Raw genomic sequence first — 57,071 nt, forward strand, 5'->3', positions numbered from 1 at the left:
GTCACACCCGTTCCCATTCCGAACACGGCAGTTAAGCTCTTCAGCGCCGATGGTAGTTGGGGGTTTCCCCCTGTGAGAGTAGGACGTCGCCAAGCTTATATTGTTCCGCAGTAGCTCAGTGGTAGAGCATTCGGCTGTTAACCGAACGGTCGTAGGTTCGAGTCCTACCTGCGGAGCCATTATTGGAGAGCTGTCCGAGTGGCCGAAGGAGCACGATTGGAAATCGTGTAGACGGGTAACCCTGTCTCAAGGGTTCAAATCCCTTGCTCTCCGCCATTTATACCTGGCCCGTTGGTCAAGCGGTTAAGACACCGCCCTTTCACGGCGGTAACACGGGTTCGAATCCCGTACGGGTCACCATTTAGACAACATATTGGAGGATTAGCTCAGCTGGGAGAGCATCTGCCTTACAAGCAGAGGGTCGGCGGTTCGATCCCGTCATCCTCCACCATTTTTCAATAACATCAAGTTGTTTCAGCATAAAGGATTGATTAATTCAACCCATTGAAACGCTCAACACGAAAGCTTGATTTATAAAAAGTAACATTATTACCGTCGCGGGGTGGAGCAGTCCGGTAGCTCGTCGGGCTCATAACCCGAAGGTCGCAGGTTCAAATCCTGTCCCCGCAATCTATGGTCCCGTGGTGTAGCGGTTAACATGCCTGCCTGTCACGCAGGAGATCGCGGGTTCGATTCCCGTCGGGACCGCCATTTTTATTGCTTGGCTCAGTAGCTCAGTCGGTAGAGCAAAGGACTGAAAATCCTTGTGTCGGCGGTTCGATTCCGTCCTGAGCCACCATAGTAGTGCCGGTGTAGCTCAACTGGTAGAGCAACTGACTTGTAATCAGTAGGTTGGGGGTTCAAGTCCTCTTGCCGGCACCATGTTTCATCCATATGCGGAGGGGTAGCGAAGTGGCTAAACGCGGCGGACTGTAAATCCGCTCCTTAGGGTTCGGCAGTTCGAATCTGCCCCCCTCCACCATCTTTATTACAGGGGTATAGTTTAAAGGTAGAACAGAGGTCTCCAAAACCTCCAGTGTGGGTTCGAGTCCTACTACCCCTGCCAATTCAAATTCTATAATGGCGATTGTGGCGAAGTGGTTAACGCACCTGATTGTGGTTCAGGCATTCGTGGGTTCGATTCCCATCAGTCGCCCCATTTAATAAAATATGATATAATGATTACAACGTTAATGGGCTATAGCCAAGCGGTAAGGCAACGGATTTTGATTCCGTCATGCGAAGGTTCGATCCCTTCTAGCCCAGCCATATGCGAAAGTAGTTCAGTGGTAGAATACAACCTTGCCAAGGTTGGGGTCGCGGGTTCGAATCCCGTCTTTCGCTCCAAAAACGTTGGCGGCATAGCCAAGCGGTAAGGCAGAGGTCTGCAAAACCTTTACCACCGGTTCGATTCCGGTTGCCGCCTCCAACAAACATGCCGGTGTGGCGGAATTGGCAGACGCGCACGACTCAAAATCGTGTTCCTCACGGAGTGCCGGTTCGACCCCGGCCACCGGTATCAAATGGTCGAAACAAACGTTGAGTTAAAAGGATTCTTACAGAAATGTAGGGGTCCTTTTTTCTTTGTCTGCACACGATTTTCTCCGAAATAATCTGATTTATATAATCGTGCGACTTGTCAAAGGACAATGATATTTGATGAGGCGTACCAACGATTTAACTCCTAGTGAAATTGCAAAACTTCATATAAATACAAAGTCTGATGCAATAGACTTTAAAACCGCACTGGAATGCTTCCTTGAAGACTGTGAAATAAGGAATTGCCATGATTTTCTATTTGTAAATATCGACAATGATCCATTAACTAAAAGACAGATGCAATCGCAAATATCCAGTGCAAGGTGTCTTTAGTATTGCCTTTTTAGGGTATTCCCTTGTGAGCTGCCGTTAAGCACAAGTTAATAGACAAAACAAAGGAAAAAATAGCTGATTTTAAGCAGGAGAAAACTGTTCTACAATTCGATTTTTCTAGCTTTATCGACAGTGAAAAGTTAGAACCGTTTACTGTAGAATTGCCAAAATAATGCACTAGCATCTATTATGTCCACATGCACTTAGTGTTGCAACAAAATATAGTTAGGACCACGAGGACAGCGTACATTTTGGTTTGCTGTCTTTTTTATGGCAAAAGAGAACATTAAATCTAGATACAGTCTATATTATCCTTATTTAAGGGAACTATATAACCAATTAACTTAATGATGTCAGGAGCAGGGGGATTAATAATGAAAGTACTGTCGATGATCCAGCCTTGGGCAAGCTTATTTGTCCTTAGGGAAGCCGAATATGAAACAAGGACTTGGAGAACGCATTATCGGGGTCCTCTTGCTATTCATACGAGCAAAAAAGTAGATAAGCCCGCCTGTAGACGGGATGGAGTTGCCGAGCTGCTGGCTAAGCATGGGTATACAGAAGATAATCTGCCGACCGGAATGATAATTGGAGTCTGCAAGCTGAAAAACTGTTTGAAAATAGAAGAAAACAATGGAAAGTGGGCGGTCTTAGAAGATAGTCGGGTTATTTCAGGGAACGACTTGTTTTTAGGGGATTACAGAGTTGGCGGCTATGCCTGGGAAATTGAAGACATGCGGATGCTCGATGAATATATTCCTGCAAAAGGGCAGCTTGGGCTGTGGGAGTTTAGCGGAAAGATATAAGTAACAAACCATAGTGGCACTGAATCGGAAATTCTATGCTTGTGGTTTTGGTGATTTTTCATAGTTCTGAGACTAATTTTTGCTTGTTTCCGCTATTACATCAAGCTTCACACTTAATTGTGTGAAGCTTTTTTGTGTTCATGACGCACTACAGAATATGTACAAATGATGTGCGGGGGCATTATGCAATGGTTTTTAATCACTCCAGAATGAAGGGAATTGAAACCAAGGAGCAAACAAAATCGAATCAAACAATTGGCTGCTTATCGGAGTTTAAAGGTGATAGAATCTTATGCACTGAAATCGTTATTTTATCAACGTTTGTTCTTACAATTAAAAAGAAAAAACGAATGGGTCAAAGAGTATGAACTCTACCATTCGTTTCGTAAACTTTGTTAATTGATTTAGATTTCAATATTCATAGTATTCAAGTCTGCTTCCGTATAGCCAGAAGCGGATAGTGCGATTTCAATTTTTTCAGCAGCCTTATAATCAAATAATTTGAATTTAGACATTAATGCGAAAGCGTTTTGATTTTCGATCGCCAAGGCAACAGCCTCCACGTCTTGCAGTAACTTCAGGTCTTCAATGTAGAATTGGGCGGTTCTCATCGCTAAATACTCATTCGTTGTAGTCGAACTGTAGAAAAGCCTTGTTAAAGTGGCGATTGCGTTAGGAACGAAAATCTTATTCATAATTACCCCTCCACTATTCATAATATTCTGTCACCTGAGTCATTACTAGTATGAGTCACTCTAAAAATGTTGTCAATCTTTATCTTTTGAACATTTTACTCACCAGTTGAAAGTAGGTATATATAGAAATTGAGTAATAAAATATCTGAGACTTTTCCAAAGGCAAAAATCATTGCACCGAAGCGCACGAAGTAGGCTAAAGAATGAAGGTTGTTTACAAAAGAGACCAAACTATATGTAATATGTTGATTCAAGCTCGATCGTTAGGTCTCAGTTTCGATCATACCCAGATTGGATTATAAACTTCATCCATTTACTTTATTCAACAAATGGGCCATTTTTTTTAGAAATTTTTTCAATGATGAGATCGTTTCTGTGCTCGGAAATTTTAAAGGGCTTATGAAACAACAGATCCTTATAAACTGTAAAGAAGGCGGGCTTCCACATTACGCAGCTCTCCAGATGAAACACTATCAGCCACAATTATTTGCATTGTTCTCGTAGTTGTCATTCGTTTGTCTGGATGCTTCATTTGTAGCTGCTGTTGTATCGCTCGGAAAAGTTCATTATTTTCTGGCCGGTTGGCGTTATAGATTTCTTGTAAACTTTTTGATTTTCCCATGACCTTTCCTACTTTCCATCAAGTGTGAAATACATATCTAAGCTTATGCGATAATATTCGTATGTTTTATATTTCCGTCTTCTCGCTTCTAATTCCTTCTTTTTTCAATTAAATATTTAAAGAACAGAGAAGGTTGCCCCTGTTTTTTTACAAGGCGTTAGCCCACCTGTCTTACAGCTTGACCTTTGACGTATTTGTTGTTGTTCTTTGTCTTTATGTTTTTAAATAATCTCGATGAAATATGGAAATAAATAATGAAACCACTATCTAAATTTTCTAAGGGGCGGTAAATTGTGAACAATATGGGATGTCAATGCAGTTCCAATGAAGAATTACAGCAACTGGTCAATGAGGCAAAAAAATATACAAATATGGGAACAGTGGCTGACTATATACCGGCTCTTGAAAAAGCGAATCCTGGGGATTTGTCTGTTGCAATTTACTATCCTGACGGAAAAGGATATTGTGCTGGGGATGTAAAAGGTAAAATGACTCTGCAAAGCATATCAAAAGTTTTGACACTTGCTCTTGTATTAATGGAAAAGGGAGAGGAATATGTCTTTTCCTATGTAGGAAAAGAACCTACCGGCGACCCTTTTAACTCAATTGCCAAGTTAGAGACAAACAAGCCATCCAAGCCGTTAAACCCGATGATCAATGCAGGAGCATTGACTGTGACCCACATGATAGCAGGTAACAGTGTAAATGAGCGATTTCAGCGTATTTTACATTTTATCCGGGAGTTGACGCAAAATCCCACTATTGGTTTTAATGAAGAGGTTGCCCGGTCTGAATACAATACAGCAGACTTGAATAGGGCGTTAAGCTATTTTTTAAAGCAGCATCATGTAATTAATGAGGATGTGGAGGATTTAATCGAATTGTATTCGAAACAGTGTGCCATTGAAATGGACAGTCAGGATTTAGCGAGGATTGGCTGTGTGCTGGCCATGAATGGGAAAGATTTGCTGACGGGAAAGCAAATCATCCCCGGGGACATTGCCCGTATTTGCAAGACATTCATGGTTACTTGCGGCATGTATAACGCATCAGGTGAATTTGCCATTAATGTTGGCATACCGGCTAAAAGCGGTGTGTCAGGGGGAATCATGGGGGCCGTACCCGGAAAATGTGGGATTGGAATTTACGGTGCAGCGCTGGATGAAAAGGGGAACAGCGTTGCCGGGATGAAAATCTTGGAAATGATGGCGAAAAAGTATTCCTTAAGTATGTTTAATTTGTAAACATTGAAACCATTACAGAGTGAGTCGGATGATATCCATTACTTTTTTTATTCGAAAGTTGTCTGGAATCAAATCGTAAGCATACGGCTTAGGAGAGTCAGAGAAGAGAGAGAATGAAGTTTGAACGAGGAGCTTTTTGTGGTGTTACAGGAAGATGAAAGGGCCTATCAGATGCATTATAAATGAGGTTCAGTTTAAAGCCTTAAAGAAACAAGCATTTACTTTCAAGGAAAAAAAAGACCTCTGCACATTAAGGCAAGGGTCTTAAGCCAATCATAACAAATTGGAGAAAAGAGTTACTTTTTTATATAAAGCATTTACCTCTTTATTTCGAGGTTCCCCGATTTCATTTCTTAGCTGGCCTTCCATATCGGTCATTAAATCAGCTAATTTCAATGCCTTTTGTCTGTCGGAAATATTGCTGCGAATGATAGATTCATATTTTGCGTTGTATTCAGTCAGTGACATTTCTTCCGTCCTCCCATAGTGCAAAGTCATTTAAACTGTCCTCTGTTACATCATCAGCAACCCCGATGTACCTTAGTGTAATTTCAGGATATGAATGGTTAAGGATCATTTGTAACTCAGCAAGGTTCTTACTTCGTTTATAGTGCCAGTACCCGAAGGTTTTCCGCATGGTATGGGTACCGACGCCCACGATGTCCACCATGTCCGCTGCTTTATTAAGCTGTCTGTAAGCTTGTATCTTACTTATTGGCTTATCGCCCTTGCGTGAGGGGAATAGCCATTCACCATCAATGGTGGCTATATAGGCGGCCAATTCATTACATACATTGTTAAGCTGTATCATTCTTGGCTTTTTTGTTTTCCCTTCCTTGATGATTACCTCCATCTTGCCTTTAATGTCCTTTATCTTCAGCGATAATAAATCAGTTACACGCAAGCCGGTATTGATGCCTAACAAGAACAATATGTAGTCTCTCTCGCTGCAATGTCTTTTCAATGACCATTTCATATCATTTAATTTTTCCAATGATCTAATTGGTTGAACGTCTATTAAATGTTCTTTCGGCAAATGTGTTCACCCTTAATTCACACTAATGGAATCAGTATTTTGAATGTATACTTTTAAGAGTAACACTGAAAAAGGCCGGAAGTCAATTTGAGGAGTATACTGATATTTTTTGGACTGTCCATTTAATAGGGTTCGGAGTATTTTTAGTTGTTTAATGAATAATAGCAATAAAAAATTCTGGAACTTGATATAATGAAAATAGTAATATTTTTCTAAACTAGTGTTATTGGTGGATAATTAATAGAGGATTTAATTGTGAATTTATTATGCTTTAGCAGGATAGGGGAAACCACCATGAAGAGAGTTTTAGCTATATTGAAAAAGGTGCTGCCTTTAAGGTCAAGGTTGATTACTATGGCAATTATGATAGCCGTTTTTTACTGCATGTTCATGTTCGCAGACCTGGAGAATGAAAAGTCAGACAGCGAGCGTCATAACGAGCGATCAGTGAATTTTGAAGAGATGAACGATGAAGAATCTGAAGAGATGCCTGCAGGTTCTTTGGTGAACTATTGTAAAGATAGCGCTAATGAAAGTCGCACCTCCAATTGGTTTGGTATTGAAGAAAACGAAATGGAACCTAGCGAATACACGGTCGAATGCATTGAACACTTGGAATAGCAGCATTACGGATCACCCGGAATTTTGAGATTCAGGATTCACATCAAGGACTTCCGGGAAGTCAGGCTTATCGGAACAAGATGCGATTTAGGAAAACGTAACGACATTGAGGAACATTACTGTAAGCAGGAGGTCACATCCAAAGATTGCTTAATGGAATGCAAGGAGAATAATAATTGGTTTGGGAAAATAAGGTCTTCACTCGGGGAGGCCCTATTTGTTGCATCATTAGCATTAGCCTGTTTGGATCTTAACCAAACAGGTTTTTAGTATGAAAGGAAATCCAAAGGAAAAAATGGAATAGAATATAATGGAGAATGAAGGAAAATTTTTCACCCCCATATCTTTTTCTCTTTCTGAAACGTTTATAGGATAGAGGGTGTTGAAGGAGTGAGAAAAATGATAAATAAGTTGAGTGAAGATATTTCTGAAGAAAAGGATAACGGTGCCATTTTGCGTGAAGTCTATCCTGAATTGCTTCGGTTTTGCCGATTCCTGACCCAAAATAATTGGGATGGGGATGATTTGGCACAGGAAACGATATTGAAGGCAATGCAGGGCTATGGGAAGAAAACGGAGATAACAACCGCTTTATTGAAAACGATAGCCCGACATTCCTGGATTGATACGATTAGAAAAAGAAAAAAAGAATCCTTAGACGATCTGTTGGATATTGAACAGCAGGCGGCAGGTGGGGAAAACGTCTTTGAAACGGTTGAATATATAATGAAATCCCTTACCCCGAAACAAGCTGTAGTGTTCATATTAAAGGAAGGGTTCCTCTATCGGTCAAAAGAAATCTCAGATTATTTGAAGACCACGGAAACGGCAGTAAAGGCCATCTTGAACCGTGTGAAAAAGCGTTTTGACAATGACGCTGATGAGCGTATGTTGTCTTGTGTGGAAGATTGGCAGGATGAGGAGGAACAGCGGCTCATGTCCCTGATTACACAGGCTTTAAAAGCACAAAATCCTGATATCCTCATCAGAAGCATCCCATCTTTCAAATCCCTGAACAGTGAATCGATGATTCCTAAACTGATGAATCGTCCGATTCTTTCCAAATCAAGCTTCACTCCTTCAAACACACTCTCAATGGCTGCATAGCCAATATTATTGTTAGGAGGAAGAAGAGATATGACCACCATTCCATATGTAATTGAGCAATCAAGCAAGGGTGAGCGCTCGTACGATATTTATTCCAGACTTCTAAAAGACCGTATCATCATGATTGGGGAAGAAATCACCGATCATTTAGCCAATAGCGTGGTTGCCCAATTGTTATTCTTGGCAGCTGATGCACCAGATAAAGAAATTACCATCTTCATAAACAGTCCGGGGGGATCGACCAGTGCCGGTTTCGCCATTTATGATACGATGCAATATATTAAGCCTGATGTCCGGACTGTATGTACGGGGATGGCTGCATCATTCGGTGCCATGCTTCTATTAGCGGGTACGAAAGGGAAAAGGTGTGCTTTGCCAAATAGTGAAATCATGCTTCATCAACCGCTTGGTGGGGCGAGGGGGCAAGCCACGGAAATTGAAATCTCTGCCCGAAGGATTTTGAAGCTAAAGGATCATATCAATCAAATCATCTCGGAAAGGACCGGTCAGCCTATCGAAAAGGTGGCGAAGGACACCGATCGTGATTATTTCTTAAGCGCAAATGAAGCGAAGGATTACGGTATAATCGATGAAATAATCGTTAAGGCTAATTAATCCTGATAAAACGCCATGTAAGCTCAAAATAATAAGGACGAAAATCAAAGGAAACTGCCGATATGATATCGGCAGTTTCTTTTTTTCACTCGATACATTAGTTTATTTTTTAATAATTAGTTTGCTGGACTCGTTCTCCTTGTTTACGGGAACGTCTTTTCCGACAGTGACCCTGCGAACGACGCGGTGCCGGTCCCCGTAATCGGCAATGGCATAATGCTGCGTGGCCAGGTTATCCCAAATGGCCACGTCCCCTTCACTCCATTGCCAACGCACGGTATTTTCTAAGCGCGTGACGTATGAATCGAAGATACTTAATAATCTTTCGGATTCGCTTGTTGTATATCCTTCCACTCTACCAGCAAAGCCACCTAATAACAAATGCCTTTTTCCGGTTTCTGCGTGCACGTGAACGACTGGGTGCCTTGTTTTATAAATGGTCGATTCGAATACATCTCGATATTTCTTTTTAACCTCATCATCGATGTTTTCAGCTGGTTTGAATTGGGCATAATCATATTCATTTGTATGAATCGCCCATAGTCCGTCCGCTAATTTCTTCAATCCATCCGGCAGGTCCTCATATGCTTCATTCGTATTTGCCCAGACTGTATCTCCGCCAACGTCAGGGATGGTTACACCTCTTAAAATAGAGTATTTTGGAACTTCTGGAACGAAAGTGACATCAGTATGCCAATGGTTCGCTTTTGCACCCCTTTCGGAATCAAGTTCGAAAATATAGTTAGAATTGTCTTTGACCGGTACTGTAGGATGTGCATAAGGCTCACCCAATAGTTTGGCGAATGCTTCTTGGCTGGCATCGTCCAAATGATTTTGGTCTTTGAAGAATACGACTTTATGATCGTTTAACGCTTGTTTGATTTCACTGAAAATAGCTAAATCCAAGTCTCCGCTTAATTGGACTCCATGAATTTCCGCTCCAATCCTTCCTGCTACCGGTACCACTTTCAATTGTTGTGTTTTAGTTTCCGTCATAATCAATCTCCTCCTGTAATGTATGTTTTTTTATTTTTTAAAGGCTTCATCAATGTATTCATTGTGGATCTTATTTTTAAAATTAAATGATTTCTTGATATAACCCACACCAGCTAAAGTATCGATGGAATCTTGTTGTGCTTTGATGGCATCTTCGGTAAAGAAGATATTTGGTTCTTCGGCCGTCATTATTGTCTTGACCGTACCCACAGGCAATTTAGTTTCTTTGGAATAAATTTCAGATGCTTCATCTGGATGTTCAATTTGCCAGTCGGCAGCTTTTTTATAAACCTTTAAATAGGCCTCGACAATTTCAGGATGCTCTTCGGCAAAGCCCTTACGTGCAATGATTGCACCAGGAGCCAATATTTTTCCTTTTACTTTAAGTGCGACAGCATTCCCTTTTTCAATATTATTAAGATAATAAGGGTTCCATATCGCCCAGGCGTCCAATTGTTTGGTTTCAAAAGCTGCTTGAGCATCATCCGGTTGTAAATTGATGAGTTTAATGTCATCAATCGTTAAACCATGGGCTTTCAAAGCCTTGATTAAATACACATGACCCGTTGTCCCCGAGGCAACCCCGACCGTTTTTCCTTTTAAGTCTTCTATCTTCTTTATGTCACCTTCTGCTTGAACCAGAATCCGGACAGAGGACTCACCCTGACCTGTTTGGGCAATCACTTCGAATGGCAGATTCTTATCAATACCGGCAATCAGTGCACCATCCCCTAAAAAGGACAGGTCAACCCGATTGGAAGCAAGGGATTCCAAGAGCGGGGGACCACTCGAGAATTCACTCCACTCGACTTGTGCATCCAGTTTAGAAAACTCTTCGTTGAACAATCCCTTTTCCTTTGCAATGACCAATGGTCCCATCTTACCATTTAAGGCAATATGAACTTTCAGCGGATCACTTTTCCCGGAAGCTCTGCCGGCATCGGAATTACAGCCTGCCAATACAGCGATGCTAATGATGGCAAGTAGTAATGCAGTTAACTTGTTACGATATTCCTTCATGAATTCCCTCCTTTTTAGTACACTTACCACATCTGGATAGTCAGATTAATGACAAAAAGAGATTCAACGAAGAGTATGCCGGGGTACTCCTCATTGAATCTCCGGTAGTCCAGTTGATTCACATGACCTTTATTCAATTGGCTCCAGTGTGAAGCGGTTTTGTGTATGAATGCATCTTATCAGCTGTTAGAATTATCTGTCAATTATTTTTTTGCAATTAATCCGATAAAATAAATTGGTATTAAGTGTTGATTAAAAATAATCGATAAGTTAATATAAAATGAAATATTGAATCGACTAGTTAACTAGAGATTCAGCAAAGGGACAATATGTGCCTTTTTGCTGGATCTCTATTTTTTTTATTTAAGAAAGGGTGAGGGGATTGGTTGCGTCGTTAGAAATTAATCAAGTAAGCAAAACATTTAGGAATGAGAATGAAAGTGTCCATGTTTTGGATCATTTAAAACTGACCGTCAACAATGGTGAATTCGTCACCATCATTGGTCCGAGCGGCTGCGGGAAAAGCACATTATTAAAGTTGATCGCAGGACTTGATTCAGACTTTGACGGAGCAATCATGGCAGGGAATCATCCGGTTAGCGGCCCTTCTAAAGACCGTGGATTCATTTTTCAGGAGCATCGCTTATTTCCATGGCTAAACGTGGAGAAGAATATTGCAGGTAACCTTCCATTAAAGAAACCGGACATTCGAAAAAGGGTGGATGATTTGATTTCACTTGTTAAACTAAAAGGATTTGAAAAGGCGTATCCACGCCAATTATCCGGTGGAATGTCGCAGCGTGTTGCCATTGCCAGGGCTTTATTACGTAATCCGGAAGTATTATTGCTGGATGAGCCATTCGGTGCATTGGATGCATTCACGCGAACGCATCTTCAAGAGGCTTTACTAGAAATATGGGAGAGGAATAAGACAACGATGGTGCTTGTCACCCATGATATAGATGAATCCATCTTTTTATCGAGGAAAGTGGTCGTCATGGATGCAAAGCCTGGACGGATTAAAGCTATCGTTCCAATTGATTTGCCATATCCAAGAACGCGAACAAGCAAAGCGTTTCAGGAATTCAGGTCCGTCATATTAACCCAACTTGATCATCAGCCAGTAGAAGCGGAAGATTGGAGCATTTAATTAAATTTTTGAAAAAAGGAAGGATGAAAATAATGTCTACACAGACCGTTGCTCAAAATAAGCCGCTTGTCATAAGGGAAAAGACAAAACAATCCAAACTCGCCAAATCGGCATTGCGGGGTTCGGTCCTTCCCGTTGTCGTGTTGATTGCATGGCAAACATTAGGATCGGTTGGCGTCCTGTCAGCCCAATTATTCTCATCACCTTTATTGATCGTCACGACTTTCATTGATCTCGTTCAGTCGGGGGAAATGGGCATCCATTTACAAATCAGTTTAACGCGTGCTCTTCTAGGCTTTGCATTAGGTGGATTTTTAGGATTATTGTTTGGAGTCATCGTTGGCATGCAAAAAAAATCCGAAGAATATTTAAATCCAAGCATTCAAATGTTACGAACGGTCCCTTTACTTGCGATTACCCCTTTATTCATTATGTGGTTCGGATTTGGTGAACTATCTAAAGTGCTGCTTATTGCTTTAGGTGCTTTTTTTCCTTTATATTTACAAACTTTTTTGGGTCTTCGGAATGTGGATAAAAAACTGTACGATGTTGCTCTAATCTTGGAGTTTAACCGTCGGGAACAAATAACGAAACTCATGATTCCGGCAGCTTTACCAAACATATTACTTGGTATCCGTTTAGCCTTAAGTGCGGCTTGGATGTGCCTGGTCGTCGCTGAATTGCTGGGTGCGGATAGAGGAGTGGGCTTCATGATCCAGGATGCCCGTTCATTCATGCAAACGGACGTCGTATTCGTAGGCATCATCATTTTTGCCCTCGCTGGTAAAATCTCAGACTCGTTTGTCCGCTTTTTAGAAAATCATTTGCTGAAATGGCAAGATAGTTTTAAAGCCTAATTGAAAAAGGATGACCGCCCGATGATGGGGGGGCATCCTTTTTCAATTAGGGATGTATGTTTAATCTATTTCTTTATATAAGGGCAAATAAATGGTGAACGATGTTCCTTTGTTCACTTCGCTCTGTACCACGATTTTCCCTTTGTATTTTTGAACGATGGAATAACAAACGGTCAGGCCGATACCGGTTCCCCTATCTTTAAGTGAATAAAAGGGGGTACCTAGTATTTCAATCTGTTTTTTTGAGAGGCCAATTCCTGTATCCGTTATTCGTATTTTTGCCATAGTGCGTTCCTGCTCTGTTTCCACCTTGATGAATCCGGGGTTGTTCATTGACTCAATTCCATTTTTCATGATATTGACCAGTATCTGTTTAAGCTCGATGGGATTCATGTTAATGTGCAGGTCGTCACGGAAATCCAGGAGAAAGCCTATGTTGCGATTATTGGCGAAACTGGTTAAGAGTTCGGAAATCTTTTGGATTTCATAATTTAAAGGAATGACCTGTACATTATCCGTTTGCGGTTTTGCCAAAGACAAATAGTCATTGATTATCACTTGTGTATATTCAAGTTCTGTAAGCATGGTCTGTACATAAAATTTTTCCGTTTCATTCAGTTCCTTTTCTTGATCTAATAGCTGGGCAAATCCTTTTACGACTGTAATCGGATTGCGTATCTCATGTGCAATGGTGGCAGCAAGCTGTCCGACTGAGTTCAGTTGTTTGGCCTGCTGTATTTCCTTATGAAATGCATTAGTGGATTCCACCCTATTATTGGTTCCTATGAATACGAATACCAATATGATTTGTATAGCGATGAAATTAAGCGTGTTGCCGAAACTATCCAAAGCGACATATTCATAAGTATATTGAAGTTCCGTTTTTGAAATGATCAAGATGGAAGCGGGACCTAATATGATATTTAAAGTGGCGACAACATAAAACCCGATTTTATCAAAGAGAAAAATGGGAATCAAGGGTGCTAAAGCAAATAAAGCCAGCATGATTGCGGTATCTGGAAATATCAAGAATTTTCCATATAAATAAACAGTAATTAAGAAAATGAATAGGGTTTTATAAAAATTGACTTCTGTTTTTAAGTAAAATAACAGAGAAATTATCATCCCCGATATTAAAATGAGCTGTAATATCATCTCGTAGGGATTATCTTTCCAACTTATAGGTGAAACAGAAATCCCAACTAAAAGTAAAAAGGATATCATTGCCATGAATGCTTTCAGTATAAATCGGTGTTTGTTTTGATAATATTGATAATTTTTTAACATAATTCCCCTTAATATTAATATTCTGTTTGTTTGTTTAATAGTAATATGATACTAGTTTTTTGTAAATCAGAAAAAGATAGATTTTGTCATCGATAGTCTTTGTATCCATATTTTAGAAAAGACAATACTCCCTGAAAGGTTCGGTTGGAATACAGTAGCGGAAGGGGAGGTCAGGGAGTTAAGGTAACCATTCCCTCCAGAACCTCTTGGTATGTCAACATTGGCACATCTGATCTAATATCTGGAATTTATCGTCTCTAAGTTTGGTTCAATATGGATATGGAAGGCCTAAAGTGTCAATGAAACGGATAAATATTTATTTAACGGAGCAGTAAGGAGTTATGTAAGGGTTAGGAAATATTTAGTTATGTTCATTTGGGTGACTGTTTTTTTCTACTATTTCAATATGAACATCCCAAAAAACTTTTTATATTTTCTTATTGGATTACCAGTATCCATGTTTAGGACTTTTAACGGGCTTTTAATCATTTAAGCTGTCATCCAAATTTTGAATTAGGTCAAACTACATGAATGCCCTGTGTTTGATAGGTTATTTTAACCATTTTGACTAATATATTATTTCTTTACATTATATTTGCTGTAAGTTCACATTCCCCCTCTAAAATGGTGGTAATAGTAGGAGGGAGAGAGGGAAAATGAAAATGAATATAAAGAAATTCGGTTTTTGTATGATGAGTGCGGCCTTTATATTGCAGGCTACTTCCATGGGGGCCCTAGCTGCAAATGGAAATCATTCCAATTCATCTATTTATGAGAAGAAAATTGTGAATATCGCACATCGGGGAGCTTCTGGTTATGCACCTGAACATACCATTCCCGCTTATCAATTGGGAGAACAAATGAAAGGCGACTACATAGAAATCGATCTTCAAATGACCAAGGATGGAAGATTGATAGCCATGCATGATGAAAAGGTGGATCGTACAACGAATGGTACGGGGCTTGTGAAGGATTTAACGCTGGCAGAAATCAAGAAACTGGATGCCGGTACATGGTTCAATGAAAAATATCCGCAATTGGCAAAAGAGGTATATGAAGGGTTAACGGTTCCCACTCTTGAAGAAGTCTTTAAGAAGTTCGGAAAGCAAGCCAATTACTATATCGAAACAAAGTCCCCTGAAGTATATCCGGGAATGGAAGAAGAACTTCTGCAGGTTCTGGAAGAATATAAAATGGTGGATTCAAAAGGCCGTACCAAGAATGTATTAATTCAATCGTTCAGTAAAGAAAGCCTTATGAAGGTTCATGACATGAATCCAAAGTTACCGCTTGTGCAACTTTTTTCTTATAAGAACCCAGCAACCATTTCCGATGAAGAATTGGAGTCCATTAAGGAATATGCAATTGGCGTTGGCCCGAACTTCAATAAGGTAGACGGACAGTATGTGAAGATGGTTCGCGACCATGACCTCCAATTCCATCCATATACCGTAAATGAAAGAGCGGATATGAAAAAGGCTCTTGAATGGGGTGCAACGGGGCTGTTTACGAATTATCCCGATGTATTCAACGAGGTACTAAGTGAGTACAAGCACAATAATAAAGTACCTAAATAAATAGTTTCATAGGTGAGTCCCGGTCTCCGGGGCTTTTTTTGTCATACAGGTGCAGCATAAGGAAGAGTTTCTTGGGGAAATTAGCTGTTCATAGGCTTAGTAGCCTTTTTTGACGGGTATATCAAATGTATTAAGAATATTTTAGGAGGTTGAATATGAAGGCTGTAACTTTTCAAGGAGCAAAAGATATACAGGTAAAACAAGTTGAAGATCCAAAACTTCAGCAAAAGGATGATATCATCGTCCGAGTGACTTCAACGGCTATTTGCGGGTCCGACCTCCATATATACCAGGGGGCTTTGCCGACGCATAAAGATTATGTCATTGGCCATGAACCGATGGGCATCGTCGAAGAAGTGGGTCCGGAAGTAACGAAGGTGAGAAAAGGGGACCGGGTTGTCCTGCCTTTCAACATTTCTTGTGGGCACTGTTATTATTGTGAACATGATATGGAGAGTCAATGTGATAATTCCAACCCCAATGAAGCGGTGGATACAGGCGGATACTTTGGTTTTACGGAACGATATGGGAACTATCCAGGCGGGCAGGCAGAATATTTAAGGGTACCATATGGAAACTTCATGCCGTTTGTCATCCCAGAGTCATGTGAACTTGAAGATGAAGCGCTTTTGTTCATGTCCGATGTGCTGCCAACCGCATATTGGAGTGTAGAGAACGCTGGCGTCAAGAAAGGTGATACAGTAGCGGTATTGGGCTGTGGGCCGATTGGTTTGATGGCTCAGAAGTTCGCTTGGATGAAAGGAGCAAAAAGGGTCATTGCCATCGACAATCTTCCTTATAGACTCAATAAGGCTAAACAGATGAATAAGGTTGAGGCGTATAACTTCGATGAATATAACGATATGGGCAGCTACATTAAGGAAATCACTTCAGGCGGGGCAGATGTGGTCATAGATTGTGTGGGAATGGATGGCAAGAAATCAACGATAGAGGCGATTGAGCAAAAGCTGAAACTTCAGGGTGGAACGTTAAGTGCGATCGAGATTGCACTTAATGCCGTACGTAAATTCGGCACGATCCAACTGACTGGCGTATACGGATCCAAATATAATATGTTCCCATTAGGCAATTTATTTGAGCGGAACATTAATCTGAAAATGGGACAAGCACCGGTCATTCACTACATGCCCAAGCTTTTTGATAAGATCACGGCTGGAGAGTTCGACCCCACGGAAATCATATCCCATAAAGTTCCTTTAGAAAATGCGAGTGAGGCTTATCAAATCTTTAACGAGCACGAAGATGAATGTATTAAAGTGGTGCTAAAGCCATAATGTGAAGCTTATAAAAGTCCAATGCCTTGAGCGGCATTGGACTATTTAGTTGGGTTCATAAATAGAACAAAGTTAACGGTTATTATCGATAAAGGTATAAATGAGGAATAAAAAATATGAATGATAATTATCAGGATTTGTGGCTTACGTATCAGCGAATCCCGAAATATGACAATTGACCCTTCAGTGTTGAAGGAGAGTATGAATTGAAAAAAGAGTCGCTATAAAAAAAGATGCAAGTGAACTTGAATAAGGGTTTTTGGTAATGAAATGTACTATTTATATTATATAATGACAATGTCAAAAGGAGGACGTACAGATGGTATATAATTCGGCAGCAGAACTTTGTGAAGGGTTTGGGTATCCGCCCGTTCATGTCAAATTGACGATAGACATCGTCGATAAGAGATTGGGACCTGTAAAGGCGGAAGCAGAGATTGCTATCAAGCCTGTTAAGTCAAAGGCATATCTGGAAGTATTGGTGGAGGAATTGGAATCGGATCATATCTTTGCTGATGAAAATGGCAGTATCTATGGCAGCTTCGGCATCGATCAAAGCATCCAGATATATGATGAAGTCCTGACTACCATTCCGTTCGATGAGTTGATCGGAAATGAAAATTGGAAAGAGACAGTTGAGGAATCCATCACTGTGGATAAGCTTAGGGAACAACTGGGGAAATCTCTCAATGATTATCAATTCAGTGATTTGAGCGGAAAATACAAATTCAGGAAAAGATGTACGATAACAGAACTACAATTCATAGAATAAACGATAAATGGAGAAGGCGAAACGCGTTCTCTTTTTTCGATGCTATCATAATTAAACGATGGAACTTTAATGATTTTTGAACATAAATACAGTGCCAAGGAGAGTTCAGTAAGGGTTTAATGGTTACACATACTTTTTTAAAAAGTTTTACATAGGGTAATATATTGATAAGGGTTTTTTACAAGAAAAAGAAATGTATATTTTAAAAGTTAAAAAGGAGAAGATATGAAAATTGGTTTGGTACGGCATTTTAAGGTGGCACATGAATTTCCTACTGGGAGATCGGTAACGGCGGATGATATGAAGCAATGGTTTGAGGACTATGATGCAGCCGATATTATTTATGGGACGACTTTATTTGGCGTGGAAGAATGGCAGGCATGTTATTGCAGTGATATGTCGAGAGCTGTCAAGACAGCGGAGCATATCTATCCAGGTACGGTTCACCGGATGGAAGAGCTGCGGGAAATACCCTCCCCGCCTCTTAAAGGAAGGGTAAAACTGCCATTCATCCTTTGGGCCATCTGGATTCGCTGCTGCTCGGTGTTCAAAAAGCAGACAAGGGCGGAAATTAAGATCGCAGAGCGAAGGATCAATAAAGTATTGGATGAAGTCTTTGCAAAGGGGGAACGGGATGTGCTGATCGTGAGTCATGCCGCCCTCATGGTATATATGAGGAAAGAGCTGATCCGACGGGGGTTCACCGGTCCAAAATTCAATATCGCCAGTAATGGTAAGCTGTATGTATTTGAAAGATGATAAGTGAGTAAGGGTTTCCCGCTAGAAAAGGTAAGTCATTTTCCGAATAGTTATTCTTTTTTTATTGGTTGTGGTTTATTATTGTAATAGTGTAATTTTTACGAATTCAATAATAGGGAAAGAGGGGTGGACATTTTGCTGAAGGCAGTTTTTTTTGATTTAGATGATACATTACTATGGGATCAGAAAAGTGTAAAAGAAGCTTTTGTGGCCACATGTGAAGCGGCCAAGGAGAAATATGATCTAAATGTCGACGAGTTTGAAGAAGCTGTGCGAAAGGAAGCGCGTGAGCTTTATTCTTCTTACGATACATATGCATTCACACAAATGATCGGAATCAACCCATTTGAGGGGCTATGGGGAAATTTCCAGGATGATCATGATGAATTCAGGAAGATGGCGGGGATTGCACCGGCTTATCGGAAAGAAGCGTGGACGAGAGGGTTATTGGCATTAGGGATCGATGACCCAGAATTTGGGCTTGAACTGGCAGAACGTTTCCCTGCGGAGAGACGCAAAAAGCCATTTATCTATGAAGAAACATTCCGTGTTCTGGATGAATTAAAAGGGAAGTATAAGTTGCTATTGCTTACGAACGGATCTCCTGAGCTGCAAAATACTAAACTTGAAATCACTCCTGAACTGGTTCCTTATTTCGACCAAATCGTGATATCAGGCGCATTTGGAAGAGGTAAACCGGATGCCTCCATTTTTGAGCATGCTTTGGAAATCATGGAGCTTGATAAGGATGAAGTATTGATGGTCGGCGATAATTTAATGACGGATATCCTCGGGGCGTCACGAGTAGGCATAAAGTCGGTTTGGATAAATCGTCATGATAAGGAACGGAATGAAGTGATTCCAACCTATGAAATCAAGCATTTAGAGGAGCTTTACCCAATCCTTGAGAGCCTGGGGAATTAATTAACGGCTCTCCTTCAAAAAACAAATTTTGGAGAGTTGTAATGAAAATATTAGGTCTTTCAAATTATTTACAGGATGAAAAGGGTGAGATATAGTTACCCTGTAATCAATTAAATTATTCAGACTAGGGGTGTCCAATAAAAGTTGGGCTGAGAGAGAAGCGCTTAAGCTTCTTAACCCTCAGGACCTGATCTGGTTCATACCAGCGTGGGGAAGTTAGAATCTACTAAACAATGACTTTTCAATTGGTCATTTCTGTAGTCATACTAACGTTAGCCAGGTCTTAAATATGAGATCTGGCTTTTTCGTGCGAAATGGATTGGATTTTGTCCTTTTTAAATGAACTTAAAAAGGAGAAATGAAATCATGAAGAGTAATTCTGTAGATGACATGAATGTTTCAATTATGTCCAGTTTTGCCGGGAGTAAAAAAGTGTATGTTGAGGGATCTAGACCTGATATTAAAGTACCTATGCGTGAAATTAAGCTAAGTCCGACTACAGGGTCATTCGGCGAAGAGGAGAATCCGCCTTTACGAGTATATGACACAAGCGGTTTTTATACGGATTCAGAATATCCCATTGATATTCATACAGGTCTTGCCCCGATTAGACGCAGATGGGTTTTGGAAAGGGAAGATGTTGAAGAGTATGAAGGGCGTGAAATAAAGCCCGAAGATAACGGCTATAAAAAAGAGTCACAATCCAACGCCGAAGTTTTTCCGGGATTGAAAAGAAAACCATTGCGTGCTGCGAAAGGGCAAAACGTAACCCAGCTCCATTATGCCCGAAAAGGTATCATAACTCCGGAAATGGAGTTCATCTCGATCAGGGAAAATGTAGCCCCTGAGTTTGTAAGAGAAGAGGTAGCTAGCGGGAGGGCGATCATACCGGCAAATATTAATCATCCCGAAAGTGAGCCCATGATCATCGGACGTAATTTTCATGTGAAAATAAATGCGAATATTGGAAATTCCGCTGTTAGTTCATCGATTGAAGCTGAAGTGGAGAAAATGACTTGGGCTACACGTTGGGGTGCAGACAACATAATGGATCTTTCCACCGGTAAGAATATTCACACGACCCGAGAATGGATTATCAGAAATTCACCTGTGCCAGTTGGGACGGTTCCGATATATCAAGCATTGGAAAAAGTGAATGGAGTCGCGGAAGATTTAAATTGGGAAGTTTTCCGGGATACATTAATCGAGCAGGCTGAGCAAGGTGTCGATTACTTCACCATACACGCTGGTGTGCTTTTACGATACATTCCCATGACAGCAAAGCGAGTTACGGGCATCGTTTCCCGAGGGGGCTCCATCATGGCACAATGGTGCTTGGCCCACCATCAAGAAAGTTTTCTCTATACTCACTTTGAAGAGATTTGTGAAATCATGAAGGCGTATGATGTTTCTTTCTCTTTAGGTGACGGCCTCCGTCCGGGCTCCATTGCAGATGCAAACGATGAGGCTCAATTTGCTGAATTGGAAACACTGGGGGAACTGACGAAGATTGCTTGGAAGCACGATGTTCAAGTCATGGTGGAGGGACCTGGTCACGTACCGATGCATTTGATCAAAGAAAATATGGATAAGCAGCTGGAAGTCTGTCAAGAAGCCCCATTCTATACCCTGGGACCATTGACGACGGATATAGCTCCTGGATACGATCATATCACTTCTGCGATTGGTGCTGCCATGATTGGATGGTTTGGAACAGCCATGCTTTGTTATGTGACGCCGAAAGAGCATTTGGGTCTTCCGAATAAAGAGGATGTTCGTGTAGGGGTCATTACTTATAAAATTGCAGCCCACGCAGCTGATCTTGCTAAAGGTCATCCCCAGGCACGAAAACGGGATGATGCCCTTTCTAAGGCTAGATTCGAATTTCGTTGGAGAGATCAATTCAATCTTTCCCTCGATCCTGAAAGGGCAGTTGAATATCACGATGAAACACTTCCGGCAGAGGGTGCCAAAACAGCCCACTTCTGTTCAATGTGCGGACCCAAATTCTGCAGTATGAGGATATCTCAAGACATCCGTGATTTGGCGAAGGAAAAGGGTCTGGGGTTTGAGTCGGTAATCGATGAAGGTCTTAAAGAAAAAGCGAATGAATTTAGGAAAACGGACGGGGAAATCTATCTATGATTCTGAGAGAGGGAGAATTCGATGAATCGGGTAATTCAAATTAAAGTTGAAATGAAACAGTTGGAAACTCAAATGGAACAGCTGAAAAGGGAGCTGAACATTTTTCGCGACAATTGTAATCATGAATTTATAAAAACTGATTATAGTCAACAATGCAAAAAGTGCCACTTAATCGAAAGTCTGCAATGGTAGTGATTCCTTAATCCTTTCATTATTGGAATTAATCCCTTAATCATGTTGGGCATCCAATCACGATGTCAACATGATTAGGGGATATTTCATTATATTTACATACTTGTTTTATTAATATGAAGAGGAGGAGGGAAAAGCCGGCCTTTTTCCTTATTCAATCTTAGGAGTCAGCACCCAATGCAGCTTTATTCGTATGGAATTGTGCGAACATCTGTGCAATATCTTCTCGGATGCATTGACCCATGATTTGGCTGCAAGCAACTAATCCAGCATTAATATCGATTGATACTGAAGCAGAGATTTCAGGGTCTTGAAGACGTGCCCCGACGGGAATCAAATTAACTTTAGGCCTTTCAGGTAATAATGATTCAAGTTGGTCAAGTTCCTGTTTCCCTTGATTGATGACTTCAACAAGTAATGTATGGAGGTCCTTGTCGCCAGTATGGTTAAGCATAGTTGGATGACAGGCAATCAGCCCTTTTGTAGTTGTTAGATATGACCATGTTCCGAATACCTCACCATAATGCATGAGTTCTTCTTTTGGATTTCCACTTAAAATTCCCATTACCATCCGCCTTGAATATTCCTTGTAGCCATTCTTGATAACATTCATCACAGAGCATTTCATTTCTATCCGTGTCATCACTACAATAGAAGCATTGATGTGTCATTGGAATTCCTCCCAAACATATAAAGTGTTTATAGTTTAAAACGCCACGTTTTTTTTATACGGAAAGCATGATGTAGCAGCTTATTGCTCTTCTTGGAAGAGATTAGATTGAATAATCCAGTTGGGGTTTAACATACTAAACTTGTTCGCATCATTGATAAAACGAGGAGGGAAATATTATGCAAAACCAATATCAACAAGGCCAAGTACACCAGAACATGCAAACGGGTGCCATTCCCCCACAAATGAATCACGGTGGTCACGAAGTATTCGATGTACATGAAGTGTTGTCGGGAACGATTGGTACTTTAAATACGTATACTCTTTTGCGTCAGCATATCCAGGATCAGGAATTACTTGATATTCTGGATCGTCAATATCAGTTCATCCAAGATGAATATAATATTTCACTGGAGTGCTTCCAATCGGGCCAGGATCCTTCTAAACGGACTCAGAGCTACAAAATGAATCAAGGTAACGATTTTATATATGGATTGACACCAACTCAGCCAAAGAAACCTTTGCAATCCGTATCGGAAATTACGGATGAATGCATTTCAGGCTTGATGCTTGGAGCTGTTAAGTCTTCAGCATCCATGAAAGCGATGGCAGCGCTTGAAATAACGAATCCGGTGGTTCGCCGTGTATTTGCAGATTCCGTTCCGAACTGCATTGAAATGGCCTATGAGATTTCGATATATCAAAACAAACATCATTACTATCAGGTTCCGCAGCTTGCACAGCAGGATATGCAGCAAATGTTGAATTCATATGCACCCGCACAAGGAAATAATAACAACATGAGTCATTAGAACAAAAAAAGGGATAGGACTATTTGTCTTATCCCTTCTTTCTTACTGTTTCATCTGATTTATATCCTGGATGCAATCCTGGACGAGGGTTACAGCCTGACTCATGGCGGCTCCTCCGCCGAATGCTGCGGTCACACCAATGGCTTCAAGAATTTCCTGTTCGGAACAGCCTTGATCAAGACATCCTTTTGTATGGTAGATAATGCAGTATTCATCTTGTGAATATAAGCTTATTCCCAATGCGATAAGCTGTTTTTCTTTCTGGGATAATTGACCTTCTTTAAAGCACTCTTCCGTAAACGAATTGAATTTCTCTGCGAGAACAGGCATTTTCTGCGTAAAGGCACCGATTCCAGCTTTATAATCACGAAGAGCATTTTCAGTAGAATTGTTAGCTTCAAATTCCATTTCCATTCAGCTCCATCCTAAATTTTTTTCATCAAAAATTAGTATGAGCTAAATGCTGGACGATTAAACAGAAACATAGGAGTTTAACTAAGTAATATGTAACCGTCCTTCCTACAAGGCAAGTGATCCCTTGGGACGGGTGGCTTTGAACCATTGATAGCAAAGGATGCAAATAAGTGCAACGTCAATGGCATCACCGGCATAGTACATTAACATTCCTCCATTTTCCGCTTGTTCCTTGGTGACTCCGCTTGGAGGATGGGCAAAAATATACTTAGAAAGAATATCATGGCCGGCCAGTGAAATTGTAAATACGACAGCACGAAACATGAAGTTGAACCTGTGGGGCGTCGGGTCTATATAAATCATAGACGCAGTGAATAGATAACCCGCTATGAACACGTGAAAATGCACTAATGCATGTAGAAGGGCATTATGATGCATCAACCGATATAACTCAGTTGTATAAAGTATCCAAAGCCCCCCAATATTAAGCACAGAGGCAGTGATTGGATTGCTTATAATGCGTAGCGGCCAACTTTTCAACAACTTTGAAAGGCGTCTTGCTGATTGTACATCAATTGTTCGCAGTGCAAGAGTAATGGGTGCAGCAAGCACGAGCAGGATGGGTGCAATCATTCCAAGCAGTAAATGACCAACCATATGCGCTGTGAAGTCGATATGCGCGCGATTGGCTATGGGACCTATAATTGAAGACGTTGTACAGATGGTGCCAAGAATCCAAAAGAGAGTACGGTATAAGGGCCATTTTTTATAGCGGCGGTTCGAAATTACGACAGCTGCGATATAAATCACTATAACAAGCGCCAAAAGAATCAATAAAATCGGGCCAAAGCCAGCCCCGCTATTATGAATATGTCCGTTACTGTGCATTGCTGGTATCTTCTTTCATTTTAAGTAAGCTGCGCCGTGTTTGAATGACGATGATAATGCCGATCAAGATCATGATTGTGGCTGCCATGTTCCAAATCAAATCGTATGGGAGAATATCGACATTGTAACGGATTTGATGGAGACGCATGAGCTTGTGCTGGATGATCCCGTCATATAACTGAAAAGAACCTGCCCCGAGCAAAACTCCTCCTATCCACCTTTTCAGCCATAATCCCCTTCTACGGCGAAGGTCAGCGAACATGAACAAGGCCCCGACCGTTGCAAACCAGCTTAGGGCATGAAATAAACCATCCGAGACAAGCCCAATATTGGATGTGGACTTGTCATAGAAATGGTGCCAATGCAATAGTTGATGAAAGATGGCCTCATCGATGAATGCTACCAATCCGATCCCGAATAGAAAACCGGACCATAGATTACGAGCGGAATAAGTATCACGTAATTGTGAAATAGATTGATCATTTTGATTTCGGGGCTTGAAATCCATTTTCCATCCTCCTTTTTAATCTTTTCCTATTTATGGTTATTTTCACTTTACCCTGTATTGTAAAGTTATAGACAGGTAAATGGACCTTTTATAAATCTTATTTATTGAGCGATTCATAGCCTAAAGATAATCCTTGGATTGTTAGTTCCGTAATCATTGTTAATGGCATGTAAATTTTTTCTAATTATTGTTCATTATAATTGGATTCAGGTTTCGAGCGTGGACAGGCGGGTAATAAAAAACCGTACATCATATAAAAAAAGGAGGAGTTACTATGTTTCGCCATCAAAAAGAATTGCAATTTGAAGTTAAGGTAGATCGACCAGATCCGATGCTTGCCCGTCAAATTCAGGAAGTGTTAGGTGGACAGTTTGGGGAAATGACTGTCATGATGCAATATCTTTTTCAGGGTTTTAACTGCCGTGGAGAAGAAAAATACAAAGATATGCTGATGGATATCGGTACAGAGGAAATTGGACATGTAGAGATGCTTTGTTCGCTCATTAGTCAATTGCTTGATGGCGCTTCTCCGGAAGATCAAGCAGAAGCCGCAAAAGATCCTGCAACAGCAGCCATCATGGGTGGAATCAATCCCCAGCATTTGCTCGTAAGCGGTCTTGGGGGACTGCCAACCAACTCGAATGGGGTGCCTTGGAACGGATCTTATATTGTAGCCAGCGGAAATCTATTAGCGGACATGCGTTCGAATCTTCATGCTGAAAGCCAAGGACGCCTTCAAGTGGCCCGTTTATATCATATGACCAAAGATGAGGCGGTACGTGCCACCTTCCGTAAAATGTTAGCCCGTGATCGTTACCACCAATATCAATGGATGGCGGCAATTGCAGAACTTGAAGAAAAAAATGGTGTTGTCGTTCCCTCGTCATTCCCACCGGAAGCGGAAATGGAATCTCAACCTGAAGCGTACGAATTCTGGAACTTGTCAGAAGGTAATGAATCAGCAGACGGACTGTGGGCAACAGGTAGCGCCCCAGATGGTACAGGAGATTTTGTTTATGTAGCTGAACCAGTTGCAAAAGGGCAGATTCCTACCCCTAAGGTTCCGGCACCACAATTGCATCATGACCTGGATAGAAGTCAATCACTTAATAAAAGGTAATAGAAACTTTTCAAAAAAGCTCGATGGCCCCGAAAGGGTCATCGGCTTTTTTTATTCTATCAACATGTTTACAAAACCTAATTATTTGCTTGTGGATATTTTTTGGAGTAGCATAGTTTCCAACTTCAAGACAAACCATTTTAAAAGTGTGGTCACTAATTTAATAGTAAGGAGTGGGACAAATGAAAGCAGTGGTAGTTAAAGAACCGGGTGGAGCAGAACAATTACTATTTAAAGATTTTTCCAAGCCCATGCCCGGAAAAGGGGAAATATTAATTAAGGTGAAGGCCTCTGCTATAAATAGAACGGATATTGTTTCACGAGAAGGGAAATCCGGTTATATGGCCAATCCAATATTGGGGATTGAAGTTTCTGGGGAAGTGGTGGAAACAGGGGAAGGTGCAACTATACAAATAGGGACAAGGGTGATGGGCCTTGTAAATGGCGGCGGTTATGCTCAATATGCCTTGATGCCGGCTGATAGAGCGATGAAGATCCCGGATGACTTGTCATTTGAAGAAGCGGCAGCGATTCCTGAAGTATTCTTGACAGCGTACCAAACCTTGTTTTGGTTAGGTGAATTGACGGATCAAGATACGGTATTGATTCATGCTGGCGGAAGCGGTGTAGGCACAGCAGCTATCCAACTGGCAAAAAAACTGACAAAAGCGAAGATCATCACTACAGCCGGTTCAAAGGAAAAATTGGATTTCTGTCACTCATTAGGAGCGGATATCTGTATCAATTATAAAGAACAATCTTTTGATGAGGAAGTAATGAAAGCTACAAATAATCAAGGAGTGGATGTTATCCTGGATTTCATCGGTGCTTCTTACTGGGAGAAAAACCTTAAAAGCATAAAAACTGATGGACGATGGGTACTGATAGGGATTCTAGGAGGAACTGTAGTCGAGAAGGTGAACTTGATGGAACTTCTCTTAAAAAGAGTTCAATTAAAAGGCACTCTATTAACTCCTCGGAGTGATGAATATAAAAAAGAGTTAACGGAAGAATTCGTTACAAAGGCCATGCCGTTGTTCCTCCAACATGAAATCAAGGCAATCGTGGATCATGTCTTCCCTTTTGAAGAGGTACAAAGGGCGCATGAACATATGGAAGCAAATAAGAATTTGGGTAAAATCATCTTACAGGTAAATGAATAATTATAGAAAACAGCTTCGAAGCATGTATGGAGAAGGTTGCCCAGAATTGCGACATTGGCGGACTCATATCATGGAGCTTCATAAGGAAAAGGTGGAATGTGGGTTTTGTTAATGGCATATCGTTGAAGAATGAAATATGTGCAAAGTATAATGAATATATACAAAGTCAAGATGCTCTTCATTGGTATCTGTTAAAATGGGGGAATCATAATGAATGAACTGAATGCATTATTCAGGAAAAGAATAGGGCTCCAGGAAGATGTGAAACTGACTTTTGGGACAATAGATGAAATTCTGGATAAAACCGCGAAAACCATTCCGTTTGAAAACTTATCGATCATGGCATCCCATCTAAGTGATATCAATAAAGCCAATATCATGGACAAAGTCCTCGTGAGGAATGAGGGGGGATTATGCTATGAATTGAATGCAGCCCTTTATTTTTTCCTGAAGGAAAATGACTTTGATGTATTCTTGGTTCGAGGTGTCATCTATAATCAGGGGTGGATGACCATAGGAAGGACCCATGTTACCATTCTATTGAACCATGAGGGCCAAACCTATCTGATCGATACGGGTTTTGGCGGGAATCTGCCTTTAAAACCAGTTCCGTTGAACGGAGAAACGGTCGTTTCCCAAAATGGTGAATTCCGAATAAAAAAAGAAAGTACGGACCATGGAGATCATATCCTTGAATTAAAACTGAAACATAAAGATTGCGATTGGAGAATAGGGTATGCTTTCGATTCTTCAAAACCCGTCGGAAATATAGCGGAACTTAATGAGGTCCAGACGATCATCAGGGAAAATCCTCAATCGCCATTCAATAAGCATCCGTTAATCACCCGTTTGACAAACAACGGGAACATCACTTTAACTGATACATCCTTTACACGGTGGGATGATGGGAAAGTGACGAAAGAAGAAATAGATGGAACACGATTTAAAGAGTTAATGAAACAGCACTTCGATAGATAGTGGAAAGGGAATGAATATCAAAGGCGTCCATACCGAAAGACTGTCCATTCTCGACAGTCTTTTTATGAATAAAATGATTGTCGAGACCGCGCAGGTATAAGGAAGAAACAATTGAGAACGGTCGAATAAAGTGCGTTGAAGGTTGAATAAGTCCGAGAACGGTCGAATAAAGTGCGTTGAAGGTCGAATAAGTCCGAGAACGGTCGAATAAAGTGCATTGAAGGTCGAATAAGTCCGAGAATGGCCGGATAAAGTGCTGTTAAGGACGAAAAAAATCGAGAACGGCCAAAAAAGGCTCCGGATGAAATCAACTGGATGTTTTTACTATTCACTAAATAGATTTGAATTCAGTGGGGTGAGAAGGATATGGAGAGGAAGAATCGATTGGTTTTTACTAGATCGAATGCTGCTGCTAAACGAAAATTCGATGAAGCGATCACCATTTTGGAATATAGCGTAATGCTTGTTGAGCTCTTTGGATTAGAAGAATTCAATAATATAATTGCCGGACAGTTAAGGCTGATTTTAGGTGAAACGAAAAATACGCGCATAAAGCGGGAAAAGGTCACGATTGATCAATCCTTAATAAAGAAAATCAATCCTAATCCAAGATTGTATCCTATTAAAGACTCCATTCAAATGAGCAACGTTCATATTACGGAAGACATCTTCGATTATACAAAACAGAGGATTGAGCTTAAGCTTTGGAGAAATCAAATTATCTATAAAACCGATATCGAAGGAAAAATACAGGAAATTAAAATCATTGATTTTATTAAGGAAACGGCTAATAAGATTGGCGGTGCACAAGCTGAATCAAGTTTCCCTAATAAGTCCATGATTTCGGATGGTCATACCAAAATCATATTAATAGGAATAGCGAAAGGATTATTCAAATCCATAGGCAGGGATTATACAAAACATGCCTCCAGGAACCTATCACATATCATGCAAAAAATCGAACAATCAGCTTTGGAGACTGAACATAAGAAGGACTTTTAGCAAAGTCCTTCTTGCTTGGTTTCCAAGCAAGATCCGATAGTATTGAATACCTCAAATAACCTCTATCAATAAACCATCTCTTTTTACTTCTGTTAAACCACTCCCGATAGCATGCTGTTCACTTTTATTATTAAAGATATATATATAGAAGAATGGGGAGTTCCCCTGATTAGATAACAAACATTGAGGCCTTATATGTAAATGTAAAGACTTATTAAATTTAACACCTAAAATCCGTATGGACGCTTGAGATATTTTATAATGATATTCGGAATATAGTTTCACGTGGAAAAATACACTCAATATTGAACCTTGCCCCAAACAGATAAATCAACTAAAGCTAAAAAGAAAGAGATGATGATATGAAGGGTTTTGATGAAAACCTTCCTGACGAATGGCTAGAACTAGTACGATTGGCAATGAAATCGGATGTTACGAAAGAGCAATTCAAAAAAATTCTTCAAGAAAAGTCGAATAGCGATAAAAATGGCGATTGTGGTGGCTAATGAACGCTTAAATGGAAGCAGGACTACCCATAAAAAAAGTAGGAGGCTTCCTTTCTTTTGCCACGAGTGTACTCCATATTTTCTGCATATTTAATTGGTAAGATGGATGTAATCATAAGGGAGGTTTTATTCAATATGAAAAAAAGAACAAAATTGCCTATCATCTTATCATTAGTAGCAGCCCTGTTTTTAGTCCTTGGCGCATGTTCCAACAGCGATGATAAAAACAAAGAAGAAAAAAAAGAAAAGGAACATAGTGAAATGGGCATGAACCATTCTAGCACGGGTGATGTTCCAGAAGGATTAAAAGCTGCAGAAAATCCAACCTATGAAGTTGGAAGTCAAGCGATTATCGAATCAGGTCATATGGAAAGCATGAAGGGCGCGGAAGCAACAATAGTGGGTGCCTTTGATACGACTGCTTATGCAATTTCGTATACGCCTGCAACTGGCGGAGAAAAAGTTGAAAATCATAAATGGATCATTCACGAAGAAATCAAAGATGCAGGTGAGAAAACATATGAACCAGGAGCGGAGATTACAGTAGATGCTTCTCATATGGAAGGAATGAACGGGGCTGTCGCTGAAGTTGAATCTGCTGAAAAAACGACTGTTTATATGGTCGATTTCACACCGACTGCGGGAGGAGAAAAAGTGAAGAATCATAAATGGGTAACGGAAAGTGAATTATCAGCGTCTGAATGATTTAACATCATGATTTTCAAAAAATAAGACAAGTTTATCCTTAATGGTTATGAAACCAGCTGGATCGTTTTTTAAATGTGTAAACAACTCGTTTTTCTACAGTCTAAGGAATGGTAAACAAAGCCATTCCTTTTTTTGAATGAATTTTCTAAGAAATTATTGTTTGCAGTGGGTTTTAAAACTTTAGTCTCTGTTAATATGGCTTTATGAGATATGTAAAAATGAGGTGCGATGATGAGTGGATTAACTATTAGACCTTTTATGGAAAATGACTATGAGGCGCTGAGCAATTATTGTTTACCTATAGAACAAGAAATCTATACTTCTTTACCTTTGAAAGTTATCGAAGACTTCAGGAAGGATAAATATAACCTCCCCATGGTCATTTATTTAGATGAGGATTTGATTGGTTGTTTTGCCTTATATACGGATAAAGCGGGAAATCAATATACAAGTAATGAGAATGCGATTCTTCTAAAATCATTCTCCTTGGATTTGCGCCATCAAAAAAAGGGGCTAGCTTTTAAGACTTTAAAAGTGTTGCCTGAGATGATCAAACGAAGCCATCCAGATAAAGATGAGATTATTCTAACCGTGCATCATTCGAATGATCCAGCGATAAATTTATATAAAAAAGCTGGATTCATTGATAAAGGATACAGATTCAATGGGGAAGAAGGGGAGGAATTTATTTTCCACTTTGCTCTGGGTTAAACTAATGAAATTCTTCGGGAGAGTAAGATAAAAGAAAAACAGACTCCCATGAGATGATTATCAGAAAACATAGGAATTGGACAGTCCACGGAAAGGGAACGGATTTCTGAAATCAATGGGAACGTTTTTCAAAGAAAAAAACTGTAGGCAAACCCGTTTTTTGGATTTGTCTACAGTCTGAAGCACTTAAACGATGCTTATTTAGAATGTATTCCAAACGATATGATTCAGAATTCATGGAATCCATCCTGCAATTTCTGATATCGTCAGAACGATCTCAAAGACAATGAGGATTACAATGATCCATTCAACGAATAGTCCCCTGATCGAATGGCTGATGTTAGAAAACCCATCCATAATGTTATATAAAATTTCGGTTTTACTTTTCAGGATTTTATACCGATCATTCAATTCAAAAAAATCTAGCATGCTGTCATAAAATTCGCCGGCAATGCTGCTTGTCCATGTAATATCAGGTTTGTCCAGAATCATGATGTACGCTAGGGTATTATACTCGTGACGTACGATTTTGGCAGTCGTCCTCGCTAGTTCCTTATTACCGATTCTCAGCTTGCCTTTTTCCAGTCGGTCTATCATGGCTTCGAGCTTGTCGTGAATTTTTCCGAGTTGTTCCTCAGTTTTTTCAAGTGCCACCGATTTGGCGAGAATGGTGGAAATTAATTCAGGGTAAAAAAATTCATATTTAGGCACAACTACATATTCGTCTGTAAAATTGATGCTTTCAGTTTCACTGAAGTGAAGGCTGTAATCGTCTGTATATCTATCTAAATTGTCGAGATCAATAACCGGCTCGAAAGAATGGATAAAGGATGAAAATTCCTTAATCTCATTCGCGTGTGAGTAATTGATGAAGACAATGCTGCCAAAGGAAAAAACCAGCACCTGCTGTGATTCGTCCACATGTTTATTAAGGATGGAACTTAGAATATCGCCTTTAAGGATTAAAGGCTCTTCCCAGGTGAATTTTTTTGGTATGCCGCAATGAATGGCGATTTTGTTCAAATCGATTTCATTAGTGATTGCAAATGCTTTAAAGGTAATTGGTTCCATCTATATCACTCTCTTCAGCAAATTGGTCTTTTTTCGATTCTATTCTATTTCTTCAAAAACATGCTTGAATAATTCTTGAAGGTAGAAAAAAGTTCACTGACTGTTCAAGTGAATAAAGAAAGAGTTCCTTATGAGATAAATATGATTTCACTGTTTTTAAATAACCAATATTCCATAAATTTCTTCAGAAGGTATATGGATAAAAGATGAAAGTTTCGTAGAGAGGTCATGAACATAAATCCCGCAATCCAGTAATATGTTCGTGTGTTTTTTTAATAAAACCGGTATGTGCCTACTCTCACTTTGCCCAATGAACATCGTTTGATTTCTAACTGCTAAACCGCGAGTATATCCAAGGCATTTAAAAATATCTTCCTCATTTCTTTTTACTAGGAATTCACCTGAAACACAATAATACAGCTTATTATCATAATGAAATACGCTGTGAGGTTTAAGTAATTTATCATGACAAATCTTAACCACTTTTCTTTCTTGTAAAGAATATTCAAGAATCACACCTTGGTGGTTTGTTTTATTAGGGAAATAACTTGCAAAGGAAAAAAAATTTTTCCTTTGAGGATATGAAAACATCGATACGTATAGCTTTTCATTTGCTATATACAAATCGTTGACGTGGCAAACATCGTCATTTTCAGGTGAAAATCTAATTTCATCCACTCTTTCCAAATCGTTTTCCAAATCATAAACACCAATTGAGTTAGTTTTAGTTTCAACAATATAAGCTTTATCATTATCTATTGCTGCACCATGTAAATCTAATTCTGTAGATAAAGCCTTATTCTTAATAATCTTTAAGTTTTCATCCAAAATGAAGATTCCATGAGAATTGGAAATTACAACAAAAGAGCTGCCGTATTTTGTAATGCCTGTGCATCCAACATTTAAAATCTGTTTTATTTCATATTGTTGTTGTTTAAATTGGACTACATATAGACCGCCTTTATGATTGCAGCATGAAATTAATAATTTACCATCATCTATGGGTATCATGTAAGATCGCACCTCATTTTTTTTAGACAATTCATTTTCTAATATAGTATGAATATTTATTGTAATGGTGTAGACAAGTTATGGGGGGATAGTGGACTTTTTTAACTGATTAAAACTTCTTGAAATGGGCTTTATGCCCTAAACTTTCATTAGACTTAACATACACTCGTGTATATGAAGGAGGGCGTTTCCGCTAAATGGAACGCCCTCCTTCTTTATGTTGCTGTTTATAACACCTTCATGCTATTACTGATGCACCCAGTCATGCATGAATGAAACTTTACAAAAGCCTATAAAAGTTCATGTAAACTTTACTTTTATTTACAGAATTCTCATATTGATGTCAATATTCAGTAATACATGTTTGTTATAATCGGTTGACGGTTTTAAAGGTGATTGGAAAAGAGTAGCTTAAAAATCCTTCATTTACAGATAAGTAGCAGGCCGATCGAAGATGACTGAATAGTAGGAGTGAACCAAAATGGAGGAATCTATAAATCTATATGAGCTTACATTTAGTGAAAAAGATAGATATGTAATCATTACGAATGCTTATCCACATGAAGATCAGTTATATCGGAATGGGTTTATCCACCGAAGAGTCAAGGCTTATCTGGATGAGGGTTTGAAGGTTGATGTCTTTGTTTTGCATCCTGCCTATAAAAAGGCTGAAAAGTATACGTATGAAGATGTGCCTGTTTATCGTGGAACTGAACAGCATCTGCGCATTTTCTTAAATCATAAAGTTCATAAAAAAGCTCTCATTCATTTTGTTAATCCCAAAATGGTACAAGCGATAAAAGAAACGAACACAGATCTACCGATTATTACCTGGATACATGGATTTGAAACGGAGGCATGGCATAGAAGGTGGTTTAATTTTCTTGAAAGCCCTGAAAGCTTGCGGAAGATACTTGAAATGTCAGACGACTATTATGTAGCACAGCTTTCTTTCATGAATTGGTTTTATCAAACGAATGAGTTGAATACAACCTTTGTTCATATTTCCAAATGGTTCAAGGAACATATAGCGGAATGTGATGCAAGAGCAGAATCGAAAAATTCAGTAATCATTCCTAATGTAATAGATGACAATCTCTTTACTTTTGTTGAAAAGCCAGTTGAAATGCGGACAAAAGTCCTTTCAATCAGGCCATACGCTTCGCGAAAATACGCCAATGATTTATCGGTGAAAGCAGTTCTTGAACTATCGAAGAGACCATACTTCGATAAGTTGGAATTTGCATTTTATGGTGATGGAAAATTATTCGATCAAACCGTTGAGCCAATCAGCGATTTTGGGAATGTAACGATTCATAAAGGTTTCCTATCTCAGGATCAAATCGCTGCATTACATAAGGAGTATGGAATTTTCCTTTGCCCGACCCGTTTGGATTCTCAAGGGGTTTCAATGTGTGAGGCAATGTCGAGCGGGCTAGTGCCGATTTCAACAGATATTACGGCAATCCCGGAATTCGTAAAACATGACGTTACTGGCCTTCTAACAAAACCTGAGTCTCCTATCGAAATTGCTGATGCAATAGAGCGCTTATATTACAACCCGGACGTATTTTTAAGAGTGTCAAAACAAACTTCTCAGTCGATTAGAGAAAAATGCGCGGTAGATGTTGTTATTAAAAGAGAATTGGAGATTATCCAAGGTTAATGGAAGGGAGTTTTTTCAATATGGACGAACGAAACGAATATTGGAAAACTATGTATGAGGAACTCGAATTACAAATGAAAGACATGATGTCCATGACATTGGAGCTCATAGAGAGCAATGGCATGGAAAAACAAAAAATCATTGAGAACATTACAAAAGAAAACAATATGCTGCGAGATGAATTAGAAAAAAGTAAGATGGCCCAAAAAGAAAATAAAAAGCTTAACAAAGAATTACGAAGACTTAAGTTATTAGAACACAAATTCAACGTTACATATGCAGGGAAATTCACGTTAAAATATCTTGCGCTTAAATCATCTATTAAAGAACAAATAAAAAAATGAAGATTCATATCAGATTTCAGTCATTGGAGTGAAAACTTTGAATTCACATGAACTAGTTGAAAACAGAAAAATGAAGGTACTTCTATTTGGCTTTATTGACATGAATTCAATGGATGGATCTGCAGTATTTTTATCTTCCTTAGCATCGACCATTGCCCTAGATCCCAACATCGAAGTTGACTTACTTCTAGCTAGCCCGGTCAAACGTGATATCTTAATTCAGCCTCTTGAGAAATTTGATAATATAACCATTCTCAATCCATTTGTTGATCCTTTTTTCAGTGCCACCGATGATGAATGGGTAAAAAAAGGTGTCATTGATTTTGATATAGCTGAAATGCTTATAACTCATTATTGGAGTCAAAAGGGATATGATTGGCTATTTGTTAGAAGCATTGAGACTGTTGAAAAAATAGCTAAGCATAAGCATATCATAAAGAATACGTTAGTTTATGCTACAGGATTGACTCACATAGGTCAGGATGTTGCTGAAGAAAAATTTGAGAGCATCAAAAATATATATGATCAGTGTGCGTATTTCTTATGTCAAACAGAAGAGATGTGCGAATTTGTCATTGATATTCTTAATTTGAATAAAGAAAAAAACAAAGTTTCCCTGCTTACCCCGATGATACCAAACATTGAATCAGCAGAAGGGCAGACCTTGTTAAAAAACAAACTTGTATATACAGGAAAGTTCGACCCGGATTGGAAAACCATTCCGATCATTACTGCTTTTAAAGAATTAAAGCGCGAGATTCCGAATCTTTCACTTGATGTTGCGGGGGATAAATTCAAATGGGTTAAGGATGATTCTCAGTTTAAGGAAGAAGCTGCATACCTTCTTAAAAATACAGAAGGTCTTACATGGTACGGTGCATTGACAAGGGAGAAGGCCCAGCAATTAATCGTGAACAGTGATATTGGAATAACCTGGAGAAGTGAGGAAATGGACAGCAGTCTGGAACTGTCTACAAAGCTATTGGAGTATGGGATATTAAGGAAGGCTGTAATAATGAATCCAACCAAAATGCATATAAAGCTTTTTGGCGAAGATTACCCGTTATATGCTGTTACAGAGAAGGAATTTCGTGACGCTGTCAAATTAGCACTATGTAATAAGGATATATATGAGTTTGCGGCACAACGAATGTATCAGGTCAGCAGGCAGTTTTTATTTTCAGAAGCCATAAAAAAACTGCAAGGACTATTGTGGAGCAAACGTATTACAGATTATGTAAATGAAAGTGCAGATATGTTTTATATTGATGAAGATGACTTTGATGAACTGAATAAGCATACACCATCAACTAAAGTGAAAAAATTGCCTGCAGCGTTTAATGTTGACGAAGTTTTCACCTATATTGTCAAAAACATACCTGATGAAATAAAACGAGTTGAAAAACTGTTTAAACTGTCTGGGTATGGTCAAATCATTTCAGCGGAAAAAGCTGGATGTTATACATTTTTCCACATCGATAAAAGGTATGGAAACTTTGAACAAAATTTTCAAAAAAACATGCCATATGTAAAAACCATAGGATTTGAAACCTATGGCAATCCTAAATTAAAACCAAAAGATGTGGAAATTTCAATGAAAGAACGGGCAATTGTCGATAATAAAAACAATGAAATTAAAGTGAAAAATAAAGAATTGGTTAAAGAAGTAAAGCAGTTAAAAAAACGGAACACAGTCCAACAGAAACAAATTACTAAGCTAGAAAAACAAAACCTGGCACTTGGACGTAAATATGATTCACTTTCGAAGTCGAAAATGGGTAAAATGACATTCAAGTATTGGGATTTAAGAAAAAGGCTTAACTTTTAAGAAGGTAAACCTGCCACAAAATAATAGATCATGCAATGGAGGACATACTTCACAATTATATATTTTCAAATGAAAGCCCCTGAATGCTGTTTTGCTTACAGGGGCTTTTGTCATTTAACGAGAAAAGGAGTAAGGATCCTTGCAAACTTTTTATGTATGTTATCGATTTCTGCAGTTAGTATAAAGCTGAAAGCTCAATGAACGATCTGGGAATCCCTCTCATTAATGTTATAATATTCTGAAAAAAGGAGGAGAGTTGATGGAGGAGAATGTGCTAAAAGCGATTCAAGATGATTATCCAGATGAATTTGCATGGTGTTATGGATGCGGTCGTTTAAACGAAGAGGGTCATCATTTTCGAACGGGTTGGCAAGGCGAACAAACAAGGACAATTTATACACCACGTCCAGAGCATATCGCAATTCCAGGATTTGTTTATGGTGGCTTGATTGCTTCTTTAATTGATTGTCATGGAACAGGTTCAGCTGCACTGGCAATGCATCGTAAAAATGGGCATGAAGTTGGAGATGGAGTGGAGCCTCCCAGGTTCGTGACAGCTTCACTGAAAGTGGAGTTCGTAAAGCCAACTCCAAATGGTGTGCCATTAATGGCCGTTGGGAAAATTCATGAGATTCATCCTAAGAAATGGAGAATCGAAACAGAGGTATTTGCCATCGATAAACTTTGCGCCCGTGGAGAGGTAATCGCTGTCGTGATGCCAAGCACTTTTACAAGTAAAGGGTGATCCGGACCCTTGGATCAGGTCCATGGTAAGCTGAATGATAAAAAAGGATTCAAAATCAGAACAAGATTTTTTGTATTAAGGGGCCGTCCAAATATTGGACGGTTATTTATTGTATCTGAGTATCCATTTCAAGCATGTTATCGCTATTTAGTTGCATGTAGCTGGAAATCACAAGCGAAATATCTAGATATTAATATACTTACGTTATAAGCAAAGGGAGGTCGCAGAGATGAAAATAAACGTGGAGATAGATGAGGAGATCAAGGCGATAGAGGTGCTTATCCGAAATCATGAATGGAATGAGGAAGTGCAGGAGCTGATGGAGCGCTTGAAGGAGAGGAAAAGACCGTATTTTGTTGGTAGAAAAGAAGGAATGCAGCATGTCTTCCGGGCAGAAGAAATTATCTGTTTGTTCACAGAGCAAGATTCCATAATGGTGCGGACGAAACAGGGTACTTTCGAAATGAAAGAAAGGTTATATGAACTGGAAAAGGACCTTCCTGGTAATCAATTCGTGCGTTTGTCCAAGTCAGTGATTGCCAATTTGGATGAGTTAAACAGATTCGAGGCATCTTTCAACGGTACCTTATGTGTGTATTTCCGATCAGGAGAAAAAGAATATGTTTCTCGCCACTATGTTCAAGGGATCAAGAAAGCATTTCAATGGAAAAGGAAGGGATTATGATGAAAACACTATTATTCCGTAGCTTTGCTGGGATTTGCCTTGGGGCACTCGTGATGGTGCTGACGTGTTTTGGAGTGATCGCTTTTGGGGAGGTCACAGCATTAGACAGTGAAATATTTGTAAAAAACGCGATAGGCTGCTTATGCTGTGGCTGGTTCTTCAGCACGGCAACAATCATCTTTGAAAATGAAAAATGGAGTTTATTATCTCAAACCATTCTGCACTTCCTGACTGTCAGCATTCTTTACTTCCTATTATCTTTCTTTGTCGGGTGGATTCCATTCAGCTTAAAAGGATTAGCTATTGGAATTGGGATTTTCATACCATTCTATTTGATCATTTGGATCATTTTCTATCTATATTTCCGCCATCAAGTGAAGATATTGAATGATGGACTTGATAAAAGAGAGAATTGAGGGAGAATGGCCAGTAAATTTTTAGGTAAGAGAGGTAGAGCGTTTCAGATAGCAAATGCATAGAAAATATGATCAACGAAATGCCCAAATAGAGAATGAAGGAAAGGTGCAGTTGCTTTAATAGAAGAAATAAAACCAGGCCCAGCGAAAAAATCACCTGATGCCTGGTTGGAAAGGGTGTTTATATACTTATGAATTGGTCTTTCCACTATTACTTGCTTCACTAAGCGATAGTGATTTAGTTTCAGGAGCCCAAGCCACTGATACAATTGCTCCAATAATAAGTACACCTGTGAGACAAAGCATGGTAAATTGAATTCCAATACTTGCAATACCAATTGGAAGTAGGAACGTACCGATTGCTGATCCTAATCTGCTTATGGCTGTCGCAAGTCCAACGCCGGAAGAGCGAATCTCTGTTGGAAAGCTTTCGGCTGGAAATACGCCGACCAAGTTGCTGACAGCAGACATAATCAAGGTGAAGATGGCAAAGGAAAGAATCATTAATACTGTTGCACTGCTAGGTAAAACACTTAAAAGAGTAAGAGTGACGATCAATATCATGAATGAGCTGATCAAAAATCCTCGACGAGTAAATTTAACCGTAAACCAAATACCTAAAAGGGCACCAATAATGAGCAGCCCATTTAATAGAAAATCGGTTCCATAACCTTCACTCAGTCCAATTGCATCTAGAATGCTTGGCAAAAAGGTGTAAATGGCGAAGTAAGGAATAACGAGACAAACGAAAAATATACAATTGAAAGCCGTTCGTTTTCTTATATCTTTACGGAATAAAGTGGCAAAACTGCTATTCGTTTGTACAGGTTTTTCATCATCAAGCACTATATTGGGACCGACATGTTTCTTGACAATTTCCCTGGCTTCTTTAACCCTGCCTTTACTAATCAGCCATCTAGGTGACTCAGGTGTACCCATTCGCAAAACCAAAATGATGACAGCTGGAATCGCAGATGAAGCAAGCATCCACCGCCAAGCGTCCGGAGCGGAGTCAACCGCTAGAATACCGATCAAGTTTGCCACTACGTAGCCAAACGTCCAGACCACACTGAATGATCCTAATAAAACACCCCGATGTTTACGCGGTGAAAATTCAGCTAACATCGTGTGTCCTACGCTATAGTCGCCTCCAAGCCCAATTCCAAGCAAAATTCTGTATAATACAAGCTCTGTGGGGCTGTCTGCGAAAAACTGTAAAATGGATGCTGTGGTAATGACGATGAAACTTAAGACAAATATTTTTTGCCTTCCAACATAATCGGATACCCATCCTAATACCAAACTGCCTAGAAAAAGCCCTATTAAAGCAGAACTTCCGATTAATCCAATCCAAAACGGAGTCAAATCCATTTGCGGTGTCAGGAGGGATAGCGCAAATGCAATAATCCCTAAAATATACCCGTCAGTGAAATGTGCGCCGAACGTAAGTCCTGCAATTTTAATATGGAATTTATTTAATGGTGCATCATCTAATTTAATTGTATGGCTACCGACATTATCATTACGTTCTACATTCTTATTTTCCATTGAATCTCCTCCTGAGTGATGCTGCTAGACCTCGACGGTTACTTATAGATGAAAAAAGGTGTATATGAAGCCGCTTATAGAGGGAAGCGTTTTCATTGTGGAGAATAAACGATGTTCATAATATGAACTCTAAGTGCGTTATATGAATATATGAATTATAATTGCGTATTTGAGCTTTTGTCAAACTTTTATAATAAATTAAAAATCTTCAGTTTAAAGGATTGAAATGAGAAAACCATACAAAAAGAAAACGATGCAGCCATTTATTATCAGTAATTGGCTGTATCGTTTATTTTGTTTTAAATGCGATTGTTTAACCTTTTTTAGTTCAATCTAACTGCTCTTCAATTTTTTTAGCGGCTTCTAGCATTCGCTCACTTAAAAGTAAGAGATCTTTTTCTGTTAGGCGAAAACTCGGACCACCTAGCGTGATGAAAGCGACTAGATTCTTTTTCCTGTCAAAAATAGGAGCTGAAATGGCATTTTCATTCTCATCTAGTTCACCAATCGATGTTCCAACCTTTTGAACGGAAATTTTATCAAGTTCTTTGCGCAGTTCTTCTGGATCAGTAATTGTATATTTGGAAAATGGTGTAAGAGTCTGCTTTAAAAAAATATTCAACTCCTTCTTGGGTAGCAAACTTAATAAAATTTTTCCGTTGGATGTGCAGTGTAAAGGTGACATGGTATGGGTATAGTCGACTAATCTAACACTATGGTCGGTATCTATTTGATCAATGGTAAGAGTCCCATCATGCTTAGGGACACTGAGTAAAACCGTTTCCCCCACTTCTTTTTTCAAATCTTCCAGCGTTCTTCTAGCTCTTCGTATAAGTGAACCATATGGATCATGTTGTGAAGTTAAACGATAAAGGGCATATCCGAGCTGGTACCCTTTTGAGACAGGATCCTTTTCTACAAAGCCCTGATTTTCGAGTGTGCCAATCAAACGCCAGGCCGTTGTACGATTCAAATCAGCTTTTTTTGCCAAATCACCGACTGAAATTGGTGAGGGGCTTTCTCCGATAAACTTCAAAAGCGATAAAGCACGTTCAACGGCCTGTACAGAAGAACTTTCTTTATTATTGGTTTGTTTAGTTGTGGTCTGATTTTTATTTTCCATCTTTTTATTATAGCGTAAGAGAACAAAGGAATGTCAATCATTTCAATTTGAAAAAAGGGGGCATTTAATTCACCCTAATCAAAAATATTTAGAAAAATTCATTAATTGTCATTGACTGATAAATTACCTGGTCATATAATAACAATAAGTTCTTAATATGAACTTTATGTTCGTTATATGAACAAAAGAACGATTATGGTAGGTCATCTTGTAGAATAGAGGCTGCATCGATGACATCGCTTATAGAATAAAAGAAGTTTTGTAGGAGGGATTTCAATCAGTCAGAGTGAAACGTTTGAAAAACGGACAGAAAGAGATACCTTCGGCAAGGTAGATATTCCAAAAAATGCTTTATATGGCATCCAAACAATGAGAACAGTAAAGAACTTGTCTTTCTCGGGTCAATTATTAAAGAATTATCCTGAATATATTGTGTCACTAGCCATGGTAAAGAAAGCGGCAACAATAGCTAATCTGGAGGCTGGCATTTTAGCTCCATCTATTGGAAGCGCAATTGTAAACGCTTGTAATCAGTTAATTCAAGGGAATTATCATGACCACTTTATTGTAGATATTTTACATGGAGGAGGTGGGATTGGTACGAATATGAATGTTAATGAAGTGTTAGCTAATCTAGCAAATCAATCTTTAGAAGGATCTTTAGGTATATATACGCCAGTTCACCCTATAGAACATGTAAACGCTTCCCAGTCTACATCTGATGTATGCCATACATCTATCCGGCTGGCAATCGTACGCGGATTTCAACGGTTGGATCAAGAATTAATAAAAATGCACGATACGATGGATAAAAAATCACAAGAGTTTATGGGGGTTACCACTATTTCGAGAACTTGTCTACAGGATGCGATGCGTGTTCAGCTGGGCGAGATTTTCAGTGGTTTTGCATCTGTCCTCAAAAGACGTCACCATTCTTTGAAAGAATCCGTCCTATCATTACTCACTGTTAACCTTGGAGCGACGGTTATTGGAAATGGTGTAGGGGCGTCGGGGAAATATAAAGAAGTGGTAATCCGGAAATTGCATGAAGTCACAACTATGAATGTAAAACTGCGTGACAATTTATTTGATGCAGCGCAAAACATCGATGACTTGGCTCACATGTCGAAACAATTAAGTTTATTAGCAACATCTCTAATTAAAGTTGCCAAAGATTTAAGATTACTTTCATCAGGGCCGGAAACAGGATTTTCAGAAATTACCTTACCATCTGTTCAGGCTGGTTCTTCCTTTTTTCCAGGAAAAGTGAATCCAGTCATCCCTGAAACGATGATTCAAAGCTGTTTTCAAGTCCTAGGGTGCGACCGGGTCGTTCAAGCAGCATTGGAACATGGTGAGCTTGATTTGAATGTTTTTGAAGGAATGGCCGGTGCCAATATATTGAATGGGTTACAAATGCTGACGAACTCTGCTCATTCCTTTACGGAGCGATGCCTTAAGGACATAGCATCCAATGAAGAAAGGTGTACAGAGCTTTCCAATACATTTATTCCAGTCATCACGGAATTGAAGGAGAGATTGGGATATTCGGCAGTTTCTAAATTAATGTTAGAGCATGATCGGGAATCTATTAAAAACTTACTAAAAAAAATGGAGGTCTAGACACATGATACAAGAAAATAAACAGTTTGAAGGAATTGAACAGCCTAAACTAGAGTGGGCATATGAGTGGCTTAAAACAACGAAAAAACTTTATATCAATGGAAAATGGATGGATAGCTCAGGCAATAAAGTGATTGAATCGATCAACCCGGCTAATGGAGAAATTTTAGGTGATTTTCAACAAGCAGAAGTACAGGATGTAGATGCAGCTATACAAGCGGCTAAAGCAGCGTTAGAACAAGGTTCATGGAAAGAAATGAGCCGTAAGGAAAGAGGAAGGGCCTTACTGAAAATCTCAAAGCTTATTCATGAGCACCATGCAGAGCTTGCAACACTGGAGGCACTTGATAACGGAAAATTATATACAGAAGCTTATAACGATGATGTGCAAGAAGCAGCGGATTTATTTGAATATTATGCAGGATGGACTGATAAGTATTATGGTGAAAATAATCCAGTAGAAGGTAATTTCCTAAGCGTCACTACGAGAGATCCAATCGGTGTCTGCGGACAAATTGTACCATTCAACTTTCCAATCCAAATGGCTGTCTTAAAACTATCACCTGCCTTATCGATGGGGAATACGGTTATTTTAAAACCAGCCGATAAAACCTCCTATTCTGCTATTCGTTTGTTTGAGATTATTGATGAAGCAGGCGTATTGCCAAAAGGAGTTATTAATCTAGTCCTTGGAGATGGTGAGGTTGGTTCTTATATTAGCCGTCATATGGATATTGATAAACTTTCATTCACCGGCAGTACAAATATCGGGAAAAAGTTAATCCACGACTCTGCGGATAGCAATTTAAAACCAGTGACATTAGAACTTGGCGGTAAGTCACCAAACATCATTTTTAGTGATTTCCAAGATTTAGATGCAGCGATTGAGCGTTCTTTTTATGGGCTATTTACACATAAAGGGGAGAAATGCTCAGCACCAACCCGGTTATTTGCCCAACGTGAAATCTATGATGAAGTTGTGGGGAAAATTGCTGAATACGCTAAAAATTATAAGTGTGGCGATCCTTTCGATCCAGCAAGTGATCAAGGTGCACAAGTGTCCGAACAGCATATGGAGTCAATATTAAATTACATTGAAAACGGCAGGGAGCAAGGAGCACGAATTGTAGCTGGAGGAGAAAGGGATACAACCGGATTAAATGCGAAGGGCTATTTTATTAAACCAACCATTTTCGCTGATGTTGATAATAAAATGAAAATTGCACAGGAAGAGATTTTTGGACCTGTCCTTTGCATCATCCCATTTGAAACAGAAGAAGAAGTTGTCAAGAAAGCAAATGATACGATTTATGGTCTTGGTGCAGGACTCTGGACAGGTGATGCTTCCCGTGCGCATCGTGTAGCTAATCAGCTTGAAGCAGGTATGGTGTTTGTTAATAAATATGGATGCTATGACTTTGCAAGTCCATTTGGCGGGTTGAAGCAAAGTGGATGGGGCAAGGAATATGCCATTCATTCATTACAAGCATTTACAAAAACAAAAGCTATTTGGTTCGCATATTAAAAAATACACAAAAAGAGGGATACGACAATGAAAATGAAAGCAGCTATCATGACTGAAGTGGGCAAACCATTATCGATTCAACAAGTAGATCTAAGTGAACCAAAAGCGAATGAAGTTCTGGTGAAAATAAAAGCAACAGGGGTTTGCCATAGTGATTTAAATGCTCTAAATGATCAAACGACCCCAACACCGACTATACTTGGGCATGAAGGTTCAGGAATTGTTGAAGCGGTTGGTTTAAATGTTACAAGTGTCAAAGCAGGTGATAAAGTAGCCTTGAGCTGGGTTCCATATTGCGGGAAATGTGAGTTTTGTGTAACAGGAGATGTGCATTTATGTGAGTCGGCATTTGGCCCAATGTTCGAAGGAACGCTGCTTGACGGTACTTCAAGGCTTAGTAAAGATGGTGAGCAAGTATACCACAACTCTTTATTGTCAACGTTTGCAGAATATGCAGTTGTCCCCGAAATGGCATGTGTAAAGCTACCGGATGAGATGCCTTTGGCACAAGCCTCCTTAATCGGATGCGGAGTGGCGACAGGTTATGGAGCCGCTGTGAATGCAGCCAGTGTAACACCAGGTTCTACAGTCGCCATCTTCGGTATTGGCGGAGTAGGGGTAAATGCGATTCAAGGAGCGCATATAGCTGGTGCCTCTAAGATTATAGCCTGTGATGTAAAACCTGCCAATTTGGAAATTGCTAAACAGTTTGGTGCTACGCATACGATCAATTCAGCTGAAGTGGATGTAGAAGCAGCGCTAAAAGAACTGACAAAAGGTTTAGGCGTTCATTATGCTATTGATTGTTCGGGGCATACTGCTGCGACCGAAAGTGCTTGGAAGAGTACGAGAAAAGGCGGTACTGTCGTTGTCGTTGGCGCATTTAATCCTGAAAAAACTTTGAATCTTCCAGCGGGAGGTTTTCATAGAGTTGGGAAGATATTAAAAGGAAGTTTTTATGGAGACACACAGCCATTCCGTGATTTCCCGATGATTGCACAAATGTATTTGGATGGGAAATTTAAATTGGATGAGCTTGTGTTAGATCGTATTGAATTAGAGTATATCAATCAAGCTTTTGACTCTTTCCATGACTGCAGTTGTGTCAATGTGGGAAGAGCAGTGATCGAGTTTAACGATTAATTTTAATACTTAACTCCTTAATTAATTCCATAAAAGTGAAGGGTGTTTAAATTGCTGTCATGAATCAATTTAAACAACCTTCTTTTTTTCTAAAAGAAAATGAAGGGATGTTGAAAAATGCGTGTTGAAAAAGATTTAATGGGAGAATTGGAAATTGATGAGGATGTTTATTATGGAATACAAACGGTTCGTGCCTGCCAAAACTTCTCAATTTCAGGTAGAACGATTGAATCATATCCCCACTTAATTAGAAGTATGGCATATATAAAAAAAGCGGCAGCGATTTCTAATCACAGTGTAGGGGTTCTTGATCAAGAAAAGAAAGACGTAATTTGCAAAACTGTAGATGAAATAGTAAATGGGGAAATGAAAAATCAATTTCCTGTCGATATTTATCAAGCTGGTGGCGGAGTCTCCATAAATATGAACGTCAACGAAGTCATTGCTAACCGGGCAAATGAATTACTGACTGGACATAAAGGGTATAATTTCATCCATCCGAATGAACATGTTAACATGTCTCAATCCACGAACGATGTGCTTCCAAGCGCTATGAAGATGGCTTGCTTTTCATATATAGATGATTTATTAATCAGTTTGAATAAAATCGAATGCTCATTGGCAAATAAAACGAATGAATTTTCGAGCGTTGTAAAAATGGCAAGAACATGTCTTCAAGATGCTGTACCCATTACTCTAGGTCAACAATTTAGCGGGTATCATACTTTTATCAAGAGGCAGATAGAAGAAATGAAAAAACTACAAAAAGAATGCTTGTCTATCGTAATTGGTGCAACGGCAGTGGGCACTGGTATCGGAGCTGCTCCTGGTTACACAGAGAAAATGTATGAATATTTGCCAGAGGTATCAGATTTAGCTGTTATCAAAGAGGATAATTTCTTTGATGCACTGCAAAATGCAGATTTTTATTTAAAAATATCCTCTTGCTTAAAAGGATTATCGAGTGGATTATCGAAAATGGCCAGCGATTTAAGATTACTTTCGTCAGGGCCAAGGGCAGGATTTGCTGAAATCAATTTGCCAGCGGTACAGCCGGGTTCCTCCATTATGCCAGGTAAAATCAATCCATGTATACCCGAAATGATGATCCAGGTTTGTTTTGATGTATATGGAAATGATCAAGCGATTACTTTCGCTGTAGATCGAGGTGAACTGGATTTGAACATCTGGGAACCGATTATTTTGAAAAATATTTTTGACTCTTTTTCTATTTTGACAAATTGTATTACTCTGTTTACTGAAAAGTGCCTAAACGGTATTGAAGCGAATAAGGCGGTTTGTTTGCAGAACGCAGAGAATTCGTTATCTTTGTCTGTCGTTATTTCTTCTAGATTCGGGTATAAAGCAGCCAATAATATAGCCTTGGAAGCTTACGAAAAAAATCTAACAGTAAAAGAAGTAGCGATAGCAAAAGGTTTATTAAAAGAGGAGGAAGCGTCTGAGTTGCTTAATCCTGAAAACTTAACTGATCCTGTAAAAATGAATCAAGTATTAAACTCAAGAACTCATTAGATGGTTTATGACCACGGTTCCTGACCGGACAAATTAAGACGAATAAGAGAGAGGTAGAGCAGAGCAGCCAGTACGGCAACAATCATCTTTGAAAATGAAAAATGGAGTTTATTATCTCAAACCATTCTGCACTTCCTGACTGTCAGCATCCTTTACTTCCTATTATCCTTCTTTGTTGGGTGGATTCCATTCAGCTTAAAAGGATTAGCTATAGGAATTGGGATTTTCATACCATTCTATATGATCATTTGGATCATTTTCTATCTCTACTTTCGCTTCCAAGTGAAAATATTGAATGATGGACTTGATAAAAGAAGAAATTGAGAGTGGATGTGGATATAAATAAAGAGACACCGCTCCCTGTCATAACGGTGTCTCTAATTCATGTCTTAATTTTGTATCATTATCATTTCATCATAGATTAAGTTTTGTCTAAGCTCTGTTGCTGTTTGCATGGATATTTGCTCATCTTCAACCATTTGCTGAATGATATCACGTTCGATTTGCATGGCAATCAACTGAAAATGACTCACCATCTCTTTAAAGCGATTTGCTTCTTTTTCACTTAATGTTCCGAATGGATTCAAATGACGATTATATCTTTGAATGACAAGCATCACTTCATGACGGTTTTCAGGTGTAGTTTGTTGTTTGAGCATTGAAATAGCTTCCTTTGAAGCCTCTTTTTGGGCTTTACGAAAGTCCCGGATCAGGTCCGCATTTTTAAGGATGGAGTCCTCCAATTTCGCTTCCCATTTCTTATCCCATTTGACATTGATCTTTTTCTTGAAAAGAATCGCCTGCAAATTGATCCATGCCCTCTTCAGCGAAGATTTTTGCATATAATTTAAGGTTCTTGAAAGATACACTTTATAAAGTTCTAAGACTGTTTCAGATATAGTTCCTTTTTTGACTAATCGAGAAACGACTTCCAATTCCCTATGGGCCCCTTGCTCCACTAAATCGCGTATTGTCTGATTATCCGGTTTGTTCGTAATTCCCCGTTCCAAATCAATCAGTTGTTCATTCAAATCTTCCATTACTTGATTGACCGCTTTCTGATTATCGATCGTTGCTTCTTTGCTTAGCTGATCGATCGTTTTATTTAAAACAATTTTATAAGCCTCTTCAGAGGTTAGGCGTTCATCTTTGAATTCAATCGGTGTCTTTACCAGTAATGGCAAGAGAACCGTAGCCAATGTGACGCTTAACAATATAACGCAAGCTGCGATGAACAAGACTGTATTACGCATCGGGAATAAAGTGTCATCTGGCATAAAATATGGTATGGATAAAGCTGTAGCTAATGTAATGGTTCCATGAATGCCGCTAACGGATGTAAGAAATGCAAATCGTGATCTTGAAACATTCTCCTCATCGGTGTCAGTATTATCTTCTGGGTGAACCCTGGACATAATGAATTGCTCTAATGGATTCACTCTGTTTTTCGTAAAAGTATCATGCAGAATGTATACCCAAATAAAACGGATCACCAATAATAAAAGAACAATCAAGACACTTATCCCAAAAAGATTACCCCTATTTAAGCTGGACTCAATTTCCTGATAAATACTCGGCAACATAAATCCTAACAAAGCAAATACAAGTCCATTCAAAACATAACCTAATACAGACCATGTATTAGTTGATACAATTTGCAATTTAGTTGTGGAATTCTGAAGGCGATCCCGCTCGATGCCATGAATTACACCTGCAGCAACCACTGCCAAGATTCCGGATACATGGAGTTCTTCAGCTACCATATAGATGGCAAAAGGCGTAATTAGTTCAATAACTATAGACATGGAGATTTCTTCAAGTCCACGAACCCGTAAAAATAATCGTAATTTAACAATTAAATAGCCCAATAGGATACCGATAAAGATACCCCCTAAAGCTACAAATATAAAATTAAGCGAAGCATCTTTTATAGAAAATACTCCAGTTAAGGCAGCTGCCAGGGCAACTTTAAAAGCCACGATTCCAGCAGCATCATTGAAAAGTGATTCACCTTCAAGGATGGGCATCATATTTCCGGGTAATTTCAACCCTTTTGTTATCGATTGTACCGCTACAGCATCCGTAGGGGTAATTGTAGCTGCTAAAGCAAAAGCGACAGCCATCGGCATATCGGGTATTAACCAGTGGATGAAAAACCCTCCTGCAAAAACAGTCACAAATACTAAACCAAAGGCCAATAACAGAATAGGCTTACGCAATTCAAGCATTTCTTTACGGGACGTATTTTTTCCTTCTATAAAGAGTAACGGAGCAATAACACAGATCATAAATAATTCTGAATGAAAATCCAACGATAACTGAAATGGCAATAATGAAAGCACTGCGCCCATGGATATCTGATATATCGGTAGTGGAATACGAGGCCATATGGCATTTAATATAGTAGCGATTATCGTGGACACCAATAATCCGAGCAATGTGATTAAGAATGACATAGAATCTCCCTTATCTTCTAATGTTTTAGTCTGATTGCCCATGAAACTTATATAAAAACAGAGGTATCTTAAAGCAATATTGATCCTTTAAAAATACCCCTCATTTTATGGTCTTGCGTATCTTGTTCAAAAACAATACCTAGCCACAGACAGTATTTTCGATTGATATGTAGCCTCGGTTTTAGATATACCCCTTAGTTAGCAATTACAAACAGGATATCACAAGGGTTTACGTTTTATTCAAAATCAACTAATCACATAGCTTTTCAATTCTGCTAATGGCAATTAAGTTCATGCCTGGTGCAGTTTTTTCTGTATAAAATACCCTTAATGAAGAAACATAGAAAAATGGAGTTAGAGCGACCTGCAAAAAAAATGGGGGTAACCAGCTTGATTCGTAATGTGGGTAGATTGTTAAGGAAAACGAAAGAAAAAAAATCCAGTGTACAAAATAATTACCAAGATTCCAAGCCTGCAGATGCACTTGATGCGAATTTCATCCGAAATGTAGAAACACTTCGTTCTGTTTATGATAACTGCTCGGATGTCATGTTCCGCTCGTTCTCCATTTTCGGAAAAACACGCGCGATGCTCATTTACATTGCGGGACTCTCAGACATCGAGGCGATCGAGCAATATGTGCTATCTCCACTCATGCAAGAGTCATCCAAAGAACCACAACCATTAAATGACTTTATTGAACATAAAATGCCCGTTCCTAAAGTGGTAAAAGTGAATTTGTTGGCGGATTGCATTGAATCGATTTCCTCTGGAAACCCGATCCTTCTATATGAAGGGGGAAGAGATGGATTTTCTTTAGGATTGTCCAAATGGGAAAAGCGGGCGATTGAAGAACCTGTGGCAGAGGGGGGAGTTAGGGGGTCAAGAGAGGGATTTATTGAATCTCTAGAGGTAAATACTTCCCAATTGCGACGTATTATCAAAAGTCCTGCCCTTAAAATACAATCTATGAAGATTGGAACTCTTACCAGGACGAATGTTTCCATTGCTTATATAGATGGACTTGCGGATAAAACACTGATTGAAGAGATTTCAACACGGTTGGAACGAATTAAAATAGACGGTATTTTAGAAAGCGAGTACATCGAGGAAATGATCGAGGACAATCCGTTTTCACCTTTCCCTCAGATCATGTCAACAGAACGGCCGGATGTAGCCTGTGCCAGCTTGCTGGAGGGACGAGCTGTCATTCTTGTAGAAGGAACTCCTTTTACGTTAATTGCACCAATATCCTTCTTTTCTTTGATTCAATCACAAGAGGATTATGCGCAACGTTTTATGGCAGGCACATTTATCCGTTGGTTACGATATTTTTTTATGGGATTATCTCTTTTGCTTCCTTCACTTTATGTTGCTATTTTAACGTTCCATCATGAGGCGGTCCCAACCGCACTCCTGCTAAGCATAGCAGCATCCCGGGAATCGGTCCCTTTTCCTGCAATAGTAGAGGCATTGGCTATGGAAATTACGTTTGAAGCACTAAGGGAGGCAGGGGTTCGATTGCCGAAGCAGGTAGGTTCTGCCGTCAGCATTGTTGGAGCGCTAGTGATTGGTCAAGCTTCCGTACAAGCGGGGTTAGTTTCAGCGCCAATGGTCATTGTGGTTGCGATTACGGGAATCGCTTCTTTTATGATACCTCGCTATATTGCCGGAATTGCTTTCCGGATGCTGCGATTCCCAATGATGCTGCTTGCCGGTACCTTAGGGCTGCTTGGCATAATGATGGGAATCATCGCCATAGTCATTCACTTATGCAGCTTACGTTCCTTTGGCGTACCATACTTAGCGCCACTTGCGACGTTAAAAGGTAAAGAGCTGAAAGATGTTCTGTGGAGAGCCCCTTGGTGGATGATGGATACACGTCCGCGTCTCACAGGGGATTCAAATGTATACCGTCAAGCCCAGGAACAGAAACCAAATCCAAAAAGGGGGAGTGAAACGGAGTGAATAATTGCTGGAAGCGAAAAAGGATCTCGGAGAAAGGAAAGAGGCGAGACTTCATGAAAAGCGTCCTTCTTTTGCTCGTTATTTGTGGAACGCCCCCTTTTCTAAGCGGTTGTTGGGATCGAATAGAAATCACTGATTTGGCGATTGTCACAGCAGCCACCATCGATAAGAAGGGTAATAATCAAATCGAACTATCCGTCCAAGTCTTTATTCCAAGTTCAATTAGCAGTGGAGGCGGTCAAGGAGGGAGCAGTCAAGGGGGGAGTGGGGTTACGACAATGGTGAGATTTGCAAAAGGCTCCAATATTTCAGATGCATTGTCTAAGCTTCAAAGCAAGCTTCCGCGAAAAATATTTTGGGGACATTGTAAAGTATTTGTATTCGGTGAAAAGTTAGCGATGGAAGGAATTCAAGAGCAGCTGGATTTTTTGCTGCGCCATCCTCAGCCAAGAGAGAAAGCAAATGTGTATGTCAGTAAAGGGATAGCAAAGCCTATCATTGAATCTTTGCCACCCCTGGAAAACTATTCAGGGGAAGTGCTTAGAGAACTATCTGACTTACATATTGGGATGCTGGTCACACTACAGGATTTAGATGAAATGTTAACAGGTAAACCTCAAGCTGCCGTACTTCCAGTCGTTAAAATATTGCCGCCGGGGAAAGGGCAAACAAAATTACAGGGGATTCCTTACATTGTCGGAACAGCCGTTTTTAAAAAAGATAAGATGACCGGGACGATGACGGAAAAAGAAACAAGAGGGCTGTTGTGGTTAAGGGATGAAATGGAATCATACACTGTGACCTTTCAGCCCGAAGGTGTGAAAGGGGAGATTTCTTTGAATCCAGTGACGGCTCAAATCAAGAAGATTCCGCAATTTCGAAATAACAAATGGAAATTGTTAGTGAAGGTAAATACAGAAGGAGCTGTTATACAAAATGGAACGAATTTAAACCTTTCAAGTCCAAAAATGCTAAAAGCTGCAGAACGAGCATACCAAAAAGATATAGAAGACCGCATCGAGATGGCTTTTCTGCATACTCAGGATAAGAAAGCGGACATTTTAGGGGTGGGTAAAGATTTCTATAGGAAATACCCTAAACAGTTTAATAAGGTCGAAAACCACTGGGAGGATATATTCGCTGAGATGGAAGTGGAAATCGATGTTGCGGCCCATATTCGAAGACAGGGCTATATAAACAAACCGGCAGGCTTGTCTGAAAATGAGGTGAAGGACAAGTGAGATGGGGGGCTTTTTTGTGTACAACCGTGATCGTAGCTTTAATCATTTTGTTTGAATGGCCAAAAATGAAAAAAAATCCAAAAAAAGATAAAGTGGCATTTCTTACACTGCTCCTCACTGGCTTGGTTCTGTCCATGTTCAATCTCCCGCAGATGTCAGGACCCACTCAATGGATGGAAACTCTTTTCAGGCCATTTGGAGAGTTTATGGAAAAGTGAATCTGTTGCAGGATTAAATTCATTCCATTAAAGAAAGGAGGGAGCAGATGGAGAAAGGGAAAATTTCATCTCTGCAGATGGCATTCATGATGTATCCGACGATTGTGGCAACGGCTATGCTCGGAGTTCCCAGCATCACTGCCAAATATGCCAAAACTGATCTATGGCTTTCCCCCATTTTTGCTGCGTTAATAGGGTATCTGACGGTGTATATTGCATATAAACTGCATAAAATTTTTCCAAAACAAACGGTTTTCCAATTCACTGAAAAGATCATTGGTCTGATTCCGGGGAAAATTCTCGGTTTCTTACTTTTGTTTTTTTATATCCAGAACACGGGGATAATCGTTAGAGACTACGCGGAATTTGTTGTTAGCTCTTTTCTGGTAAATACCCCCATTAGTGTGATCATGGCATCGATGGTGCTTTTGTGTGCTTTCATCGTACGCGGGGGAATAGAGGTGTTGGGGCGAGCTGCTGAGTTGTTTGTACCGGTTTTTATTTTCCCAATCTGTATCGTAATTCTCTTGCTGATTCCTGACTTCGATTTTATGAATATATTTCCGGTATTGGGTAATGGCTTAATGCCCCCAATCAAGGGTGCGATTGTACCGGGAGGATGGTTCAGCGAGTTTTTTCTGATCATTTTTCTTCTTCCTTTTTTGGCGGATATGAAAAAAGGGATGAAATCCGGGATGATGACTGTATTCGCCGTGATGATGACATTAATCGTGGTGAATCTTTTGGTTCTATTTGTACTAGGGGGAACAACACCCTCAAAGAATTACCCCTTGATGAATACATCTCGATACATTAGTATCGCCGACTTTTTTGAACATGTGGAGTCCGCGGTCATGGCGGTATGGATAGTAGGGGCGTTTATAAAAATTTCCGTATTTTATTATGTATCTGCTTTAGGTACGGCGCAGTGGCTGAATCTTTCCGACTATCGGCCCGTTGTATGGCCGATGGGGATCTTGATTGTCATTTTCAGTTTTTGGTCGTTGCCTAGCTCAATAGATGTTAATCGTAATGATATCAACGCCTTCCCTTTACAAGGAATCTTGATGCAAACGATTATTCCTCTGATATTGTTGGTGATTGCGGTTTTAAGGAAAAGAAAACGTAAAGGAACCGAAACAAGCTGAATGGGCGTTTTTATGCTAAATATCCTATCGATAAGGTGGTGCTATCTATGTTCATTCTCGCGCAACGGGGGCAGAACCAACTGATTGGATTGCATCTTTTTTTAGCCGTTTGATGAGTTTACAAAAAAATGAATCTATCCAGTGGGTTGTGTGATTTCAGATTTACGTACTACCACAGAAAGGAGGAAGACGATGGAGAAAGGAAGAATTTCAGCTTTACAGATGGCATTCATGATATATCCAACAATCGTGGCAACGGCCATTCTTGGTGTCCCAAGCATCACAGCCAAATATGCCAAAGCTGATTTATGGCTTTCCCCCATTTTGGCGTCTCTCATCGGGTATGCGACGGTGTATATTGCTTATAAACTGCACAAACTTTATCCGAAACAAACGGTTATCCAATTCAGTGAACAGATCATCGGTCGGATTCCGGGGAAAATTCTCGGTTTTTTATTCTTGTTTTTTTATATCCCGATCACGGGGCAAATCCTAAGAAGTTATGGGGAATTCATTGTCGACTCTTTTCTGGTCAAAACTCCGATTAGCGTGATCATGGCATCGATGCTACTCCTCTGTGCCTTTATCGTCCGTGGAGGGATAGAGGTGTTGGGGAGAGCTGCCCAATTGTTTGTTCCTGTTTTTATCCTTCCGATCCTCCTCTTAATCATCTTACTCGGCCCTGATTTTGAATTTAAGAATATATTCCCGATATTGGGGAATGGAATTATGCCTCCAATTAAAGGTTCAATTATACCGGGAGGATGGTTCAGCGAGTTTTTCCTGATCATTTTTCTCCTCCCTTTTTTAGCGGATATGAAAAAAGGAATGAAATATGGGATGATGACTGTGTTTGCTGTGATGATGACGTTAGTTGTGGTGAATCTTATCGTTCTTTTTGTACTCGGATCGACAACATCCACAAAGAATTATCCCCTGATGAATGTAACTCGGTACATCAGTTTAGCCGACTTTTTTGAACATTTGGAGTCCGCCATCATGGCCGTATGGATAGTAGGAGCGTTTGTCAAAATTTCTGTGTTTTATTATGCAGCTGCTTTGGGTACTGCGCAGTGGATGAATCTCTCCGACTATCGTTCTGTTGTATGGCCGATAGGGATTTTGATTGTGGAATTCAGCTTTTGGTCGTATCCTAGCTCTATGGCTGTCAGTCGATACGATATCATCGCCTTCCCTTTTCATGGAATTTTGATGCAAACGTTGATTCCTCTGTTATTGTTGGTGATAGCTGTTGTTAAAAGAAATAGAAAGAGAAAAAAAGAAAGCCATTCAAGCTAACCTGATTTATGAGACTTGAAAGAGTATGTAATTAAAGTCATGCCCATTCGAAAAAAGACACTTTTCGAATGGTTTTTTTATGAGAAAAAAGAAGAATAGCTTAATATCATCAGATGTATTTTGCAGCTGGTTAAAAATAATTAACAATTTTTTCAAACCGTTTGGAAGTTTGTCCCGTTATCTATAGTACAAAGGCTTTTTAGAAGGGAGAGATAAAAGACTTGAAAAAGGTCATTTTTGTCGGTTGGATAGCATTGATGACAGTCTTGTTAGGATTTTCACCGGAAATGGGTACGAAACGGGGGCAAGCTGTCAACGATGTCGTAAAAGTATACGGTCCAGGTGGCCCTCTTGGACCTATCAAGGAAATTGCGCAACGATTCACCAAAGAAACGGGGATAAAAGTTGAAGTTACAGCGGGGCCCGAAGAAAAATGGATTGATCAAGCCAAACAGGATGCGGATATCATTTATGGAGGGTCCGAGTATATGCTGACTGAATTCATGCATGATCATCCGGAGGTCCTTGATGAAAAAAAGCGTACAGAATTGTATGCACGGTCAGTTGGCATTCTGGTTAGAAAAGGAAACCCAAAGAATATACAGTCATTGGAGGATTTAACGAAGAAGGGCGTAAAGATTGTAGATGTTAATGGAGCCGGGCAACTGGGGCTATGGGAAGATTTGGCCGGAAGAAAGGGATTGATCTCTGGAATTAGCAGGAATATTGACATTTCAGTGAAGTCCAGTGCAGAAGCTATCGATCTATGGAAGGCAAATTCTAAATTGGACGCATGGATTACTTATGAATCCTGGCATTACCGTCTGGCGGAAGTGACTGATCTGGTTCAGCTCCCTGAAGAAGACAAGCTCTATAGAGGGACCCCGGTAAGCATAACAAGTAAGAGTGAAAACAAGAAAAAAGCAAAACGATTCATTGATTATCTTCAAACGGAAGAATCCCATCAAGTATTTCAAAAATGGGGATGGAAGTAAATATTATGAGGAGTGAGAGTATATGAAAAAGTGGATGGTATTTTCAGTTTTTATGATGGTCCTAGTTTTGGCGGCATGTGGAAATGAAGCTGATGATTCACCAAAAAATGATCAAGTGGTTAGTGGAACTGCCGATGAAAAAGCGGTAACCCTAAAATTGTTGGAAAGTGAAACAACAGACGAATACCTGGCTGATTCCAAGGGAATGACACTTTACTTTTTCAAGAATGATAAATCAGGAAAAAGCAATTGCATCGGTGATTGTCTGAAAAAATGGCCGCCATTCATGGAAAAGGATTTTGCTGTCCCTAGAGGATTCGAGGAAAAAGACTTTGGAACCATTAAAAGGGAAGATACGGGGGAAGAGCAGGTAACCTACAAAGGATTTCCGCTCTACTATTTTGTGAATGATA

At 39.6% G+C, this 57,071-nt stretch carries 55 protein-coding genes, 15 tRNA genes, 1 rRNA gene, 1 pseudogene and 1 riboswitch (1 of these 73 running past the window's edge); of the genes and pseudogenes, 56 read left to right on the top strand and 16 right to left on the bottom strand.

From position 1 onward, the window contains the following. The 18 genes from rrf to ACFVS1_RS00090 all read left to right on the top strand — a co-directional run. Positions 1-95, top strand: a 5S ribosomal RNA gene (rrf, locus tag ACFVS1_RS00005); the annotation flags it as partial. 9 nt (positions 96-104) lie between these two features. Further along, positions 105-179 (top strand) — tRNA-Asn (locus ACFVS1_RS00010). Between the two features lie 5 nt (positions 180-184). Further along, positions 185-276, top strand: a tRNA-Ser gene (locus ACFVS1_RS00015). A 9-nt stretch (positions 277-285) separates the two neighbouring features. Continuing rightward, positions 286-360: transfer RNA gene (locus ACFVS1_RS00020), tRNA-Glu, on the top strand. Between the two features lie 15 nt (positions 361-375). Continuing rightward, a tRNA-Val gene (locus ACFVS1_RS00025) sits at positions 376-451 on the top strand. A gap of 105 nt (positions 452-556) precedes the next feature. Continuing rightward, a tRNA-Met gene (locus tag ACFVS1_RS00030) sits at positions 557-630 on the top strand. Positions 631-635: 5 nt separating this feature from the next. Next, a tRNA-Asp gene (locus ACFVS1_RS00035) sits at positions 636-711 on the top strand. Positions 712-723: 12 nt separating this feature from the next. Next, positions 724-799, top strand: a tRNA-Phe gene (locus ACFVS1_RS00040). 7 nt (positions 800-806) lie between these two features. Beyond that, a tRNA-Thr gene (locus ACFVS1_RS00045) sits at positions 807-882 on the top strand. Between the two features lie 16 nt (positions 883-898). After that, positions 899-982, top strand: a tRNA-Tyr gene (locus ACFVS1_RS00050). Positions 983-992: 10 nt separating this feature from the next. Then, positions 993-1,066: transfer RNA gene (locus ACFVS1_RS00055), tRNA-Trp, on the top strand. Positions 1,067-1,083: 17 nt separating this feature from the next. Further along, positions 1,084-1,159 (top strand) — tRNA-His (locus ACFVS1_RS00060). Between the two features lie 35 nt (positions 1,160-1,194). Then, positions 1,195-1,269, top strand: a tRNA-Gln gene (locus tag ACFVS1_RS00065). A gap of 3 nt (positions 1,270-1,272) precedes the next feature. Then, positions 1,273-1,347: transfer RNA gene (locus tag ACFVS1_RS00070), tRNA-Gly, on the top strand. Positions 1,348-1,355: 8 nt separating this feature from the next. Then, a tRNA-Cys gene (locus ACFVS1_RS00075) sits at positions 1,356-1,429 on the top strand. An 8-nt stretch (positions 1,430-1,437) separates the two neighbouring features. Continuing rightward, a tRNA-Leu gene (locus tag ACFVS1_RS00080) sits at positions 1,438-1,519 on the top strand. Positions 1,520-2,246: 727 nt separating this feature from the next. Continuing rightward, the gene (locus tag ACFVS1_RS00085) at positions 2,247-2,678 is read left to right on the top strand and encodes an ASCH domain-containing protein (RefSeq protein ID WP_352925603.1); all 432 of its coding nucleotides are present in this window, start codon (positions 2,247-2,249) and stop codon (positions 2,676-2,678) included. Between the two features lie 188 nt (positions 2,679-2,866). Next, on the top strand, positions 2,867-3,046 hold the full coding sequence (locus ACFVS1_RS00090; protein ID WP_387544583.1) for a hypothetical protein: 180 nt from the start codon (positions 2,867-2,869) through the stop codon (positions 3,044-3,046). Between the two features lie 36 nt (positions 3,047-3,082). On the opposite strand, the gene ACFVS1_RS00095 is transcribed toward ACFVS1_RS00090, so the two are convergent. After that, on the bottom strand, positions 3,083-3,373 hold the full coding sequence (locus ACFVS1_RS00095) for a hypothetical protein (protein WP_387544584.1): 291 nt from the start codon (positions 3,371-3,373) through the stop codon (positions 3,083-3,085). Positions 3,374-3,788: 415 nt separating this feature from the next. Further along, positions 3,789-3,995: a hypothetical protein gene (locus tag ACFVS1_RS00100; RefSeq protein WP_352925606.1), complete on the bottom strand. Its 207-nt coding sequence runs from the start codon at positions 3,993-3,995 to the stop codon at positions 3,789-3,791. Positions 3,996-4,297: 302 nt separating this feature from the next. On the opposite strand from ACFVS1_RS00100, the gene glsA reads away from it, so the two are divergent. Beyond that, positions 4,298-5,239: a glutaminase A gene (glsA, locus tag ACFVS1_RS00105; RefSeq protein ID WP_387549135.1), complete on the top strand. Its 942-nt coding sequence runs from the start codon at positions 4,298-4,300 to the stop codon at positions 5,237-5,239. 273 nt (positions 5,240-5,512) lie between these two features. On the opposite strand, the gene ACFVS1_RS00110 is transcribed toward glsA, so the two are convergent. Both ACFVS1_RS00110 and ACFVS1_RS00115 read right to left on the bottom strand, forming a co-directional pair. Next, the gene (locus tag ACFVS1_RS00110; protein ID WP_352925608.1) at positions 5,513-5,707 is read right to left on the bottom strand and encodes a hypothetical protein; all 195 of its coding nucleotides are present in this window, start codon (positions 5,705-5,707) and stop codon (positions 5,513-5,515) included. Continuing rightward, positions 5,694-6,215 carry a tyrosine-type recombinase/integrase gene (locus ACFVS1_RS00115; protein ID WP_352926008.1) on the bottom strand — a complete coding sequence of 174 codons (522 nt, stop codon included), beginning with the start codon at positions 6,213-6,215 and terminating at the stop codon, positions 5,694-5,696. Before ACFVS1_RS00115 ends, ACFVS1_RS00110 begins: the two co-directional genes overlap by 14 nt. A 354-nt stretch (positions 6,216-6,569) precedes the next feature. Between ACFVS1_RS00115 and ACFVS1_RS00120 the strand changes: the two genes are divergently transcribed. The 3 genes from ACFVS1_RS00120 (at position 6,570) to clpP (ending at position 8,618) form a co-directional block, all read left to right on the top strand. Beyond that, positions 6,570-6,896, top strand: coding sequence for a hypothetical protein (locus tag ACFVS1_RS00120; RefSeq protein ID WP_387544586.1), 327 nt, complete (start codon positions 6,570-6,572; stop codon positions 6,894-6,896). A gap of 399 nt (positions 6,897-7,295) precedes the next feature. Beyond that, positions 7,296-8,003, top strand: coding sequence for a sigma-70 family RNA polymerase sigma factor (locus tag ACFVS1_RS00125; RefSeq protein WP_387544588.1), 708 nt, complete (start codon positions 7,296-7,298; stop codon positions 8,001-8,003). Positions 8,004-8,033: 30 nt separating this feature from the next. Further along, complete coding sequence (clpP, locus tag ACFVS1_RS00130) at positions 8,034-8,618, top strand: ATP-dependent Clp endopeptidase proteolytic subunit ClpP (protein ID WP_241593847.1); 585 nt, start codon at positions 8,034-8,036, stop codon at positions 8,616-8,618. Positions 8,619-8,720: 102 nt separating this feature from the next. Here clpP and ACFVS1_RS00135 read toward each other — a convergent pair whose 3' ends face one another. After that, positions 8,721-9,614 (bottom strand): TauD/TfdA dioxygenase family protein, encoded by an 894-nt coding sequence (locus ACFVS1_RS00135; protein WP_387544589.1) that lies wholly within the window; start codon positions 9,612-9,614, stop codon positions 8,721-8,723. A gap of 30 nt (positions 9,615-9,644) precedes the next feature. Beyond that, a complete protein-coding gene (locus tag ACFVS1_RS00140; protein WP_387544591.1) occupies positions 9,645-10,634 on the bottom strand; it encodes an ABC transporter substrate-binding protein in 990 nt (329 codons plus the stop codon). Between the two features lie 382 nt (positions 10,635-11,016). Here ACFVS1_RS00140 and ACFVS1_RS00145 point away from each other — a divergent pair, with 382 nt between their 5' ends. Both ACFVS1_RS00145 and ACFVS1_RS00150 read left to right on the top strand, forming a co-directional pair. Next, the gene (locus ACFVS1_RS00145; RefSeq protein WP_387544592.1) at positions 11,017-11,784 is read left to right on the top strand and encodes an ABC transporter ATP-binding protein; all 768 of its coding nucleotides are present in this window, start codon (positions 11,017-11,019) and stop codon (positions 11,782-11,784) included. Positions 11,785-11,807: 23 nt separating this feature from the next. Beyond that, a complete protein-coding gene (locus ACFVS1_RS00150; RefSeq protein WP_387544593.1) occupies positions 11,808-12,641 on the top strand; it encodes an ABC transporter permease in 834 nt (277 codons plus the stop codon). Between the two features lie 60 nt (positions 12,642-12,701). Here the strand turns inward: ACFVS1_RS00150 and ACFVS1_RS00155 are convergent, their stop codons facing one another. Beyond that, positions 12,702-13,928 (bottom strand): ATP-binding protein, encoded by a 1,227-nt coding sequence (locus tag ACFVS1_RS00155; RefSeq protein WP_387544594.1) that lies wholly within the window; start codon positions 13,926-13,928, stop codon positions 12,702-12,704. A 656-nt stretch (positions 13,929-14,584) separates the two neighbouring features. On the opposite strand from ACFVS1_RS00155, the gene ACFVS1_RS00160 reads away from it, so the two are divergent. The 6 genes from ACFVS1_RS00160 to thiC all read left to right on the top strand — a co-directional run bounded on the left by ACFVS1_RS00160 (position 14,585) and on the right by thiC (position 21,400). Beyond that, positions 14,585-15,505 carry a glycerophosphodiester phosphodiesterase gene (locus ACFVS1_RS00160; protein ID WP_387544595.1) on the top strand — a complete coding sequence of 307 codons (921 nt, stop codon included), beginning with the start codon at positions 14,585-14,587 and terminating at the stop codon, positions 15,503-15,505. Positions 15,506-15,660: 155 nt separating this feature from the next. After that, positions 15,661-16,800, top strand: coding sequence for a zinc-dependent alcohol dehydrogenase (locus ACFVS1_RS00165; protein ID WP_352925621.1), 1,140 nt, complete (start codon positions 15,661-15,663; stop codon positions 16,798-16,800). A gap of 319 nt (positions 16,801-17,119) precedes the next feature. Continuing rightward, positions 17,120-17,572, top strand: coding sequence for a hypothetical protein (locus tag ACFVS1_RS00170; RefSeq protein ID WP_387544597.1), 453 nt, complete (start codon positions 17,120-17,122; stop codon positions 17,570-17,572). Between the two features lie 225 nt (positions 17,573-17,797). Further along, positions 17,798-18,331 carry a histidine phosphatase family protein gene (locus ACFVS1_RS00175; RefSeq protein ID WP_387544599.1) on the top strand — a complete coding sequence of 178 codons (534 nt, stop codon included), beginning with the start codon at positions 17,798-17,800 and terminating at the stop codon, positions 18,329-18,331. A gap of 135 nt (positions 18,332-18,466) precedes the next feature. Beyond that, complete coding sequence (locus tag ACFVS1_RS00180) at positions 18,467-19,255, top strand: HAD family hydrolase (RefSeq protein ID WP_352925627.1); 789 nt, start codon at positions 18,467-18,469, stop codon at positions 19,253-19,255. A gap of 116 nt (positions 19,256-19,371) precedes the next feature. Further along, positions 19,372-19,486: riboswitch (TPP riboswitch) on the top strand. 135 nt (positions 19,487-19,621) lie between these two features. Then, on the top strand, positions 19,622-21,400 hold the full coding sequence (gene thiC / locus ACFVS1_RS00185) for a phosphomethylpyrimidine synthase ThiC (RefSeq protein ID WP_387544601.1): 1,779 nt from the start codon (positions 19,622-19,624) through the stop codon (positions 21,398-21,400). A gap of 287 nt (positions 21,401-21,687) precedes the next feature. Here the strand turns inward: thiC and ACFVS1_RS00190 are convergent. Beyond that, positions 21,688-22,157, bottom strand: a pseudogene (locus ACFVS1_RS00190) (DUF3231 family protein). A gap of 284 nt (positions 22,158-22,441) precedes the next feature. Here ACFVS1_RS00190 and ACFVS1_RS00195 point away from each other — a divergent pair. Continuing rightward, complete coding sequence (locus ACFVS1_RS00195; protein ID WP_352925633.1) at positions 22,442-23,074, top strand: spore coat protein; 633 nt, start codon at positions 22,442-22,444, stop codon at positions 23,072-23,074. A gap of 42 nt (positions 23,075-23,116) precedes the next feature. Here the strand turns inward: ACFVS1_RS00195 and ACFVS1_RS00200 are convergent, their stop codons facing one another. From ACFVS1_RS00200 to ACFVS1_RS00210, 3 genes are all read right to left on the bottom strand, one after another. Continuing rightward, a complete protein-coding gene (locus ACFVS1_RS00200; protein WP_352926011.1) occupies positions 23,117-23,482 on the bottom strand; it encodes a carboxymuconolactone decarboxylase family protein in 366 nt (121 codons plus the stop codon). Positions 23,483-23,593: 111 nt separating this feature from the next. Beyond that, positions 23,594-24,376 carry a cytochrome c oxidase assembly protein gene (locus ACFVS1_RS00205; RefSeq protein ID WP_387544603.1) on the bottom strand — a complete coding sequence of 261 codons (783 nt, stop codon included), beginning with the start codon at positions 24,374-24,376 and terminating at the stop codon, positions 23,594-23,596. Continuing rightward, a complete protein-coding gene (locus ACFVS1_RS00210; protein WP_352925637.1) occupies positions 24,366-24,884 on the bottom strand; it encodes a DUF2243 domain-containing protein in 519 nt (172 codons plus the stop codon). The genes ACFVS1_RS00205 and ACFVS1_RS00210 overlap by 11 nt, the downstream gene beginning before the upstream one ends. A gap of 274 nt (positions 24,885-25,158) precedes the next feature. On the opposite strand from ACFVS1_RS00210, the gene ACFVS1_RS00215 reads away from it, so the two are divergent. From ACFVS1_RS00215 to ACFVS1_RS00245, 7 genes are all read left to right on the top strand, one after another. Next, the gene (locus tag ACFVS1_RS00215) at positions 25,159-26,004 is read left to right on the top strand and encodes a manganese catalase (RefSeq protein WP_387544604.1); all 846 of its coding nucleotides are present in this window, start codon (positions 25,159-25,161) and stop codon (positions 26,002-26,004) included. A gap of 182 nt (positions 26,005-26,186) precedes the next feature. After that, a complete protein-coding gene (locus ACFVS1_RS00220; protein ID WP_387544606.1) occupies positions 26,187-27,167 on the top strand; it encodes an NAD(P)H-quinone oxidoreductase in 981 nt (326 codons plus the stop codon). A gap of 210 nt (positions 27,168-27,377) precedes the next feature. Beyond that, complete coding sequence (locus ACFVS1_RS00225; RefSeq protein ID WP_387544608.1) at positions 27,378-28,145, top strand: arylamine N-acetyltransferase family protein; 768 nt, start codon at positions 27,378-27,380, stop codon at positions 28,143-28,145. A 366-nt stretch (positions 28,146-28,511) separates the two neighbouring features. Further along, positions 28,512-29,147 carry a hypothetical protein gene (locus ACFVS1_RS00230; protein ID WP_352925644.1) on the top strand — a complete coding sequence of 212 codons (636 nt, stop codon included), beginning with the start codon at positions 28,512-28,514 and terminating at the stop codon, positions 29,145-29,147. Positions 29,148-29,509: 362 nt separating this feature from the next. Further along, positions 29,510-29,653: a hypothetical protein gene (locus tag ACFVS1_RS00235; protein WP_352925646.1), complete on the top strand. Its 144-nt coding sequence runs from the start codon at positions 29,510-29,512 to the stop codon at positions 29,651-29,653. A gap of 135 nt (positions 29,654-29,788) precedes the next feature. Beyond that, a complete protein-coding gene (locus tag ACFVS1_RS00240; protein ID WP_352925648.1) occupies positions 29,789-30,358 on the top strand; it encodes a YdhK family protein in 570 nt (189 codons plus the stop codon). A gap of 234 nt (positions 30,359-30,592) precedes the next feature. Beyond that, complete coding sequence (locus tag ACFVS1_RS00245; protein ID WP_387544609.1) at positions 30,593-31,072, top strand: GNAT family N-acetyltransferase; 480 nt, start codon at positions 30,593-30,595, stop codon at positions 31,070-31,072. A 234-nt stretch (positions 31,073-31,306) separates the two neighbouring features. On the opposite strand, the gene ACFVS1_RS00250 is transcribed toward ACFVS1_RS00245, so the two are convergent. Next, a complete protein-coding gene (locus ACFVS1_RS00250) occupies positions 31,307-32,143 on the bottom strand; it encodes an RMD1 family protein (protein ID WP_387544610.1) in 837 nt (278 codons plus the stop codon). 156 nt (positions 32,144-32,299) lie between these two features. Beyond that, positions 32,300-33,154: a DUF4915 domain-containing protein gene (locus ACFVS1_RS00255; RefSeq protein ID WP_387544611.1), complete on the bottom strand. Its 855-nt coding sequence runs from the start codon at positions 33,152-33,154 to the stop codon at positions 32,300-32,302. Between the two features lie 481 nt (positions 33,155-33,635). Between ACFVS1_RS00255 and ACFVS1_RS00260 the strand changes: the two genes are divergently transcribed. The 6 genes from ACFVS1_RS00260 to ACFVS1_RS00285 all read left to right on the top strand — a co-directional run bounded on the left by ACFVS1_RS00260 (position 33,636) and on the right by ACFVS1_RS00285 (position 38,838). After that, entirely contained in the window at positions 33,636-34,820 is a 1,185-nt protein-coding gene (locus ACFVS1_RS00260; protein WP_387544612.1) for a glycosyltransferase family 4 protein, read from the top strand. 20 nt (positions 34,821-34,840) lie between these two features. Beyond that, positions 34,841-35,164 (top strand): hypothetical protein, encoded by a 324-nt coding sequence (locus tag ACFVS1_RS00265; protein ID WP_352925657.1) that lies wholly within the window; start codon positions 34,841-34,843, stop codon positions 35,162-35,164. A 37-nt stretch (positions 35,165-35,201) separates the two neighbouring features. Further along, a complete protein-coding gene (locus ACFVS1_RS00270) occupies positions 35,202-36,992 on the top strand; it encodes a glycosyltransferase family protein (protein ID WP_352925659.1) in 1,791 nt (596 codons plus the stop codon). 259 nt (positions 36,993-37,251) lie between these two features. Beyond that, a complete protein-coding gene (locus ACFVS1_RS00275; RefSeq protein ID WP_352925661.1) occupies positions 37,252-37,737 on the top strand; it encodes a PaaI family thioesterase in 486 nt (161 codons plus the stop codon). Between the two features lie 229 nt (positions 37,738-37,966). Beyond that, positions 37,967-38,422, top strand: coding sequence for a LytTR family DNA-binding domain-containing protein (locus ACFVS1_RS00280; protein WP_352925663.1), 456 nt, complete (start codon positions 37,967-37,969; stop codon positions 38,420-38,422). Beyond that, positions 38,422-38,838, top strand: a complete 417-nt coding sequence (locus ACFVS1_RS00285) for a DUF3021 domain-containing protein (protein WP_387544613.1) — start codon at positions 38,422-38,424, stop codon at positions 38,836-38,838. Before ACFVS1_RS00280 ends, ACFVS1_RS00285 begins: the two co-directional genes overlap by 1 nt. Positions 38,839-39,027: 189 nt before the next feature. On the opposite strand, the gene ACFVS1_RS00290 is transcribed toward ACFVS1_RS00285, so the two are convergent. Next, complete coding sequence (locus ACFVS1_RS00290; RefSeq protein ID WP_387544614.1) at positions 39,028-40,386, bottom strand: MFS transporter; 1,359 nt, start codon at positions 40,384-40,386, stop codon at positions 39,028-39,030. Between the two features lie 328 nt (positions 40,387-40,714). Then, complete coding sequence (locus tag ACFVS1_RS00295; protein ID WP_387544616.1) at positions 40,715-41,509, bottom strand: IclR family transcriptional regulator; 795 nt, start codon at positions 41,507-41,509, stop codon at positions 40,715-40,717. Between the two features lie 336 nt (positions 41,510-41,845). Here ACFVS1_RS00295 and ACFVS1_RS00300 point away from each other — a divergent pair, with 336 nt between their 5' ends. The 5 genes from ACFVS1_RS00300 (at position 41,846) to ACFVS1_RS00320 (ending at position 47,657) form a co-directional block, all read left to right on the top strand. Continuing rightward, entirely contained in the window at positions 41,846-43,132 is a 1,287-nt protein-coding gene (locus ACFVS1_RS00300) for a lyase family protein (protein ID WP_387549137.1), read from the top strand. Between the two features lie 4 nt (positions 43,133-43,136). After that, positions 43,137-44,657 carry an aldehyde dehydrogenase family protein gene (locus ACFVS1_RS00305; protein WP_387544617.1) on the top strand — a complete coding sequence of 507 codons (1,521 nt, stop codon included), beginning with the start codon at positions 43,137-43,139 and terminating at the stop codon, positions 44,655-44,657. Positions 44,658-44,684: 27 nt separating this feature from the next. After that, positions 44,685-45,800, top strand: coding sequence for a Zn-dependent alcohol dehydrogenase (locus ACFVS1_RS00310; protein ID WP_387544618.1), 1,116 nt, complete (start codon positions 44,685-44,687; stop codon positions 45,798-45,800). A gap of 117 nt (positions 45,801-45,917) precedes the next feature. Next, a complete protein-coding gene (locus tag ACFVS1_RS00315) occupies positions 45,918-47,333 on the top strand; it encodes an aspartate ammonia-lyase (RefSeq protein ID WP_387544620.1) in 1,416 nt (471 codons plus the stop codon). An 84-nt stretch (positions 47,334-47,417) separates the two neighbouring features. After that, positions 47,418-47,657, top strand: a complete 240-nt coding sequence (locus ACFVS1_RS00320; RefSeq protein WP_483878255.1) for a DUF3021 domain-containing protein — start codon at positions 47,418-47,420, stop codon at positions 47,655-47,657. A gap of 65 nt (positions 47,658-47,722) precedes the next feature. Here the strand turns inward: ACFVS1_RS00320 and ACFVS1_RS00325 are convergent, their stop codons facing one another. Then, positions 47,723-49,789 (bottom strand): Na+/H+ antiporter, encoded by a 2,067-nt coding sequence (locus tag ACFVS1_RS00325; protein ID WP_387544622.1) that lies wholly within the window; start codon positions 49,787-49,789, stop codon positions 47,723-47,725. Between the two features lie 390 nt (positions 49,790-50,179). Here ACFVS1_RS00325 and ACFVS1_RS00330 point away from each other — a divergent pair, with 390 nt between their 5' ends. From ACFVS1_RS00330 to ACFVS1_RS00360, 7 genes are all read left to right on the top strand, one after another. Continuing rightward, positions 50,180-51,757 (top strand): spore germination protein, encoded by a 1,578-nt coding sequence (locus ACFVS1_RS00330; protein WP_387544624.1) that lies wholly within the window; start codon positions 50,180-50,182, stop codon positions 51,755-51,757. Between the two features lie 53 nt (positions 51,758-51,810). Beyond that, on the top strand, positions 51,811-52,998 hold the full coding sequence (locus ACFVS1_RS00335) for a Ger(x)C family spore germination protein (RefSeq protein WP_387544625.1): 1,188 nt from the start codon (positions 51,811-51,813) through the stop codon (positions 52,996-52,998). 14 nt (positions 52,999-53,012) lie between these two features. Continuing rightward, positions 53,013-53,216 carry a hypothetical protein gene (locus ACFVS1_RS00340; protein ID WP_260287353.1) on the top strand — a complete coding sequence of 68 codons (204 nt, stop codon included), beginning with the start codon at positions 53,013-53,015 and terminating at the stop codon, positions 53,214-53,216. A gap of 47 nt (positions 53,217-53,263) precedes the next feature. Further along, positions 53,264-54,364, top strand: a complete 1,101-nt coding sequence (locus ACFVS1_RS00345) for a GerAB/ArcD/ProY family transporter (RefSeq protein ID WP_352925671.1) — start codon at positions 53,264-53,266, stop codon at positions 54,362-54,364. Between the two features lie 192 nt (positions 54,365-54,556). After that, positions 54,557-55,663, top strand: a complete 1,107-nt coding sequence (locus ACFVS1_RS00350) for a GerAB/ArcD/ProY family transporter (protein WP_352925673.1) — start codon at positions 54,557-54,559, stop codon at positions 55,661-55,663. 221 nt (positions 55,664-55,884) lie between these two features. Beyond that, positions 55,885-56,658, top strand: a complete 774-nt coding sequence (locus tag ACFVS1_RS00355; RefSeq protein WP_387544626.1) for an extracellular solute-binding protein — start codon at positions 55,885-55,887, stop codon at positions 56,656-56,658. 22 nt (positions 56,659-56,680) lie between these two features. Continuing rightward, on the top strand, positions 56,681-57,071 hold the 5' portion of the coding sequence (locus ACFVS1_RS00360; protein ID WP_387544628.1) for a COG4315 family predicted lipoprotein. The gene runs 80 nt beyond the window's last position; the window shows 391 of its 471 coding nt (coding positions 1-391); its start codon is at positions 56,681-56,683; its stop codon lies off the right edge, out of view.

The organism is Peribacillus sp. NPDC058075 (assembly GCF_042885195.1).
Taxonomy (GTDB): domain Bacteria; phylum Bacillota; class Bacilli; order Bacillales; family DSM-1321; genus Peribacillus.

Coding starts and splice junctions, on each gene's coding strand:
- ACFVS1_RS00135 (WP_387544589.1), bottom strand. CDS start 9,614: ATGACGGAAACTAAAACACAACAATTGAAAGTGGTACCGGTAGCAGGA.
- ACFVS1_RS00335 (WP_387544625.1), top strand. CDS start 51,811: ATGAAAAGCGTCCTTCTTTTGCTCGTTATTTGTGGAACGCCCCCTTTT.
- ACFVS1_RS00120 (WP_387544586.1), top strand. CDS start 6,570: ATGAAGAGAGTTTTAGCTATATTGAAAAAGGTGCTGCCTTTAAGGTCA.
- ACFVS1_RS00175 (WP_387544599.1), top strand. CDS start 17,798: ATGAAAATTGGTTTGGTACGGCATTTTAAGGTGGCACATGAATTTCCT.
- ACFVS1_RS00315 (WP_387544620.1), top strand. CDS start 45,918: ATGCGTGTTGAAAAAGATTTAATGGGAGAATTGGAAATTGATGAGGAT.
- ACFVS1_RS00255 (WP_387544611.1), bottom strand. CDS start 33,154: ATGATACCCATAGATGATGGTAAATTATTAATTTCATGCTGCAATCAT.
- ACFVS1_RS00250 (WP_387544610.1), bottom strand. CDS start 32,143: ATGGAACCAATTACCTTTAAAGCATTTGCAATCACTAATGAAATCGAT.
- ACFVS1_RS00165 (WP_352925621.1), top strand. CDS start 15,661: ATGAAGGCTGTAACTTTTCAAGGAGCAAAAGATATACAGGTAAAACAA.
- ACFVS1_RS00125 (WP_387544588.1), top strand. CDS start 7,296: ATGATAAATAAGTTGAGTGAAGATATTTCTGAAGAAAAGGATAACGGT.
- ACFVS1_RS00275 (WP_352925661.1), top strand. CDS start 37,252: ATGGAGGAGAATGTGCTAAAAGCGATTCAAGATGATTATCCAGATGAA.
- ACFVS1_RS00090 (WP_387544583.1), top strand. CDS start 2,867: ATGGTTTTTAATCACTCCAGAATGAAGGGAATTGAAACCAAGGAGCAA.
- ACFVS1_RS00240 (WP_352925648.1), top strand. CDS start 29,789: ATGAAAAAAAGAACAAAATTGCCTATCATCTTATCATTAGTAGCAGCC.
- ACFVS1_RS00325 (WP_387544622.1), bottom strand. CDS start 49,789: ATGTCATTCTTAATCACATTGCTCGGATTATTGGTGTCCACGATAATC.
- ACFVS1_RS00170 (WP_387544597.1), top strand. CDS start 17,120: ATGGTATATAATTCGGCAGCAGAACTTTGTGAAGGGTTTGGGTATCCG.
- ACFVS1_RS00280 (WP_352925663.1), top strand. CDS start 37,967: ATGAAAATAAACGTGGAGATAGATGAGGAGATCAAGGCGATAGAGGTG.
- ACFVS1_RS00235 (WP_352925646.1), top strand. CDS start 29,510: ATGAAGGGTTTTGATGAAAACCTTCCTGACGAATGGCTAGAACTAGTA.
- ACFVS1_RS00100 (WP_352925606.1), bottom strand. CDS start 3,995: ATGGGAAAATCAAAAAGTTTACAAGAAATCTATAACGCCAACCGGCCA.
- ACFVS1_RS00310 (WP_387544618.1), top strand. CDS start 44,685: ATGAAAATGAAAGCAGCTATCATGACTGAAGTGGGCAAACCATTATCG.
- ACFVS1_RS00140 (WP_387544591.1), bottom strand. CDS start 10,634: ATGAAGGAATATCGTAACAAGTTAACTGCATTACTACTTGCCATCATT.
- ACFVS1_RS00220 (WP_387544606.1), top strand. CDS start 26,187: ATGAAAGCAGTGGTAGTTAAAGAACCGGGTGGAGCAGAACAATTACTA.
- ACFVS1_RS00110 (WP_352925608.1), bottom strand. CDS start 5,707: ATGTCACTGACTGAATACAACGCAAAATATGAATCTATCATTCGCAGC.
- ACFVS1_RS00205 (WP_387544603.1), bottom strand. CDS start 24,376: ATGCACAGTAACGGACATATTCATAATAGCGGGGCTGGCTTTGGCCCG.
- ACFVS1_RS00345 (WP_352925671.1), top strand. CDS start 53,264: ATGGAGAAAGGGAAAATTTCATCTCTGCAGATGGCATTCATGATGTAT.
- ACFVS1_RS00160 (WP_387544595.1), top strand. CDS start 14,585: ATGAAAATGAATATAAAGAAATTCGGTTTTTGTATGATGAGTGCGGCC.
- ACFVS1_RS00155 (WP_387544594.1), bottom strand. CDS start 13,928: ATGTTAAAAAATTATCAATATTATCAAAACAAACACCGATTTATACTG.
- ACFVS1_RS00265 (WP_352925657.1), top strand. CDS start 34,841: ATGGACGAACGAAACGAATATTGGAAAACTATGTATGAGGAACTCGAA.
- ACFVS1_RS00195 (WP_352925633.1), top strand. CDS start 22,442: ATGCAAAACCAATATCAACAAGGCCAAGTACACCAGAACATGCAAACG.
- ACFVS1_RS00085 (WP_352925603.1), top strand. CDS start 2,247: ATGAAAGTACTGTCGATGATCCAGCCTTGGGCAAGCTTATTTGTCCTT.
- ACFVS1_RS00305 (WP_387544617.1), top strand. CDS start 43,137: ATGATACAAGAAAATAAACAGTTTGAAGGAATTGAACAGCCTAAACTA.
- ACFVS1_RS00295 (WP_387544616.1), bottom strand. CDS start 41,509: ATGGAAAATAAAAATCAGACCACAACTAAACAAACCAATAATAAAGAA.
- glsA (WP_387549135.1), top strand. CDS start 4,298: ATGGGATGTCAATGCAGTTCCAATGAAGAATTACAGCAACTGGTCAAT.
- ACFVS1_RS00225 (WP_387544608.1), top strand. CDS start 27,378: ATGAATGAACTGAATGCATTATTCAGGAAAAGAATAGGGCTCCAGGAA.
- ACFVS1_RS00260 (WP_387544612.1), top strand. CDS start 33,636: ATGGAGGAATCTATAAATCTATATGAGCTTACATTTAGTGAAAAAGAT.
- thiC (WP_387544601.1), top strand. CDS start 19,622: ATGAAGAGTAATTCTGTAGATGACATGAATGTTTCAATTATGTCCAGT.
- ACFVS1_RS00350 (WP_352925673.1), top strand. CDS start 54,557: ATGGAGAAAGGAAGAATTTCAGCTTTACAGATGGCATTCATGATATAT.
- clpP (WP_241593847.1), top strand. CDS start 8,034: ATGACCACCATTCCATATGTAATTGAGCAATCAAGCAAGGGTGAGCGC.
- ACFVS1_RS00115 (WP_352926008.1), bottom strand. CDS start 6,215: ATGAAATGGTCATTGAAAAGACATTGCAGCGAGAGAGACTACATATTG.
- ACFVS1_RS00150 (WP_387544593.1), top strand. CDS start 11,808: ATGAAAATAATGTCTACACAGACCGTTGCTCAAAATAAGCCGCTTGTC.
- ACFVS1_RS00210 (WP_352925637.1), bottom strand. CDS start 24,884: ATGGATTTCAAGCCCCGAAATCAAAATGATCAATCTATTTCACAATTA.
- ACFVS1_RS00245 (WP_387544609.1), top strand. CDS start 30,593: ATGAGTGGATTAACTATTAGACCTTTTATGGAAAATGACTATGAGGCG.
- ACFVS1_RS00285 (WP_387544613.1), top strand. CDS start 38,422: ATGAAAACACTATTATTCCGTAGCTTTGCTGGGATTTGCCTTGGGGCA.
- ACFVS1_RS00095 (WP_387544584.1), bottom strand. CDS start 3,373: ATGAATAAGATTTTCGTTCCTAACGCAATCGCCACTTTAACAAGGCTT.
- ACFVS1_RS00200 (WP_352926011.1), bottom strand. CDS start 23,482: ATGGAATTTGAAGCTAACAATTCTACTGAAAATGCTCTTCGTGATTAT.
- ACFVS1_RS00215 (WP_387544604.1), top strand. CDS start 25,159: ATGTTTCGCCATCAAAAAGAATTGCAATTTGAAGTTAAGGTAGATCGA.
- ACFVS1_RS00230 (WP_352925644.1), top strand. CDS start 28,512: ATGGAGAGGAAGAATCGATTGGTTTTTACTAGATCGAATGCTGCTGCT.
- ACFVS1_RS00290 (WP_387544614.1), bottom strand. CDS start 40,386: ATGGAAAATAAGAATGTAGAACGTAATGATAATGTCGGTAGCCATACA.